This window comes from Caulobacter sp. CCG-8 (genome assembly GCF_037402475.1).
Taxonomy (GTDB): Bacteria; Pseudomonadota; Alphaproteobacteria; order Caulobacterales; family Caulobacteraceae; genus Caulobacter.
This window is the reverse complement of sequence record NZ_JBBEUD010000028.1, coordinates 1-55,777: the sequence shown is the minus strand read 5'-3', so window position 1 is coordinate 55,777 and position 55,777 is coordinate 1. Positions and strand designations below refer to the sequence as shown.

Here is a 55,777-nt window from a genome sequence, read left to right as displayed (position 1 = left end):
CCGCGCCGCCGGTGCGCGCCGAGGCTCCGCGCCCGGCGCCCGCTCCGGGCCAGACCCGCACCTACGAGCCCAGCCGCGACCGTCGCGACGACCGGGCCTCGACCACCACCTACCGCCCGGGTCCGGGCGCCCAGGGCGATCGCCCGCAGGGCGACCGTCCCCAAGGCGACCGTCCCAGCTTCGCGGACCGGCCGTTCAACCAGCGCGCCCCGCGCCAGGACGGCCCGTACAACCAGCGCACGCCGCGTCCCGACGCCGGCGCGCCGCGTGGTCCGCGTCCCGAGGGCGGCTTCCGCAACGACCGTCCGCAAGGCGACCGGCCCCAGGGCGATCGTCCGCAGGGCGACCGTCCGGCCCAGACCGTGCGCTATTCGGCCCTGGCTCCGCGACCGGCGCCCGGCGCCCGCCCGGGTCCCGGCGGTCCGCGCGGCGCCCGTCCGGGCGTCCCGGCCTCGGCTCCGGCCACGCCCGAAATCCAGCGCGCCACGCGCTCGGCCCCCCGCCCCGGCGGCGACGTCAGCCGTCGCCCGGACGAGGAGGACGATCGTCGCAAGGCCGCGGCCCCCGGCAAGGCGGTCAGCCGCGCCAAGGGCGCCCCGCAGCGCCGCGAAGGCCGCCTGACCATCCAGACCGTGGCCGGCGACGGGGACTCCGCCGACCGCATGCGCTCGCTGGCCTCGGTTCGCCGGGCCCGTGAACGCGAAAAGGAAAAGCGCCGCGGCGGCGTGGCCGAACAGGCCCGCGTCTCGCGCGAAGTGGTCATCCCCGACGTCATCACCGTGCAGGAACTGTCCAACCGGATGGCCGTGCGCGGCGTCGACATCATCAAGTTCCTGATGCGTCAGGGCGTGATGCTGAAGATCAACGACGTCATCGACAACGACACCGCCGAGCTGGTGGCCACCGAGTTCGGCCACACCGTCAAGCGCGTGTCGGAAGCCGACGTCGAAGAAGGCTTCATCGGCGCCGAGGACATCGACGATCACCTGGAGCCCCGGCCCCCGGTCGTCACCGTCATGGGTCACGTCGACCACGGCAAGACCAGCCTGCTGGACGCGCTGCGCAAGGCCGACGTGGCCGGCGGCGAGCACGGCGGCATCACCCAGCACATCGGCGCCTACCAGGTGCGTCTGGAAAACGGCCAGAAGGTCACCTTCCTCGACACCCCGGGCCACGCGGCGTTCTCGCAGATGCGGGCGCGCGGCGCGAACATCACCGACATCGTCATCCTGGTGGTGGCCGGTGACGACGGCGTCATGCCCCAGACGATCGAGGCGATCAAACACGCTCGGGCCGCCGAGGTCCCGATCATCGTGGCCGTCAACAAGATGGACAAGCCGGGCTCGGATTCGACCCGGGTGACCAACGAGCTGCTGCAACACGAGATCGTCGTGGAAAGCCTGGGCGGCGACACCCAGATCGTCGAGGTCTCGGCCAAGACCGGCCAGGGCCTGGACGAGCTGATCGAGCGCATCCTGCTGCAGGCCGAAGTGCTGGACCTGAAGGCCAACCCCGACCGCACCGCCGACGGCGTGGTGATCGAGGCCAAGCTGGACAAGGGTCGCGGCGCGGTTTCGACCGTCCTCGTCAATCGCGGCACGCTGAAGCGCGGCGACATCGTCGTGGCCGGCAGCCAGTTCGGCCGGGTCCGCGCCCTGCTGAACGAGCGCAACGAGCAACTGACCGAAGCCGGTCCCGCCACCCCGGTCGAGATCCTCGGCCTGGACGGCGTGCCGTCGCCGGGCGACAGCTTCGCGGTCGTGGAAAACGAAGCCCGCGCCCGCGAGCTGACCGAGTACCGCATCCGCCTGAAGCGCGAGAAGTCGATGCATCCGGTCGGCGCGGGCGCCACCAGCATGGCCGACATGATGGCCAAGCTGCAGGACAAGAAGCTGCGCGAGCTGCCGCTGGTCATCAAGGCCGACGTGCAGGGCTCGGCCGAGGCGATCATCGGCTCGCTGGAGCAGATGGCCACCGACGAGGTCCGCGCGCGGATCATCCTGTCGGGCGCCGGCGCCATCAGCGAGAGCGACGTGATGCTGGCCAAGGGCGCCGGCGCGCCGCTGATCGGCTTCAACGTCCGGGCCTCGGCCCAGGCGCGTGCGCTGGCTGAACGCGAAGGCGTCGAGATCCGCTACTACGCGATCATCTACGACCTGCTGGACGACATCAAAGGCGTGCTCTCGGGCATGCTGGCGCCGATCCAGCGCGAAACCTTCCTCGGCAACGCCGAAGTCCTGCAGGCCTTCGACATCTCCAAGGTGGGCAAGGTCGCCGGCTGCCGCGTCACCGAAGGCGTGGTCCGCAAGGGCGCCAAGGTCCGGATCATCCGTCAGGACATCGTGGTGCTGGAACTGGGCACGCTGCAGACGCTCAAGCGCTTCAAGGACGAGGTCAACGAGGTCCCGTCCGGCCAGGAGTGCGGCATGATGTTCGCGGGCTTCCAGGACATCAAGGTCGGCGACACCATCGAGTGCTTCACCGTCGAAGAGATCAAGCGCCAGCTGGACTAAGGTCCGCCGGAGCTTTGACGAGACAGGGGCGCGGACCGCGAGGTCCGCGCCCTTTTTCCTTCTCCCGCTTGGGAGAGGGCCCGCGTGACGCCGGACTGGAAATCGCCCGATTTCAGGCCTAACCCTAGCGCCATGCGCATTCGAGCCCTCTTCGCCGTCGCCCTCGCCGCCGTCTCGCTGTCGGCCTGCGCCACGGCCACCCGCTACGACGCGGCCGGCGACGTGCACGCCCTGCTGGTGGCGATCCGCAACAACGACCACGCCGCCTTCGACGCCCGCGTCGACCGACCGGCCCTCAAGGCCGAGATCGAGAGCGAGTTGGTGCGCAAGGCGCGCGCTTCGAACCTGGGCGGTTGGCAGGCGGCGGCCATCGCCCTGGCCGGCCCCGCGGCCAGCCTCGCCGGCGACGCCCTGGTGCAGCCCGAGACCTTCCGCTACGCGGCCGACTATTACGGCTACACCCCCGACCGGCCGATCCCCGACCGCATCAGCATCGCCGCCGGCCTGCGCTATGTCGGCTCCGACCAGGTGTGCGCCGCCAAGGACAAGAACGGCCCGTGCCTGCTGACCTTCACCCTCGAGAACGGAACCTGGCGGCTGTCGGGCTTCGATCCCGAGATCGCCAAGCGTCACCTGAAGCTGTGAGGCGAGGGGTGTCGGGGGCGGCCCGCGGGACGGGCCTGAAGGTCGCTCTGGGCCTGGTCGTCGCCTGCCTCGCGGCGGGGACGGCCCATGCCGAGCGCAAGATGTACTCCTATGATCCGGTCTCGGCCGACGCCAAGCGGCTGACCGGGGCGGGCCTGACCGTGCTGTTCGACAAGAAGCTGACCAGCACGCGGGTCCAGAAGGTGATCGCCACGGGCGTGAAGGTGCAGGGCCGGGTGACCGACGGCCGCGAGAAGGACCTGGGCCCGGGCGGGCTGAAGACGGTCCAGGGCGCCGATCCCGACCTGTCGCTGTACGAGATCGATCCCAAGTACGAGCAGGGTCGGATCTTCATCCGCGCCTTCTGCCCGGGTTCCACGCGGCTGTGGCTGAGCTTCAGCCGGCTGGCCGTCTATCGCGACCTGCGCGTCCAGGCGTTCGGTGACGACCCCAAGGGCGGCCCCGCCCGGCTGTGCGGCACGCTGGACTTCTCGTACCGGGGCGAATGGAAGCTGCCGGGCGGCAATCTGCCCGACCCGATGGAGGACTGGACCGGCGGCAACGGGCCGGGCTGAGCCCGTACGGTTTTCTTTGAGAACGGCGTTCGCCCTGTGTCATGCTCGCCAAGAGAGCAGGGGGGCGGGCATGGCGAAGATCCACGACGACGCACTGGCGGGGTTCACGAAGTTCGACTTCCACGACGGGCGCTGGACGCGGCCGGTCTACCGCATCGGGTCCGGCCCGGCGGTGATCGTCATCCACGAGATCCCCGGCCTGAACCCCCAGGTGCTGCAGTTCGCCCGCGACGTGGCGGCCGAGGGGATGACGGTGTTCTGCCCCAGCCTGTTCGGCAAGCCGGGCAAGCCCGCCTCGAACGGCTACGTCACCGCCACCATGCTGAAGCTGGCCTGCGTGGGCCGGGAGTTCGCGATCTGGGCGGGCGGCCGCTCCAGTCCCATCGTCGACTGGCTGCGGGCTCTGGCGCGAAAGACCCACGCCGAATGCGGCGGCAAGGGCGTCGGCGCGGTGGGCATGTGCTTCACCGGCGGCTTCGCCCTGGCGATGATGACCGAGCCGTCGGTCGTGGCCCCGGTCCTGGCCGAGCCCTCCCTGCCGGCGGGCCGCAAGAAGGGCGGCGAACTGGACGTCTCGCCCAAGGAACTGGCCGTCGCCAAGGCGCGGATGGAGGCCGAGGACCTGTCGCTGATCGCCCTGCGGTTCGAGGGCGACGTGCTGGTCCCCTGCGCCCGCTTCCAGACCCTGGAGCGCGAGCTGGGCGCCCGTGTCGAGGCCATCACCCTGCCGGACGCCGTGGCCAAGCAAGGCACGGGCCGCGATCCCCACTCGGTTCTGACCATCCACCTGGACCGCGACGACCCGGCCGGCGAGACGATGAAGGTCCACCGCAAGGTTCTGGACTTCTTCAAGGCGCGGACGGGGGCCTGACGTGCCGAGGCCTATTCAGGCTTGGGCTGCCACAGTTCGATCTTGGTGCCGTCGGGATCGAGGATCCACGCGAACTTGCCGCTGGGATCGGAATCGTCGCGCTTGAGGACCGTCACGCCCTTGGCTTCCAGGCGGGCGAGAAAGGCGTCCAGGTCGTCGACGGCGAAATCGATCATGAACTCCCGTGTCGACGGACTGGTGTAGCTTGAAGCGCTGGGAAGGGCGTTCCAGGCGACGGCGGGCGGATGTCCCGGTGCGTCGTATCGCAACGCCGCCCCGCCCCAGGGCTCGACCGCGATGCCGAGCACGTCGCGATACCAGCGGGCCAGGGCCTTGGGGTCCTTGCTCTTGACGAAGACGCCGCCGACGCCGGTGATGCGTCCGGCGGGCTCGGCGTGAACCGCCGACGACGAGGCAAGCGTGAAGAGTAGGGCTGACAAAATCAGGCCCGCGCGCCGCAACACCATCCTTCGTCCCTCCGACGCAGCTCCCGACCCAGCCTAGCGCTCGGCGTCCGACGCGTCCAACGGCTGAGAGGCCGCCCGCGGCCAAGACCTTTCCCGCACTGGACTTTTCCGTCCCGCGCGCCTAGACACCCCGCCTTCCATTTCTCCCCGCGCTACCGGCGTTCGATCCGCCGGCCGGGCATCGAGGCGACCGCGCCATGAAGCGCCACACCGAAAACAAGAAGGGCGGACCCGTCGGTCCGTCGCAGCGCCAGCTCCGCGCCGGCGAGCTGATCCGCCACGCCCTGGTCGACATCCTGCGCGAGGAGGAGCTGGCCGATCCCGCCCTGGCCGGCGTGTCGGTGACGGTGTCGGAGGTGCGCATGAGCCCCGACCTCAAGCACGCCATCTGTTTCGTCGAACCCCTGGGGGCCGGCGTCACGGGCGAGACCGAGCAGCACATCGACGCGATCATCAAGGCGCTCAACCATGCGGCCAAGTTCCTGCGCGGGCGCCTGGGCAAGTCGATCGACATGAAGTTCACGCCCGACCTGAAGTTCATCCACGACGAGAGCTTCAATTCGGCCGCCTACATGGACCGCCTGTTCGAGGATCCGCGCGTGCAGGCCGACGTGCGCCGCCTGTCCGACGTCATGGATGACGAGGACTAGGCCATGGCCCGCCGCAAGAAGGGCGACGCCGTCTCGGGCTGGGTCTGCCTGGACAAGCCCTACGACCTGACCTCGACCAGCGCCGTCAGCCGCGTGCGCCGGGCGTTCAACGCCCAGAAGGCGGGGCACGCCGGCACTCTTGATCCTCTGGCGACGGGCATCCTGCCCTTGGCCCTGGGCGAGGCGACCAAGACCGTCCCGTTCCTGATGGACGCCGACAAGGCCTATCGCTTCATGATCCAGTGGGGCCGCTCGACCACCACCCTGGACCGCGAGGGCGAGACCACCGACAGCAGCGAGGTGCGCCCCACCCGCGAACAGGTCGAGGCCGCGCTGCCGGCCTTCGTCGGCGAGATCGACCAGGTGCCGCCCAACTATTCGGCCATCAAGGTCGACGGCGAGCGCGCCTACGACCTGGCCCGCGAGGGCGTCGAGTTCGAACTGAAGACCCGCAAGGTCACCGTCCACGCCCTGCGCGTCACCGCCGCGCCGGACGCCGACCACATCGAGCTGGAGATGGAATGCGGCAAGGGCACCTATGTCCGCGCCGTGGTCCGCGACCTGGCCGCCGCGCTCGGCGCCTGCGGCCACGTCGACCAGCTTCGCCGGACGCGAGTCGGCCGGTTCAGCGAGGATTCGGCGATAGGCCTGGAAACCCTCGAGAATTTAAGCTATGAGGCCCGGCTGTCGGAGGCATTGCTTCCGGTCGAGACCGCGCTGGACGACATCCCGGCGGTGGCCGTGACCGATGAAGACGCCTTCCGGCTTGCGCAAGGACGCGCCATCGTTCTGCTCCCAAGGCAGGTGGAACAGCTGAAAGCCGAGCTCACGCCCGGCGATCGCACCGTTTCCGCCATGTCCGGAGAGAGGTTGGTGGCCTTGTGCGAGATGCGCGCCGGAAAGCTCAATCCGGTGCGGGTCTTCCAACTCACCTGAGCGGAGACAAACCGATGTCGATCACTGCCGAGCGCAAGAGCGCTCTTATCGTCGAGCACGCCCGCACCGCGGGCGACACCGGCAGCGCCGAAGTCCAGGTCGCGATCCTCTCCGAGCGCATCGCCAACCTGACCGAGCACTTCAAGACCCACAAGAAGGACAACCACAGCCGTCGTGGCCTGCTGAAGCTGGTTTCCCAGCGTCGCTCGCTCCTCGACCACCTGAAGAAGTCCGACGAAGGCCGTTACGCGGCCCTCATCGAGAAGCTGGGTCTGCGCCGCTAAGACGCAATTCCGCCGTCCTACTCGCGTAGGGCGGCGGAACGCTTTTCAGGCTTTTGGTTTCGAGACAGGCCGAGACCAACAGTCGATCCGGGTCGCTTCCATTCAGGATAAGCATCCGACGTACGTCCGAGGGTTTTCCATCCTCAAACCCGCCTGTCGAACTGGATGAGGATCATCGGGCCGCTCCAATTGCTTTTGTAAGCACGGCCGTCCGCCCCTGTCCGCCCCCGATGGGAATCCGCCCACGGGAACCGAAAGAAGAAAAATGTTCGACATCAAACGCAAGACGATCGAGTGGGGCGGCAAGACGCTGGTCCTCGAAACCGGTCGCATCGCCCGTCAAGCCGACGGCGCCGTTCTGGCCACCATGGGCGAAACTGTCGTCCTGGCCACCGCCGTGTTCGCCAAGAGCCAGAAGCCGGGTCAAGACTTCTTCCCGCTGACGGTCAACTATCAGGAAAAGACCTTCGCGGCCGGCAAGATCCCCGGCGGCTTCTTCAAGCGCGAAGGCCGTCCGTCGGAGAAGGAGACCCTGGTCTCCCGCCTGATCGACCGTCCGATCCGCCCGCTGTTCGTCAAGGGCTTCAAGAACGAAGTCCAGGTGGTCTGCACCGTGCTGCAGCACGACCTCGAGAACGATCCCGACATCCTGTCGATGGTGGCCGCCTCGGCCGCCCTGGTCCTGTCGGGCGCCCCGTTCATGGGCCCGATCGGCGCCGCGCGCGTCGGTTACGTTGACGGCGCCTACGTGCTGAACCCGACGCTCGACGAGCAGAAGGACAGCAAGATGGACCTGGTCGTGGCCGGCACCGCCGACGCCGTGATGATGGTCGAGTCGGAAATCCAAGAGCTCTCGGAAGAGATCGTGCTGGGCGGCGTCAACTTCGCCCACAAGGAAATGCAGACGGTGATCGACGCGATCATCGAGCTGGCCGAGCATGCCGCCAAGGAACCCTTCGAGTTCGAACCGGAAGACACCGACGCGGTGAAGGCCGAGATGAAGGGCATCGTGGGCGCCGACATCGCGGCCGCCTACAAGATCCAGAAGAAGCAGGACCGCTACGAAGCGGTCGGCGCCGCCAAGAAGAAGGCCGTCGCGGCCCTCGGCCTGTCGGACACCAACCCGGCCGGCTACGACCCGCTGAAGCTGGGCGCCATCTTCAAGGAACTGGAAGCCGACGTCGTGCGTCGCGGCATCCTGGACACCGGCCTGCGCATCGACGGCCGCACCGTCGACAAGGTCCGTCCGATCCTGGGCGAAGTCGGCATCCTGCCGCGCACCCACGGCTCGGCCCTGTTCACCCGCGGCGAGACCCAGGCGATCGTGGTCGCCACCCTGGGCACCGGCGACGACGAGCAGTTCATCGACGCCCTGGAAGGCACCTACAAGGAATCCTTCCTGCTGCACTACAACTTCCCGCCCTACTCGGTCGGTGAAACGGGCCGCATGGGCAGCCCGGGCCGCCGCGAGATCGGCCACGGCAAGCTGGCCTGGCGCGCCCTGCGCCCGATGCTGCCGGCCAAGGAAGACTTCCCCTACACCATCCGCCTGGTCTCCGAGATCACCGAGTCGAACGGCTCGTCCTCGATGGCCACGGTCTGCGGTTCGTCGCTGGCCATGATGGACGCCGGCGTGCCGCTGGTCCGTCCGGTCTCGGGCATCGCCATGGGCCTGATCCTGGAAAAGGACGGCTTCGCCGTCCTGTCCGACATCCTGGGCGACGAAGACCACCTGGGCGACATGGACTTCAAGGTGGCCGGCACCAGCGAGGGTCTGACCTCGCTGCAGATGGACATCAAGATCGCCGGCATCACGCCGGAAATCATGAAGCAGGCCCTGGCCCAGGCCAAGGACGGTCGCGCCCACATCCTGGGCGAGATGAACAAGGCCATGGACGCCCCGCGTGAAGAGGTCGGCGACTTCGCTCCGAAGATCGAGACCATCACCATCCCGACCGATAAGATCCGCGAAGTGATCGGCACCGGCGGCAAGGTGATCCGCGAGATCGTCGCCACCACCGGCGCCAAGGTCGACATCAACGACGAAGGCATCGTGAAGGTCTCGGCCTCGGACGGCGCCAAGATCAAGGCCGCCGTGGACTGGATCAAGTCGATCACCCAGGAAGCGGAAGTCGGCGCGATCTACGACGGCAAGGTCGTCAAGGTCGTCGACTTCGGCGCCTTCGTGAACTTCTTCGGCGCCAAGGACGGCCTGGTCCACGTCAGCCAGATCAGCAACGAGCGGGTGGCCAAGCCCTCGGACGTGCTGAAGGAAGGCCAGATCGTGAAGGTCAAGCTCCTGGGCTTCGACGATCGCGGCAAGACCAAGCTGTCGATGAAGGTCGTCGACCAGGAAACCGGCGAAGACCTGTCCAAGAAGACCGAAGTGACCCCGGAGGAAGCCGTCAACACCTGAGGGTGATGGCGTCTCCATCGTGAGGCTTCAGCAGCGGGCGGCTCCGAAAGGGGCCGCCCGTTTTGCGTTTGGAGGTGTGCTTGCCCCATCTCAACCTCCGTCATCCCGGGCCTTGTGCCCGGGACCCCTGGTTCAGCTTGCACGTGAAACGCCATGGCGCGCGGGCGCGCCACCCTTCCGCACTTGCAGCGGACAGAGGGGTTTCGGGCGCAAGGCCCGGAATGACGGCGAGTAGGAGGGAGCGAAGAAGAAGGGCCCCTAACCCTTCTTCTTCGGCTTCGTGGCGATCGCCGGCGCCATCGGCGTCACGGTCACCACCGCATCGTCCGCCGCGCCGTTGCCGCCCCGGCAGGCGGCCAGCTTGAAGTCCAGGTCCATGCAGACCCAGACCTCGGTCAGGCGGCCTTCCTTGACGCGCACGTTCAGGCCCTCGGCGGTCATGCCGCGATTGCCCTTCAGGAACGCCCTGCGGATCTCGCCCGCGGTCATCGTGCCTTCGGGGCCCGGCTTGAGGTCCGGGACCTTCAGGCCCTGGCGCACTTCGCGGGCCTTCTTGAAATAGGCCTCGGGCGTGTCCCACTGGCAGGCGCCGTGGGCCTGCCACTCGTGCTGCAGCAGCCAGGGCGAGGGGGTCATGCAGAGATTGGCCAGCACGGTCGCCGCGCTCATCGGCGGGCTGGGCTTGCAGTAGCGCGGGTGGACCTTGTCCGGCCCGTTCGGCCACAGGCCGTGCACGGTGAAGCCGAAGCTGTTGGTCTGGCACTGGATGATCTTGTTCGACTCCGGAATGCCCGCGCGGCAGGCCTCGGGCGACCAGAACAGGGCCAGCAGATAGGCGGCGGTGGGGACGTCGGTGTGGATTTCGCCGGCGGGCGGCTTCTCGGCGGGCGCCGGGATCACGCTGGGCGGGACCGTGCAGGCCTTCAGGCTCGAGGCGTGGGCGGCGCCGGCCAGGGCCAGCGAGGCAAGGGCAGTGGCGATGACCTGGAAGGCCTTGGACGACAGCATGGCAGAACTCCAGCGCTAGCTGACGCTTCTCTAGCACGGCTTGGCCAACCTAAAACTCCGCTCATCCCGGCGAATGCCGGGACCCAGATCCCTTAGTGGCGAGGGATGATTGGAGGGTCTTGGCGCTCGTGGCGTCAGCCTCAAAGCCATTCCATCTGGGTCCCGGCATTCGCCGGGATGAGCGGATAAAGAGAGATCAGCGCCGCGCCTCGGTGGCCATGCGCACGGCCAGGCCGCCCAGGACCGTGGCCATCAGCCAGCGCTGGATCAGGGCGAAGCTGGGGCGCGTGGCCAGGAAGGTCGCGATGGTCCCCGCCGCCAGGCAGATGCAGCCGTTGACCGTCAGGCTGATGACGATCTGGCTGCCGCCCAGGGCCAGGGACTGGCCGAAGATCGCGCCCCGGTGCGGGTCGATGAACTGCGGCAGCAGCGACAGATAGAGCATCGCGGCCTTGGGGTTCAGCAGGTTGGTCAGGAAGCCCATGCTGATCAGCTTGGCGGGGCTGTCCTTGGGCAGATCGCGCACCTGGAACGGCGAGGCCCCGCCCGGCTTGATGGCCTGCCAGGCCAGCCACAGCAGGTAGAGCGCGCCGCCGAACCGCAGGATGTCGTAGGCGATGGGCGCGGCCATCAGCAGGGCGGTGATGCCCAGGGCCGCGCAGACCAGATAGACCACGAAGCCGGCGGCGGTGCCGACCAGCGACACGATCCCGGCCCAGCGTCCCTGGCAGATCGAGCGGCTGACCAGATAGATCATGTTCGGCCCGGGGGTCAGGGCCATGCCCAGGCACACGAGACAGAAGGCGATCCAGGTCTTGGCTTCGGGCATGGGCGGACTCCGCGTCAGAGGTGGGCGCCCAGGCGAACGGCTCGTGACGTCCGCGCTCCCTCAGGGTGCTCCCTGTGATCGCCAGTCACGCGGACGCCGGTTGTGTACACCGGTTCGCGGTGAAGGTTGAGACCAGCTTTGCTGAAGGCGGCCGGCACGCGCCCTGACAGGGCCGGGGACATGCCCTTGGGCGTGTCCCCTGATCTCGCGGCGCCGGCATTGGGGACACGCGCGAGCGCATGTCCCCTCTCCGCGTATTTCTGCGAATGATTATCATTGCACACCGGCAACGCTCCAGATAAGAACGCGTCGCAATTACGACAAAGGGCCGCGCTCCTCCGACGGCCTTGCTGGGGTTATTCGATGAACAAGAATTCCAAGCCCGCCGTCGCCGGCGTCCGCAGCCAGACCCGCGCCGCGCTGGGCGTCGCCGCCGTCGCCGGTCTGGCCGGCCTGTCCCTGGCCCCCGCCGCGTTCGCCGCCGCGCCCGAGGCCGACGCCGCCGCCGACGCGGCGATCGCCACCGCCGGTCCCGCCGACAGCGCCACCGAGGTCTCGGGCGTCAAGGTCGACGGCAAGCGCAACACCGAGGTCCAGTCGCCCAAGCTGACCGCGCCGCTGGTCGACACGCCCAAGGCCATCACGGTCATCCCGCGCAAGATCATCGAGCAGACCGCCGCCACCTCGCTGCAGGACATCCTGCGCACCTCGCCCGGCATCACCTTCGGGGCGGGCGAGGGCGGCCAGCCCCTGGCCGACCGTCCGTTCATCCGCGGCCAGTCCAGCGCCAACGACGTCTTCGTCGATGGCCTGCGCGACAGCGGCGGCCAGACCCGCGAAGTGTTCAACCTCGAGCAGGTCGAGGTCGTGAAGGGCCCCGACAGCGCCTACAGCGGCCGCGGCTCGGGCGGCGGCAGCATCAACCTGACGTCCAAGAGCCCCAAGGCCGACGATTTCGTCCGCGCCTCGATCGCCGGCGGCACCGACAGCTACGTCCGCGCCACCGCCGACCTGAACCACCAGATCAACGACAGCGTCGCCGTCCGCCTGAACCTGCTGGGCACCCAGGGCGACACGCCCGGCCGCGACGCCGTGGACTTCGACCGCTGGGGCGCGGCCGCGTCGATCGCCGCGGGCCTGGATGGTCCGACCCAGATGACGCTGAGCTACTACCACCTCGACAGCAACGCGATGCCCGACTACGGCATCCCGCTGTTCACCAAGGTCCCCGGCGTGCCCCGCACGGACTCGGGCATCCTGGACGTCGACTACAGCAGCTTCTACGGCCTCAAGGCCCGCGACTATCAGAAGACCAAGGCCGACATCGCCACCTTCGCGGTCGATCACGCGATCAACTCGAATCTCGGCGTGCGCCAGGTGGTCCGCTGGTCCAAGACGCTCAACGACTACATCGTCACTAATCCCGGCGACGGCGGCGCGGCCCAGCTGATCGGCGGCCAATGGTGGATGAAGCGCGGCACCAAGACCCGCTGGAACCCGGTCGAGACCATGGCGGCCAACACCGACTTCCACGGCAAGTTCGACACCGGCGCCTTCAGCCACAGCTTCGACCTCGGGATCGAGCTGAGCCGCGAGGAAAACCTCAACGCCACCTATTCGACCTACACCACGTCGGGCTCGGCCTGTCCGGCGGGCTTCAACATGGGCACCAACGCCACCAATCTGGGCCAGGGCGACTGCACCCTGGTCTACGCCCCCAATCCGAACGATCCCTGGACCGGCATCATCAATCGCAGCCCGGCCAACCGCAATGTCTCCAAGACCGCCGCGATCTATGGCTTCGACACCATCAAGTTCGGCGACAGGTGGCTGCTGAACCTGGGCCTGCGCCACGACCACTATGAGAGCGCCGGCTACGACTACGCCAGCTTCACCCAGAACCAGGGCGCGTTCTCGGGCGGCACGATCACCTACCGCCAGGGCGAATGGGACTTCACCAGCTACCAGGCCGGCCTGGTCTTCAAGCCGACCGAGGACTCCAGCCTCTACATCTCATACGGCACGGCCTCGACCCCGCCGGGCGTCCAGGGCGGCGACCAGAACAGCAACGGCATCACCGGCACGGTCGGCACGACGCCCAACCAACTGCTGGAGCCGGAAGACACCGAAAGCTTCGAGGCCGGCGGCAAGTGGACGCTGTTCAACGACACGCTGGCCCTGTCGGGCGCGGTCTTCAAGACCACCCGCAAGAACGCCCTGATCCAGATCAACAACGGCGTGTTCGCCCAGGTGGGCGAGACGCAGGTCAAGGGCGTGGAGCTGGGCATCTCGGGCAACATCACGCCCAAGTGGCAGGCTTTCGGCGGCTACACCTACATGGACAGCGAGCTGGTTCATGGCGCGGTGACGATCCAGTCGGGCACCGGGGCGATCATCCCCAACATCAACGAGGGCGACCCGCTGGCCAACACGCCCAAGAACAGCTTCAGCCTGTTCACGACCTATCGGGTGACGCGCAAGCTCTCGGCCGGCGGCGGGGCCTACTACGTCTCCAAGATGTTCGGCGGCAACCAGGGCGGCGCGGGCGGCGGGACCAACGCGGTCTACGCGCCCGACTACTGGCGCTTCGACGCCTTCGCCAGCTACGTCGTCAACGACAAGGTCGACCTGCAGCTGAACGTCCAGAACGTCGGCGACGAGCGCTACATCATGCGCACCAACGGCGTCCACCACGCCGACCCGGCCCCCGGCCGGCAGGCGATCCTGACCTTGAACGTCAAGTACTGAGCCTTCTCCTCCCCGGAGTGCTCGTCCTGACGTTCAAAGCCTCGCCCGGGAGCGGCCCCTCCCGGGCGAGGCCATATCTCTGCCCACCATTTATCCTTCGGATAAATGGCGGATTTTCAACGGTTTAGAGCGCGACGGGCGCCAAAACCGGCTTCCACTTTTGGCTGTCGCGCTCTAGGAGTCGGGTCATGATGATCCAGATCCCCGACGTCCTGACGCCCGACCAGGTCGCCCACTGCCGCGCGGTGCTGGACGCCGCCGACTGGATCGACGGCAACGCCACCTCGGGCTTCCAGGCGGCGATGGCCAAGAACAACCAGCAGCTGCCGCAGGACGGGGCCGCCGCCCGCGAGGTCGGGGCGATCATCGTCCAGGCCCTGCAGGCCAATCGCCTGTTCGTCGCGGCCGCCCTGCCGCGCACCATCCTGACGCCGCTGTTCAACCGCTACGGCGCGGGCATGGGCTTCGGCGACCACATCGACAATTCGATCCGCCGCGACCCGGTCACCGGCCAGACCCTGCGCACGGACCTGTCGATCACCGTCTTCCTCAGCGACCCCGAGGCCTATGACGGCGGCGAGCTGGTGGTCGAGGACGCCTATGGCAGCCACGTGGTCAAGCTGACGGCGGGGGCGGCGATCCTCTATCCGGCCTCCAGCCTGCACCACGTCACCGAGGTGACGCGCGGCGTGCGCACCGCCAGCTTCTTCTGGATCCAGAGCCTGGTGCGCGACGACGCCAAGCGCGCCCTGCTGCTGGACATGGACGTGTCGATCCAGCGCCTGTCGATGGCGGTGGGGACCGACGACCCGTCGGTGCTGTCCCTGACCGGGAGCTACCACAACCTCCTGCGGATGTGGGCCGAGGTCTGACGCACGGTCGGCGAACAATGATCGCCGACGCCAACCATAAGTTTACCCTTGAGCTTCACCATCCGCGCTCCGTCCCTTGGAGCCGCGATGACCTCGCCCCCCAAATCCCCACGGTTGAGCGATGCGGAAAGCGCGCAATGGTTCTTCGACCATTCGCACGACCTGTTCGCCGTGGTGTCGAGGGGGCGGTTCGCCACGGTCAATCCGGCCTGGACCCGGGTGACCGGCTGGACCCGCCAGGAGCTGATCGGCCGGCCGGCCTCCAGCTTCGTCCATCCGGACTCGCGCCAGGACTTCATCGAGACCGCCGGCCTGATCCGCGCCTCGGGCGAGGCCGTCAACCGCCTCAAGGTGACCTGCAAGAACGGCGGCTGGGTGTGGCTGGAGGGGCGCTCGCGCCTGGGGCCCAACGGCGAGATGATCGGCGCCCTGCGCGACGTCACCGCCGACATGGCCCGCCGGGCCGAGATCGCCGCCGCCCGCCAGACCCGCGAACTCCTGGCCTCGTCGGCCGGCATCGGGGTCTGGAGCTACGAACCGCACGGCCAGCACATCGAGTGGTCGCGCGACATCTTCAACGCCACGGGCCTGGAGCCCGAGGACGTGGCCCAGCCCGACCAGTTCTTCGACCGCCTGGACCCCGCCGAGCAGGAGAACCTGCGCGCGGCCTTCGACCAGGCGGTGCGCACCGGCGAAGGCGGCACCATCGAGCACCGGCTGCGCGGCGCCGGGGACCAGTGGTTCACCTACCGCGCCACCTTCCGCACCGAACCGCGGGCCGACGGCCTGTTCGCCCTGAAGGGCATCTCGCAGAACGTCACCGACGTGGCCCGCACCCGCGACGCGGCCGTCTGGGGCGAGCGCCAGGCCCGGCGACTGGTCGAGGAAGCCCCGTTCGCCGTGGCGCTCTACGACCGCGACCTGCGCCTGCAGGTGGTCAGCCCGCGCTTCCTGGAAATCTTCCAGGCCACCGAGGCCCAGATCATCGGCCGCAGCCTGCACGAGCTGACCTCCGGCAGCCGCCGGCGCTTCGTCCGGGCCGTCGAGCGCGCCCTGACCGGCGAGACGATCGTGCGCCGCGAGGACCAGCTGCACGACGGCCTGGGCCGCAGCCACACCCTGCGCTGGGAGGCCCGCCCCTGGTGCGACGCCCAGGGCCGGATCGTCGGCGTGATCACCTATATGGACGATGTCACGGCCCTGTCGGAGGCCCGCCGCGAGGCGCGCGCCAACGCCCGGCGGCTGCGCGTGGCCCTGGGCGCGGCCCATGCCGGGGTCTACGAGATCGACCACGCGGGCAAGACCTTCTGGGGCTCGCCGGAGTTCCATCGCATCCTGGGCCGCCGGGTCACCTATGACGACGTACGCAGCGCCGTCTGGCCGATGATCCATCCCGACGACGTCACGGCGGTCTACGACGCCGCCGACAGCTGGCGGGGGAACGAAGGCCATCTGGACTCCCGGGGCCGCTCGTTCGACGTGCGGGTGATGACGCCCGACGGCGACGGCAAGTGGATCCGCATCTTCCACGAGGTGCGCAGCGACGCGAGCGGCCGCATCCGCAAGGCCTTCGGCCTGATCCTGGACATCGACGAGAAGAAGCGGGCCGAGCTGGCCCTGGTCGAGGCCGAGCGCGCCGCCCAGGCCGCCAACGAGGCCAAGGCCCAGTTCCTGGCCAATATGAGCCACGAGATCCGCACCCCGATGAACGGGGTGCTGGGGGTGATGCATCTGCTCAAGCGCGAGAAGCTGCCGGGCGAGGCCGACAACCTGCTGGGCGAGGCCCTGGCCTGCGGTCGGATGCTGTCGACCCTGCTGGACGACGTGATCGACTTCTCGCGGATCGAGGCCGGGCGGCTGGACGTCACCCAGGAGCCGGTCGATCCCAGCGAGCTGGCCGCCAGCGTGGCGCGCCTGCTGCGCGGCCAGGCCGAGCACAAGGGGCTGGAGCTGCGGGTCGACGCCCCGGACCTGGGCCTCATCCTCACCGACCCCAGCCGGCTGCGCCAGGCCCTGTTCAACCTGGTCGGCAACGCCGTGAAGTTCACCCTGTCGGGCTCGGTGACCCTGCGGGTCCGCCGGCAGGAGGGACCCGAACCCCGCGTCGCCTTCGAGGTGATCGACACCGGGGTCGGTATCGCCGCCGAGGCCCAGGCGCGGCTGTTCGAACGCTTCCAGCAGGCCGACGCCAGCACCACCCGCCGGTTCGGCGGCTCGGGCCTGGGCCTGGCCATCACCCGGCGCCTGGCCCAGATGATGGGCGGCGAGGTGGTCTTCACCTCGCGCGAGGGCGTCGGCTCGACCTTCCTGCTGACCATCGCCGCCCCGCCGGCCCAGGCCCGCGCGGCCGAGGCCGAGATGGCCGACGGCCTGCTGCAGGGGCTGAAGATCCTGGTCGTCGAGGACAACGCCACCAACCGCCTGGTCGCCCGCCGCATCCTCGAGCAGCTGGGCGCCAAGGTCGAGACGGCCGAGGACGGGCTGGACGGCGTGACCACGGCGGCGCGGGGCTTCGACCTGATCCTGATGGACGTGCAGATGCCCGGCATCGACGGGCTGGAGGCCGCCCGCCGCATCCGCAACCTGCCGGGCCCGGCCGCCAAGACGCCGATCATCGCCCTGACCGCCAACGTCCTGTCGCACCAGCGCGCCGCCTACCTGGCCGCCGGCATGGACGGCGTCGCCGCCAAGCCGATCTCGCCCGCCGCCCTGATCACCGAGATCGTCCGCCTGGCCGGCGGCGAAGCGGCGGACGCGGCGGCTGTGGCCTAGGCTATCCTCCCCCTTTGGGGGAGGCGGCCCAGAGGGCCGGAGGGGGTTTGCCCGGCCGATTGAGCAAGACCCCCTCCGTCGCTTCGCGACGCCTCCCCCGGAGGGGAGGATCTGCCTTCCCTCGCCGTCGAAAACCGCTAATGCTCCTCCCCAACAATTGGGGGAAACCAACGGATGACGGCCCAGGATCAGGCTGAGGATCGCGCGTCCATGCGCACGGTGGTGGCGGCGTCGTCCGCGGGCACCGCCTTCGAATGGTACGACTTCTTCATCTTCGGCAGCCTGGCCCAGGTGATCTCCAAGACCTTCTTCACGGGCCTGTCGGAGACGGCCGGCTACGTGGCCGCCCTGGCCCTGTTCGGGGTGGGCTTCGCGTTCCGGCCGCTAGGCGCGCTGGTGTTCGGCAAGATCGGCGACCAGGCCGGCCGCAAGGGCGCGTTCCTGGCCACCGTGCTGCTGATGGGCGGGGCCACCTTCGCCATCGCCCTGCTGCCCACCTACCAGCAGGCGGGGATCATCTCGCCGATCCTGCTGATCGTCCTGCGCTGCGTGCAGGGCTTCGCCCTGGGCGGCGAGTACGGCGGGGCGGCGATCTACGTCGCCGAGCATTCGCCGCCGCACCAGCGCGGCCGCTCGACCGCCTGGGTGCAGAGTTCGGCGTCCCTGGGCCTGTTCGCGGCGTTGCTGGTCATCCTGGCGACCCGCTGGTTGCTGGGCGGCGTCGCCGGGCCGGCCGCCTTCGACGCCTGGGGCTGGCGCATCCCGTTCGCCGTCTCGATCGGCCTGCTGGCGGTGTCGGTCTGGATGCGCCTGAAGCTCAGCGAAAGCCCGACCTTCGCGCGGATGAAGGAGGAGGGCGCGGCGTCCAAGGCGCCCTATGCCGAGGCCTTCGGTCAGTGGAAGAACCTGAAACTGGTCCTGCTGGCCTTCTTCGCGGTCATGTCGGCCCAGGGCGCGGTCTGGTACACGACCTTCTTCTACATCCAGACCTTCATGGAGAAGTTCCTCAAGATCGCGCCGGGCACGATCAACGGGCTGATGATGGCCGCCGCCGCGGTCAGCGCGGTGCTCTACGTGGTGTTCGGCGCCCTGTCGGACAGGATCGGGCGCAAGCCGGTGATGCTGGGCGGCATGGTCCTGGCGCTGGCGTTCTACTTCCCCGGCTTCCATCTGCTGGAGCGCGCCGCCAACCCGGCCCTGGCCGAGGCCTCGGCCCGCGCGCCTGTCAGCGTCACCGCCGACCCCAAGGACTGCGCCCTGCAGTTCGACCCGATCGGCAAGGCCGCCTTCGTCTCGTCCTGCGACATCGCCAAGAGCGCCTTGGCCAACGCCGGGGTGTCCTACGCCAACCACGCTGGGCCCGCCGGCTCGGCGGCGGTGGTCCAGGTCGGCGAGACCCGGATCGTGTCGAAAAGCGCCAAGGGCCTGCCCGCCAAGGAGGCCAAGGCGGTGAAGACCGCCGGCGAGGCCGCCATCAAGGCCGCCCTGGCCCAGGCCGGCTATCCGGCCAAGGCCGACCCGGCCCGACTGAACTGGTGGGGCGTGTTCGGCGTGCTGATGGTCTTCGTCGTCGGCGCCACCGCCCTCTACGGGCCGCTGGCCGCGGCTCTGGTCGAGCTCTTCCCGACCCGGGTGCGCTACACCGCCCTGTCGCTGCCCTACCACATCGGCACGGGCTGGATCGGCGGCTTCGTGCCGTTCAGCGCCTTCGCCATCGTGGCGGCGGTGGGCAATATCTACGCCGGGCTCTGGTACCCGGTATTCTTCACCCTGATCAGCGTGCTGACGACGCTGTTCCTGCTGCCCGAGACCAAGGACCGGGCTCTGGACTAGTCTCGCATGTTGTCATCCCGGAGAGCCTCTACGAGGCTTCCGGGATGACAACGGTTGGGTCTCTTTAGATCACTTCAACGCTGACCGACGCCGCCCCCAGGGCCTGGACCAGGGCCGGATCGACGGGGGCCACGATCAGCCGGACGATCTGCTTGCCCTCCTGGGCCAGGGTCACCAGCGTCTCCGCGCCGGCCTGGGCCGGATCCAGCCGGTGGACGTCGCGGCGGGCCATGTTGACGATGTCGGGATCGGCGGCCTCGTCGGCGATCAGCACGTCGGCGGCGCCCAGGGCCCGCAAGGCGCGCAGGGTCAAGAGGTCCGAGGGGCCCTTGCCGGCGATGAACCGCACCTTGCCCTCGCGGCCGACGCCCTTGGCCAGGGCCTGGCGGAACAGCTGGCCGGCCTTCTCCATGTCGCCGGCCATGGCCGCCTGGGCGGCCTCGCCGGCCACGGCGTCGCGGAGGAAGGCGCGGCGCTCGTGCATGGCGGGCAGGGCGCCGCGCACCTCGTCCTGGAACTTGCGCAGCAGGGCGGCCACCCGGCCCGAGCCCTCCGGCACCTGGGCCTCGATGTCGTTGCGCAGCTTGGTGGCCAGGGTCGGCGAGGCGCCGCCCGTGCCGACGGCGGCCACCACCTCGCCGCGGTCGATCACCGCCGGGGTGTTGAAATCGCTCATCGTCGGCCTGTCGACCACGTTGACCAGCACCCGGGCCGCGCGGGCCGCGCTGGCCGCGCTCTGCAGGAAGACCTCGTCGTCGCCCGCCACGAAGGCCAGCACCGCCCCGGCGTAGGTCCCCGGCAGGAAGGCCGCGTGGCCGTCGACCCGCACCAGCGTGGCCGGCGAGCCGTCGAACAGCCGCGCCTTGTTGTCGGCGGCCTCGCCGCTACCGGCGATCACGACCTTGCGGCCGGCCAGGGGGAAGTAGGCGGGGAAGGAATCCAAGGGGCGGGTCCTGACGGGAAACAAGCGAACGGCGGTCAGGCTAGCCTGCCTGAACCAAGATTTCACTGGCGGGTTTGGGTCTTAGCAGTGTTAGATTCCGCCGAGCCGGGCCGTCGGACCCCGTTTTTCGCTTGGGAGGCGAAAGCATGACCTCGACGTTGGATATCAACGGCAAGTCGGTCGCCGTGAAGGCCGCCCCCGAGACGCCCCTGCTGTGGGTGCTGCGCGACGAGCTGGGCCTGACGGGCACCAAGTTCGGCTGCGGCATGGCCCAGTGCGGGGCCTGCACGGTCCACGTCAACGGCGACCCGGTGCGGTCGTGCGTGACGCCGATCGCGGCCCTGGCGGGCGCCAAGATCGCCACCATCGAGAGCCTGGGCGGGACCCACCCGGTGCAGCAGGCCTGGGTCAAGCACGACGTGCCCCAGTGCGGCTACTGCCAGTCGGGCCAGATCATGTCGGCCGCCGCCCTGCTGGCCAGCACCAAGTCGCCCAGCGACGCGGACATCGACAACGCCATGAGCGGCAACATCTGCCGCTGCGGCACCTACCAGCGCATCCGCGCCGCCATCAAGGACGCCGCCGGCCTGGCCGCCGCGCCCGTGGTCGCCGCGCCGGCCGCCGCCAAGCCGACAGCCTCCAACGACGTCGACGACGAGATCGCCGCCGCCTCGGGCTCGACCGGCCGCGGAGTGGGCCAATGAACGGGCCGTTCCGGAAACTCGACCGCCAGGACGGCGTCAGCCGCCGCGACCTGGTGGTCGGCGCCACCCTGGCCGGCGGGGCCCTGCTGGTCGGCTGCTCGCCCGCCGACCTGATGAGCGCGGGCTCGAAGGTGGATGTGGGGGCCTTCGGGCCGTTCATCCGGTTCGATCCGGACGGCGCGGTGACCGTGCTCTCCAAGCACATCGAGTTCGGTCAGGGCAATCACGCGGGCCTGGGGGCCATCGTCGCCGAGGAGCTGGACGCCGACTGGAGCCGGGTGAAGGTGCTGCACGCGCCCGCGAACGCCAAGCTCTACGCCAACGGCGGCATGGGCATCCAGCTGACCGGCGGCTCGTCGGCGATCTCCAACTCCTGGGAGCAGCTGCGCAAGGCCGGGGCCGGCGCGCGGGCGATGTTCGTGCAGGCGGCGGCGACGCGCTGGAACGTTCCGGCCGATCAGATCACCGTCAAGGACGGCGTCGTCAGCGGCGGCGGCAAGAGCGCGGGCTTCGGCGAACTGATCGCCGACGCCGCCAAGGTGGCGCCGCCCGAGAACCCGACCCTGAAGGACCCCAAGACCTTCACCCTGATCGGCACCGACCGTGTGCGGCGCAAGGACAGCCTGATCAAGAGCAACGGCTCGGCCCGCTACACCCAGGACGTCCAGCTGCCGGACATGCTGGTGGCCATGGTCGCCCACGCGCCCCGCTTCGGCGGTACGGTGAAGAGTTTCGACGCCGACGAGGCCAAGAAGGTGGCCGGGGTGGTCGATGTCTACGAGATCCCGACCGGGGTGGCGGTGGTCGCCAACAACACCTACGCCGCCCGCATGGGCCGCGAGGCGCTGAAGGTCGAGTGGGACGAGGGCAAGGTCGAGACCCGCGGCTCGGCGACGATCGCCCAGCAGTGGCGCGACATCGCCGCCGGCAAGGGCCCGGCCGACCTGAAATGGGAAGCGTTCGACTCCAAGGGCGATGCGTCCGTCGCCTCGGGCGGCAAGGGGAGCGAGGTCTTCGAGACCACCTACGACTTCCCCTACCTGGCCCACGCGACCATGGAGCCGATGAACTGCGTGGCGATCGTCGACGGCAACAAGGTCAAGCTGATCCATGGCTCCCAGGCCCAGACCCTGGACCAGATGAACGCGGCCAAGATCGTCAAGACCCTGCCGGGCTCGGTCGAGATCGAGACCCTGTACGCCGGCGGCTCGTTCGGCCGGCGCGCCAACTTCCCGTCCGACTACGTGGCCGAATGCGTGACCATCGCCCAGAAGGTCGGCAAGGGCCGCCCGGTGAAGCTGGTCTGGACGCGCGAGGACGACATGCGGGCCGGCTTCTTCCGGCCGCTGGTCCACCACGCCGTGCGGGTCAGGGTGGACAAGGACGGCTATCCGGCCAGCTGGCGCCACCGGATCGTCACCCAGTCGATTATGAAGGACTCGCCGATGAAGGCGAAGGGGCCGGACCAGACGGCGATCGAGGGGACGGCGGGCTCGCCCTATCTGAAGGCCACGCCGATCGTCGACGCCCAGCTGGCCACGCCGGAGGGCGGGGTGCCGGTCCTGTGGTGGCGGTCGGTGGGGGCCACCCACACCGCCTTCGTCATGGAGCACACGATCGACCAGCTGGCGCTGAAGGCCGGCAAGGACCCCGTCGAGTACCGGCGCGTCCTCTACGCCAAGGCCGGCGAGCATGGCGCGCGGCACCTGGCGGCGCTGAACCTGGCGGTCGAGAAGGCCGGGCCGACGCCGACCCCCGGCTTCACGCGCGGCGTGGCGGTGCACGAGAGCTTCGGCTCGGTGGTCGCCCAGGTGGCCGAGGTCAAGCTGGTGGACGGCGAACCGCGCGTCGGCCGCGTGGTCACCGCCATCGACTGCGGCCTGGCGGTCGCGCCCGACCAGGTGGCGGCCCAGGTGGAAGGCGGCACCTGCTACGGCCTGTCGGCGGCGCTCTACGGCGAGGTCACCCTGACGGACGGCCGTGTCGACCAGAGCAATTTCGACACCTATCGGGTGCTGCGGATGAACGAGGCGCCGGTGGTCGAGACCCACGTCGTGCCGTCGGGCAATCCGCCCAGCGGGGTGGGCGAGCCGGGCACGCCGGTCATCGCCCCCGCGGTGGCCAACGCCCTGCTGGCGCTGTCCAAGACCCCGACCGGCCGCCTGCCCTTCGTCCGCGCCCAGGCCTGAGCGTCGCGCGACCGGCGGTGGAGGCCGCTCGGCTTAGCGAAATTCGATGCGGTTTTGATGGGACGCGCCCCGTTGAAGCGCGTTCAGTCAAGTCTTGCTGGACGTAAGGCGAGCCGCGAACCATTTTAGCGGCATGGTGGACTCCGGCGACAACCTGGGCTTCGAGCGTCTGACTCCTCGCGAGCGGGAGATCCTGCGGCTTATCGCCCAGCATCGACAGTCCAAGGAAATCGCCCGCCTGCTGCGGCTCTCGCCCAAGACCGTCGAGATGCACGTGCTCAGCGCACGGCGCCGGCTGGCCGGACTGAACCGCCGCGACGCCGCCCTGGCCTTCGTGGCCTGGGAAACCGACCCCGGTAATGACTACCGTAAGCAATCGGCCGAGCTAGCCACGGCCCAGTCAGAGGTCTTTTCTCGCTTCAACAGCGAGAGCAGCCATGACGAAATCTTCGACCAACACTCCCAACCCGGCCTCGGCCTTCTTCATCGCGAGCTGGCAGTCCCTGGAGGAAGGCCTGACCCTGATGGCGGGTACGCCGGAACGCGGCCGGCTGGTGGCGGAAACGGTTTCGGCGCTGCGCAAGGCGCAGGCGGCGGGCGATCCCCCGGGCAAGCTGCTCCTGAGGGTCCTGGCCGCGACGGCCTTCCTGGCGGACGACACGCCGCTCCGTATGGAAGGAGCTGGCGCGATGACCTGACCCCCTTGCAGTGGCTGGGTCTGATCCTCGCGGTCGCCACCCTGGGCGGTATCCTGCTCGGGACGGTCACGATGGGGGCCCACGAATTCCTCTACGCCCTTCAGCGGTTCCGCGAGGGCTGGAGCCCGCCTCCGGCGCACTGACGCCGACCTTTCCAACAACATTTCATCGACTTGAACGTGCGGGGGGGACCCGTGCGACCGGGAGAGTCATGCCATGAAACGAACCGAAGCCGCCCGTGCCGGCGCTGAAAAGCTGATGCGCGCCGAGGCCGCGATCGACGCCGCCCTGCGCGAAACCGCCGAGCTGATGGGCCTGCTGCCCATGCTGCGGCTCGAGACCAAGCTGTCGGCCGTTCTGGGTCAGGAAGCCGTCGCCAACCTGGGCGAAACCCTGGCGCACATCGTTTCCGCCCGCCGGACGATCATCGAGACCCACAGCGCCCTGGCCACCGTGCGCAGCCAGATCGGTTGCGGCGCCATGGCCGGCGGCGACCTGCCCAAGGGTCCGGAAGAACCGCGCACGAGCGGCCTGCACGCCGTTCCCGGCGGTCTGGCCGCCTGATCCGATTTCACCTCGTCCGTGCACGGCGCGAGCCGCGCCCGACCCATGAAAGATGACGTGCAATGAGCACCGCCCAGACCGTTCAGCAGCCGCAGGACTCGACGGCCGACGAGCTGAAGGAATTCCGCCAGCACCTGCGCACCCTCGGGCCCGTCCAGCGCCGGATCCTGTCCGTGCTGATGCCCCAACTGGTCGCCCTCGACGAAGCCGGCGACACCGACGGCGCGCTGAGCATCATCGAGGAGGTCAAGACCATCCTGTGGGAAGGCCGTCGTACGCGGCACTGACCATAGGTTGCTGTTCTCCGAACCACGCTTGCGGCATGGTGGCGCTCGAACTTGGTTTCGAGCGCCACGGCCGTGCAGATCCACGCTGTCATTTCCCTGATCCTGGCCATCCTGGTCTGCGGACTGGCGATGTGGCGCGGCGATCGTAGCGCCCGTTGGATCGGCGCGGCTTTCCTCGCCGACTGGCTGGGCTCCCTGCTGGTCTATCGCCCCCACGTCCAGAGCGCCGACTACGGCGTGCTGATGATCGACATCGTGACGCTGGCGGCGTTCGTCTGGATCTCGATGCGGACCCGGCGCCTCTGGACGATCGTCGCCTCGGCCTTCATGGCGATCATCGTGGCCTCGCACGTGGCGGTGATGATCGACCTGCGGGTGACCATCAACACGCTGAAGGCCAGCATGGCGATCTGGAGCTACGGGGTCCTGGCGTGCATCGCGTTCGGGACCTGGGCCGGCTGGCGCCGGCAAGGCCACGCCCCCTCCTGAGCGGTCACCGGTCGCGGGCCAGGTCCTCGGGACGGTCGACATCGAACAGCACGCCGTCGTCCGGGCCGTCGACCAGCGCCAGGCGCCCGCCCAGCGCGGCCAGCACCTCTCGCGCGCCGACATCGCCCTCCAGGCGCCGCAGGGCGGGATAGCAGGCCCTTCCGAACAGCACGGGATGTCCGCGCCGCCCCGCGAAGCAGGGCGCCACGGCGTCGACGCCCGGGCGCAGCGCCCGCGCCAGGTCACGCGCCAGGCCGGGCGGAACACGCGGCATGTCGCCCAGGAACACGAAGACGCCGTCCGAGTCCGGGGGCAGGGCGGCGACGGCCGTTCGCAACGAGACGCCCATGCCTTCGGCGGCGTCGACCGCCACGACGATGTCGAGATCGTCCGGCCGGCCCAGCCGTGCGGCATGGCCGGCCGCCGCCTCGGCCAGGTCCGCGTCGCCGTCGGTGACCAGCAGCACCCGCCGGGCGGGGGCCGCGAAGGCCGCGTCCAGAGCGCCGGCGATCAGCGGCCGGCCCTCGAACGGGGCCAGCAGCTTGCGCCCTCCCGAAGACCCGGCGCCCTGCCTGGCGAAGCGGCGCCCGGCCCCCGCCGCCAGGACCACGGCGTCGCATCGCGCGCTTTTCCTTTCCGCCATCACGTCCCACGCCTATCTTACGGACCGACATGACGCCCTACGACGCCAGCCCCGCGCAAGCGGTCATCCGCTCGCCGCGCCTTATCGACGGTTTCGGCCGCGCGGTGACCTATCTGCGCGTCTCGGTCACCGACCGCTGCGACCTGCGCTGCACCTATTGCATGGCCGAGCACATGACCTTCCTGCCGAAGGCGGAGGTCCTGTCGCTGGAGGAGCTGGACCGCCTGGCCTCGGCCTTCGTGGGCCTGGGCGTGCGCAAGCTGCGGCTGACCGGCGGCGAGCCGCTGGTGCGCAAGGGGATCATGACCCTGGTCGAGCGGCTGTCGCGGCATCTGCGCTCGGGCGACCTGGACGAGCTGACCCTGACCACCAACGGCACCCAGCTGGCGGCCCACGCCGCCGACCTGGCCCGTCTGGGCGTGCGACGGATCAACGTCTCGCTCGACACCCTCGAGCCCGACCTCTTCCGCAAGCTCACGCGGGGCGGCGACCTGGCCAAGGTGCTGGCCGGGATCGACGCGGCCCTGGCCGCCGGCCTGCGGGTCAAGATCAACGCCGTGGCCCTGCGGCACGACAACGCCCAGGAGCTGCCGGCCCTGATCCAATGGGCCCACGGCCTGGGCGCCGACATGACCCTGATCGAGACCATGCCGCTGGGCGAGGTCGAGGTGGACCGCACCGACCAGTACCTGTCGCTGAGGGACGTGCGCCGCGACCTGGCCTCGTTCTGGACCCTGACGGACCTGGCCTACGCCACCGGCGGGCCGGCCCGCTACGTCCGGGTCGAGGAGACCGGCGGGCGCCTGGGCTTCATCACCCCGCTCAGCCACAATTTCTGCGAGGCCTGCAACCGGGTCCGCCTGACCTGCACCGGCACCCTGCACACGTGCCTGGGCCGCGACGACGCCAGCGACCTGCGGGCGGTGCTGCGCGGCGGGGCCGACGAGGCCGGCCTGGAGCGGGCGATCTTCGCGGCGATCGGGGCCAAGCCCCAGGGCCACGACTTCCACATTGACGCCGCGCGCCCGGCCGTGGCGCGCCACATGTCGACGACGGGGGGCTGACCGTGGCCCGGGTGCTGCTGTTCGGACGCCTGGCCGACCAGGCCGGCTGGCGCGAGCGCTCCGTCGAGGCTGGGTCGCTGGCGTCGCTGCGCCAGGCCCTGGCCGCCGCCGACCCGGACCTGGCCGAGGCCCTCGGCGGTCCCGGCGTGCAGGTGGCGATCGACAAGACCATCGTCCGGGGCGAGGCGACCCTGGCCGCCGCGACCGAGGTGGCCTTCCTGCCGCCGATGAGCGGCGGATGACCGCCTTCCCCTCCATCAGCCTGACCGCCCATTCGTTCGAGCCTGGGGTCTTGTTGACGAGCTTCTGCGCCGGCCGCGCCGAGACCGGGGCGGTGGCCAGCTTCGTCGGCCTGGCGCGGGCCGAGCACGGACGGGCGACGGTCCTGGAGCTGGAGGCCTATCCCGGCTTCACCGACGCGGCGATCGCCCGGTTCGCCGAGGAGGCCAAGGCCCGGTTCGGCCTGCACGACTACCGCATCGTCCACCGCATCGGCCGCATCGCGCCGGGCGAGGCCATCGTCTTCGTGGCCACGGCGGCGGGTCATCGCCGCGCGGCCTTCGAAGCCTGCGACTTTCTGATGGACTGGCTCAAGAGCCGCGCGCCGTTCTGGAAGAAGGAGCACGGCCCGGACGGCGACCGCTGGATCGAGCCGACGGCTCAGGATAGGACCGACGCCGAGCGTTGGGACTAGCAAGCGTTTTCGAGCGAAGTGGACGCCGGTTCGCGTGAAGAAAACGCGCAAGACCAAAGCGGGATTTGGGAGAACGGAATGTCGGCAGGTCTCACCCCGGGCGGCGGTATCAAGCCGGAGCTTCCGTTCAAGCCGGTGCGGGTGGCGATCCTGACCGTGTCGGACACCCGCGACGAGTCCAACGACACCTCCGGCCAGCTGCTGATCGATCGGGTGAAGGACGCGGGCCATGACTTCGCCGGGCGGGCGGTGGTCCGCGACGACATCGACAAGATCCGCCGGACGGTGCGCGACTGGATCGCCAGCGGCCAGGTCGATGCGATCGTCACCACCGGCGGCACCGGCCTGACCGGCCGCGACGTCACGGTCGAGGCCCTGGAGCCGCTGTTCGACAAGAAGATCGACGGCTTCTCGGTGGTGTTCCACCTGGTCAGCTACGCCTCGGTGGGCCTGTCCACCCTGCAGAGCCGCGCCACGGCCGGCCTGATCGACGGCGTGTTCGTCTTCTGCCTGCCGGGCAGCAACGGGGCGGTGAAGGACGGCTGGGACAAGGTCATCTCGGCCCAGCTCGACAGCCGCCACAAGCCCTGCAACATGGTCGAACTGATGCCCCGACTCCTGGAACAATAGAGCTGCTGGAACAGTGACCCGCCTGACCCACATCGACGACCAGGGCCGCGCCCGCATGGTCGACGTCTCGGACAAGGCCGAGACCGTCCGCGAGGCGATCGCCGTCGGCTTCGTGCGGATGCGCCCCTCGACCCTGGAGCTGGCCATTTCCGGAACCGGCCAGAAGGGCGACGTGCGCGCCGTGGCCGAGATCGCCGGGGTGATGGCGGCCAAGCAAACATCAAACCTCATCCCGCTTTGCCATCCCCTGGCCCTCAGCAAGGTCGAGGTCTCGGTCGAGCCGGCCGAGGGCGGGCTGGCGGTGATGGCTAGGGTCAAGCTGAAGGGCCAGACCGGCGTGGAGATGGAGGCCCTGACAGCCGTCTCGGTGGCCTGCCTGACGATCTACGACATGCTCAAAGCGGCCGAGAAAGGCATGGTCATCGAAGCCGTGCGCCTGGTCGAGAAGACCGGCGGCAAGTCGGGCGACTGGCGGGCCGACTAGGGTTCGAGACAGGCCCGCGCCATCGCCACCAGCCGGTCGGCGCCGTCCGCGCCCGTGACGTCGATGCGCTCGAAATCCTCGCCTTCGAGACGGACGTCGGCGAACAACCCCTTGGGGTCCTCGTGGAAATGCAGGAAGGCCCGGGACTTGCGGTAGAAGGTCCCGCGCTGCTTCTCGACCAGGCCGGGCAGGGCGCGGATCCGGGCAATCAGCGGCTCCAGCCGATCCAGCGCCTGGGGACCCGCGTGCTTCATCAGGACCGCCGCGCCAGGGCCGGTTGCCCATGCCGCGTGGCCATGATCTCGCCGATCACCGCCACGGCCACCTCGAACGGGGCCTTGCCGCCCAGGTCCAGGCCGATCGGGGCGCGCAGCTTGGCCAGGTCGCGCTCGGCCACGCCCGCCGCGCGCAGGCGATCCAGCCGCTCGCCCAGCCGCCGCCGCGCGCCCAGCAGGCCGACATAGGGCGCGGCCGAGGGCAGGGCGGCCAGCAGGGCCTGGTGGTCCACCACCTCGTCGTGGCCGCAGATCGCCACGGCCGTCCAGGCGTCCAGGCCGACGGCCGCCACGGCGCTGGCGACGTCGTCCCGCCGATAGGCCACGCCCGGCAGGGGCGGCGGCGCGAGCGGACCCTTGGGCCGCACCAGGGTGGTCTGGAAGCCCGACTGCGCGCCCAGGCCCGCGACGGCCAGGGCGGTGGGGTCGCCGCCGAACACCACCAGCCGGGGCGGCGGATCGAACCGGCGGGAGAAGGCCTCGGGCCAGACCGCGACCTCGTCGGCCGCGGGCGCGCAAACCCGCCGCTCGCCGTCGGTGATCCAGACGGCCGGAAGCCGGGCCTGCGCCAGGACCAGCAGGTCGCGGGCCGCCGGGTCGTCCGGGGTGATTCGCTCGACCAGGATCTCGATCCGCGCCCCGCACAGCAGGCGGATGTCGGGCCAGGGGCTGCCCTCGCCATAGACCAGGCGCCGAGGACGGCCGTCGGCGATGCAGGCCCGGGCGTGCGCCTCGACGTCGGCCTCGATGCAGCCGCCCGACAGGAAGCCGGCTCGGCTGTCGACGCCGAACACCATCTGCGTGCCGACCGGCCGCGGCCCGCCGTCGCCGAGATCGATGATGGTCGCCAGGGCCGCCGGACCCCGCGCCAGGGCGTCCGCCAGGGCCGGCCGCATGTCGTCCGCCAGGCCGTGCAGCGGCCAGTCAGACGGCGCGGCGGAGGGCGCGGAAGACACGTCGGCGGCGGCGTGATCGGGCAGGTCCATTGCCAAGCATGTTAACGCCTCGGCAAGTTTCCAGAAACGCCTTCTTCAAACCTTGGGGCGTACGCTGACCGACATTGGTGTTCAGTCCGCACGGATTTCCATGTCGCTTTCCGTTTCCAAGCTCGGTCTCGCCGCCGCCCAGTTCGGACTGGACGGCATGAGCGCGTCGCCGCGCGCCCGATCGCCGGAAACCGAAGCTCGCGACATCCTCAGCATCGCCGCCCGCGCCCGCCTGTCGGTGCTGGACGTGTCGGGCAACTACGGCCGCGCCGAGCAGGTGCTGGGCGACCTGATCCCGCGTCCCGTGCCGTTCCGCGTCACCCTGTCGGCCGCCCGCGCCGATCGCGGTCCCGATTTCGTCGAGGCCGAGGTCCGCGCCTCGCTGCGCCGTCTGGCCCTCGAGCGCGCCGACGCCGTCATCGTCTCCTCGCCGTCGGAACTGTTCGGCCCGCACGGCGCGGCCGTCTGGGACCGCTTGGCCCGCCTGCGCGACCAGGGCCTGTTCGCCAAGATCGGCGTCGCCGCCCACGCCAGCGACGATCCGGTGGGCGTCGCCCGCCGCTTCAAGCCCGACATCCTGCAGGCGCCCGCCTCGCTGCTGGACCAGCGCCTGCTGGCCGACGGCTCGCTGCAGCGCATCGCCGGCATGGGCGTCGAGGTGCAGCTGCGCTCGATCTTCCTGAACGGCCTGCTGTTCCTGCCGCCCGACCGCGTCCCCGCCCAGCTGAAGGGGGCCTCGGGCCGCCTGTCGAAGGTGCGCCGGATGATCGCCGAGGGCCGTTCCGATCCGCTGCAGGCGGCGCTGGGCTTCGCCCTGTCGCGCGTCGAAGCCAGCGCCGTCCTCGTGGGCGTCACCTCGGCCGCCGAACTGTCGGCCGTGGTCGCCGCCGCCTCCAGCCCGCCGCCCGACCTCGACTGGGACGACATGGCCATCGACGATCCGGTGGCCCTGGACCCGCGACGTTGGGTCGCCTGACGACCGGGCGAATCGAAGCTCAGCCTCAAGGAATGAGCTGAGACATAAAGAGGGAGCCGAACGCCATGATCCTCGCCGTCGTCCAGGCCCGCATGGGCTCCAAGCGCCTGCCCGGCAAGGCCGTCGCCACCCTCCAGGGTCAACCGATGATCCTGCGCCAGCTCGAGCGGCTTCGCGCCGCCCGCCGCCTGAACAAGATCATCGTCGCCACCAGCAGCGACGCCGCCGACGACGGCCTGGCCGGCCTGGTGGTGTCGCGCGGCTACGCCGTGCATCGCGGCTCGGGCAGCGACATCCTGGACCGCATCGCCCGCTGCGCCGAGGCCGCCGGCCCGGTCAGCCACATCGTCCGCATCAAGGGCGACGCGCCGTTCGTCGATCCGGCGGTGGTGGACGAGGCCGTCCGCCTGGCCCAGGTCAGCGGCGCGGCCTACACGTCCAACCGCGTGGAGCGCACCTATCCGGCCGGCCTCGAGGTCGAGGTTGTCACCGTCGAGGCCCTGCGGATCGCCGCCGCCGAGGCCCGCGATCCCCTGGCCATGATCTCGCCGACCGCCGCCATCCGCGAACGGCCGGACCGCTTCCGCCAGGCGCACCTGAAGACCCACCGCGACTGGTCGCACTATGACTGGCGGGTGAAGACCCCGGCCGACCTGGCCTTCGCGCGCTCGATCTACGACGCGCTCTATGCGGCCGACCCGGGCTTCTCGATGCACGACGTGCTGGACCTGGTGGAGAGCCACCAGGACCTGGGCCGGTTCGCGGCCTAAAGAAAAACCCTCTCCCAGGGGGAGAGGGTTTTTGCCTACTTCCAAGCCCCGTACGGATCGACCGACGTCTTGCCCAGCGCCTCGGCCACGGCCGGGTGGGTCAGCTGGCCGTTCAGCACGTTCAGCCCCCGGGCCAGGTGGACGTTGGTCTTCAGCGCGTCCAGGCCGTGGTCGGCCAGGGCCAGGCCGAAGGGCAGGGTAGCGTTGCCCAGGGCTTCCGACGAGGTGCGCGGGGCGGCGCCGGGCATGTTGGCCACGCAGTAGTGGACGACGCCGTCGACCGTGTAGGTCGGCTCGGCGTGGGTGGTCGGATGGCTGGTCTCGAAGCAGCCGCCCTGGTCGATCGACACGTCGACCAGCACCGAACCCGGCTTCATCTTGGCCAGGTGCTCGCGCTTGACCAGCTTGGGCGCGGCGGCCCCGGCGGTCAGCACCGCGCCGATGATCACGTCGGCCTTGAGGATCTCCTCCTCCACGGCGGCGATGGTCGAATAGCGGGTCAGGATGCGGCCCTGGTAGAGGTCGTCCAGTTCGCGCATGCGCGGGATCGAGCGCTCCAGCACCACCACCTCGGCGCCCAGGCCGGCGGCCATGCGCGCGGCGTTGGAGCCGACCACGCCGCCGCCCAGCACCGCCACGCGGGCCGGGGGCACGCCGGGGACGCCGCAGAGCAGCAGGCCCATGCCGCCGTTGTGCTTGAGCAGGGTCTCGGCCGCCGAGAACACGGCGATGCGGCCGGCGACTTCCGACATCGGGGCCAGCAGCGGCAGGCCGCCCTTGGCGTCGGTCACGGTCTCGTAGGCGACGGCCGCGCAGCCCGAGGCCAGCAGGCCCTCGGTCTGGGCTGGATCGGGCGCCAGGTGGAGGTAGGTGAAGAGGATATGGCGGGGCGTCAGGCGCTCCCACTCGACCTTCTGGGGTTCCTTGACCTTGATGATCAGTTCGGCGCCCGCGAACACCGCGTCGGCGTTGGGCGCGATGGTCGCGCCGGCCTTGACGTAGAGGTCGTCGCCGTAGCCGGCCCCGAGGCCCGCGCCGGTCTGGACCAGCACCGAGTGGCCGTGACCCACATACTCGCGCACGGCGGTGGGGGTGAGGCCGACCCGGTGTTCGCCCGGTTTGATCTCGGAAGGCACTCCAACGCGCATGTTTGTCTCCTCCAAAAGACGTTTGTCGCTGGTTTACGCCTGAGCCAACGCAGGTTCCGGGGGGATTTCATGCGACGAGAACCGTGATATGCAGGAATCCATCGCCAAGGAGCCTTTGCGTTGAAGAAACCTGCGGCAAACCTCGACGCCTTCGATCGCAAGCTGCTGAACCTGCTCCAGCGGAAGGGCCGGGCCAGCTATGTGGAAATGGCCGAGGCGGTGAATCTTTCCGAGTCCGCCTGCCTGCGCCGGGTGAAGGCGCTGGAGGAGGCGGGCGTGATCGGCCGCTACGCCGCGGTGATCGACGAGCGGGCCGTGGGCCTGCCGCTCAGCGTCTTCGTCACGGTCACCCTGTCGTCCCAGGCCGAGGCGACGCTCAGCGCCTTCGAGAAGGCGATCTCGCACGTGCGCGAGGTGGCCGAGTGCTACCTGATGACCGGCGGTTCGGACTATCTGCTGCGGCTGGTGGTGTCCGACGTCGACGACCTGGAGCGGGTGCACGCCCGGGAGCTGACGCGCATCCCCGGCGTCGTGCGGGTCAGCTCGTCGATCGCCATGCGCACCGTGGTCAAACGTGTCGAATTGCCGCTCTGAGGCCGACCCAGCGTTGCGTCGTGGTTAACCCTTTCCTGCCAGGAATGGGATCGACCTAACCGCTTTGCTCGTCGGGGGATGAGATGGTTTCGAGACGTCTGCTGTTGGGCGCCCTGGGCGTCGGCCTGGCCGCGCCCGCCCTGGCCTGGGCCGAGGGCGACAATCCCGTGGCCACGCCCTCGGTGCTGAGCCGCAAGGGCCGCCGCACGCGCCGCGCCCTGAAGACCCAAGCCACGGACAAGGCCGAGCTCGACAAGGCCCTGGCCCAGGTCAAGCCGCTGGAGGACCCCAACGCCGTCGAACCGGCCGAGGTCCATCCGCCCGCCGTCAGCCCCGACGAGGCCCTGGGCCGTCTCAAGCAGGGCAACGCCATCTTCTCGCGCGGCGGCGCCAGCATCGCCCTGCCGACCACCGCCCGGATCGCCGAGCTGGCCCAGGGCCAGCGGCCGTTCGCGGTGATCGTCGGCTGCAGCGACAGCCGCACCGGCCCCGAGCTGATCTTCGACTGCAATCTGGGCGAACTGTTCGTGGTCCGCGTGGCCGGCTCGACGGTCAGCCAGGAAGGCCTGGGCTCGATCGTCTACGCCGTCGAGCACCTGGGCGCGCCGCTGGTGGTGGTGCTGGGCCACACCAAGTGCGGCGCCGTGGGCGCGGCGGTGGACGTGGTGACCAAGCATGCCGATCTGCACGGCGCCCTGCTGAACATGGTGCTGCCGATCCTGCCCGCGGTGACCGAGGCCCAGGACAAGCATCCGGCCGACCTGCAGGACGCCGCCATCCGCCAGAACGTCCGCGACGTCGCCGCCCGCCTGAAGGTGGCCGACGGGACCCTGGCCGAGAAGCTGTCCGAGGGCCGCCTGAAGATCGTCTCGGCCACCTACGACCTGGCCACCGGCGTGGTGGCGTTCGACGCATAACTTGTTCGGCCGATCCCGTTGACCCCTTGCCCGGCTTAGGTTCAAGTCTCCCGACACGCTAAAGTTGGGGAGATCTGGGATGTCGACGGACGAGACTCCGCCCGAAGGCGGTCGCGGCGCCCCCTCTTCCTGGTCCGATCGTTGGGAAGCCCTCAAGAACAGGATCCCGCCCCAGCTGAAATCCCCGCTGGTCGCCGTGGGCGCGGCGGCCCTGGTCGTCGGTTTCGGCGGCGGCTTCGCCGTGGGCAAGGTCGCTGACCTCGGCTGGTTCGGCCACAAGTCGGCGGTCACCGCCGAGGCGCCCAAGGGCCAGGCTTGGTCGCTGTTTGGCAAGCCGCGCGACAGGAACGCCCCGCGTCGCGGGATCCCCAAGCCCGAGGGCTTCGCCGTCTGGCAGAGCCGCATCGACAGCTCCGGCGCCGAGCCCATGGCCTGCGTGCGGATGAGCAAGCCGTTGGACCCGTCCAAGGCCTATGCCGACTTCGTGCTGATCTCGCCCGACCTGAGCCGCCAGCCGGCCGTGCGGGTCAAGGACGACGAGCTGTGCATCGGCGGTGTCGGCTTCACCGACCATCGCGTCACCCTGCTCAAGGGCCTGCCCGGCAAGGGCGGCGAGACCCTGGCCGCCAACGCCGACGTAGATTTCACGTTTGGTGAAAAGCCTCCGTATGTCGGCTTCGCGGGCGACGGCGTGATCCTGCCGCGCGAGGAATCCGACGGCGTGGCCCTGGAGACGATGAACGTCTCCAAGCTGGCCATCGAGGTCTGGCGCGTGTCGGACCGCAACCTGGTGCGCAAGTCGATCAGCGCCCCCGACCCGACCGGCGAGGGCGACTGGAACAGCGACTACGGCGACGACAGCCCCAACGACGAGGGCCGCCAGGTCTGGAAGGGCGTGATCAATGTGGACGGCGCGGCCGGCCAGAAGGCCACGACCGTCTTCCCGCTGGGCGCGGTACTCAAGGAGATGAAGCCCGGCGGCTATGTGATCAAGGCGCGCGACGCCTCGGGCGGCCGCGATCCGGACGGCGAGGGCGACCCGTCGCCGGCCCAGGCCCGCCGCTGGATCATGTTCACCGACATGGCCCTGATCGGCTACGACGGCGCCGAATCCCTGGACGTGGTGGTCCGCTCGCTGAAGACCGCCAAGACGGTGTCGGGCGTGCGCGTGGCGCTGGTGGCCAAGGACGGCGAGGACCTGGCCGTGGCCAAGACCGACGCCGACGGCCGCGCCCGCTTCGCCCACGCCCTGCTCGAAGGCGATGGCGCGGCGCGGGCCAAGATGGTCATGGCCTATGGCGACCAGGGCGACCTGGCGGTGCTGGACCTGGACCGCTCGCCGGTCGACCTGTCCAAGCAGGGCGTCGGCGGCCGCACCGAGTCCGACGGCGGCCGGGCGCTCTCCACCGACATCGACGGCTATCTCTACGCCGACCGCGGCATCTATCGCCCGGGCGAGACCGTGCACCTGACGGCCATGGTCCGCGATCGCCTCGCCAAGGCGGTCAACGACCGCAAAGGCTATATTCTCGTGAAGCGCCCTTCGGGCGTGGAGTTCAAGCGCTATCCGTTCAGCCGCGCCGACGCCGGCGCGGTGCTGGCCGACATCGCCCTGCCGAGAAGCGCGCCGCGCGGCCGGTGGTCGGCGGTGCTGAAGATGGAGGGCAGCGACGCCGAGGCCGGTTCGCTGAGCTTCAGCGTCGAGGACTTCGCGCCGCAGCGCCTGGCGGTCACCGCCACGGGCCAGGACTCCGTGCCGGTCGCGGCCGGCCAGGAGCGCAAGATCGACGTCTCGGCCCGCTTCCTCTACGGCGCGCCGGGCGCGGGCCTGCAGACGCAAGGCGAGGCGCGGCTGCGGCTCGATAGCGACCCCTTCCCGCAATACAAGGACTTCGAGTGGGGCGACGACCTGACGCCCTTCGACGAGAAGTTCATCGAGCTGGGCACCACCGTCACCGACGGCGACGGCCACGCGATCCTCAACCTCGGCACCACCGAAGCCGGCGACACCGCCCAGCCGCTGGTGGCGGCGGTGACCGCCTCCGTGTTCGAGCCCGGCGGCCGTCCGGTCCGCGAAGGGCTGGAGCTGAAGGTGCGCGGCAAGCCCGTCTACTACGGCGTCAAGGTCGAGCAGGGCGACGCCGGGCGCGGCGATCCGCCGGTCAGCCTGGAGATGATCGCGGTCAACGCCGCCGGAGCCCGCATCGCCTCGACGGCGACCTACACCCTGATCAGCGAGAACTGGAACTACGACTGGTTCCAGCAGGACGGCCGCTGGCAGTGGCGGCGCACCAGCCGCGACGCGGTGGTGGCCAAGGCCACGGTCAATATCGGGGCCGGGGCGCCCGCGCGCTTCAACCGCCGCCTGGGCTGGGGCGATTACCGCCTGGTGGTCGAGGGGCCGGACGGCGCCAAGACGGTGACCAAGTTCTCGTCGGGCTGGGGTTCGCCGGCCAAGGAGGGCGAGGCGCCCGACTTCGTCCGCGTCAGCGCCGGGACCAAGGCCTACGCCCAGGGCGACACGGTGGAGATCACCCTGAAGTCGCCCTACGCCGGCCAGGCCCAGGTCGCCGTCGCTACGGATCGCCTGATCGATTTCAAGACCCTCAGCGTCGGCGAGAACGGCACGACCGTGCGGCTGAAGACCTCGGCCGCCTGGGGCGGCGGGGCCTATGTGATGGTCACGGTGATCCAGCCGCGCGACCCGGTCAGCTCGCCCAAGCCCAAGCGGGCCCTGGGCCTGATCTATGTCCCGCTGGACCCCAAGGGCCGCAAGCTGACGGTCGACATCGGCACGCCGGTGAAGCTGGACTCCAAGGCCCCGGTCGACGTGCCGATCAAGGTCAACGGCCTGGGCTTCGGCCAGAAGGCCAAGGTGACGATCGCGGCGGTGGACGAGGGCATCCTGCGCCTGACCCGCCAGGACAGCCCCGACCCGGCCAAGTGGTACTTCGGCAAGCGGGCCCTGACCCTGAACTATCGCGACGACTACGGCCGCCTGCTGGACCCGAACATGGGCGCCCCGGCCAACGTCAATTTCGGCGCCGACGAGCTGGGCGGCGAGGGGCTGACGGTGACGCCGATCAAGACCGTGGCCCTGTGGTCGGGCGTGGTCGAGACCGGCCTGGACGGCAAGGCGGTGGTCAAGCTGCCGGCGGCCGACTTCAACGGCGAGCTGCGGATCATGGCCGTGGCCTGGACCGACAGCGCCGTCGGCTCGGGCTCGAAAGCCATGACCGTGCGCCAGCCGGTGGTGGCCGACCTGAACCTGCCGCGCTTCCTGGCCCCCGGCGACAAGCCGATGGCGACGCTGGAGCTGCATAACGTGGAGGGCAAGGCCGGGGCCTATACGGTCGAGGCCAACGCCACCAACGGCATCGCCGTGGCCTTCCGGAAGGTGATCACCCTGGTCCTGGGCCAGCGGATCGCCGAGAAGATCCCGTTCCTGGCGCCCAACGTCACCGGCATCGGCAAGGTCGGTTTCAAGGTGGCCGGACCCGGCTTCCAGACGGCCAAGGACTATCCGATCCAGACCCGCCTGGGCTGGGGCGACGTGGTGCGCACCACCACCGAGCTGCAGCAGCCGGGCATGAGCTACACGCCCGACGCCCAGCTGCTGTCGGGCCTGGCGGCCGGCGACATCACCCTGCAGGTCAGCTACTCGCCGTTCCGGGGCTTCGACCCGTCGGCGATCGCGGTGGCCCTGCAGCGCTACCCGTACGGCTGCACCGAGCAGATGGTCTCGACCGCCTATCCGCTGCTGTACGCCCAGAGCCTGTCCAGCGACCCCAAGCTCAAGCGGAACCCGGCGATCCTGTCGGCGGCGGTGGGCAAGCTGCTGGACCGCCAGACCCTGGACGGGGCCTTCGGCCTGTGGCGGGTGGGCGACGGCGAGGCCGACGCCTGGCTGGGCGCCTACGCCACCGACTTCCTGGTCGAGGCCAAGGCCCAGGGGATCGCCGTGCCGGACGAGGCGATGGACAAGGCGCTGAACGCCATGCGCCAGATCAGCCGTCCCGACGGCTGGAGCTCGGTCTCCTACCGGCTGGAATATCCCGAATGGTGGGGCCGCACGCCCGACGACTCCAAGAAGGCCACCGAGCGCATGCGCCGGCGCGCCTCGGCCTACGCCCTCTATGTGATGGCCAAGGCCGGCCGCGGCGACCTGGCGCGGCTGCGCTGGTGGCACGACGTGCAGATGAAGGACGAGGACCAGCCCCTAGCCAAGGCCCAGGTGGCGGCCGGCCTGGCCCTGATGGGCGACCAGGCCCGGGCCCGCTCGGCCATGCGCCAGGCGGTCAAGTCGCTGGGCTGGCGCGACGACAGCGACTGGTACCAGAGCCCCCTGCGCGACGTGGCCGCGGTGACCGCCCTGGCGGTCCAGGCCGGCCAGGGCGACATCGCCCGCCAGCTGCAGGGCCGCCTGGAGAACGTGGTCCGGGACCCCGACGCCCTGAACACCCAGGAGCAGGCGGCGGTGCTGTCGGCGGCCTACCAGCTGCTGAAGGCGGCCGGTCCGATCGCCATCGACGCCCAAGGCGCCACCGCGCTGCCTCCGGCCGGCGGCGCGCCGCGCTGGGCGGTGGGCAAGCTGTCCGACGCGCACTTCACCAACAAGGGCAAGGGCGCGCTGTGGCGGACGGTCAGCGTGCGCGGCACGCCGGTCGCCGCCCCCGGTGCGGCGGCCAACGGCCTGTCGGTGTCCAAGCGGCTGTTCTCGATGAGCGGCGGCGCGATCGATCCCAGCCAGATCCACCAGGGCGACCGGGTGATCGTGCTGGTCACCGGCCGGTCGATGCAGGCCCGCTCGACCGCCCTGGTGGTCGACGACGCCCTGCCGGCCGGCTTCGAGATCGAGACCACCCTGGGCGCCGACGACGCCCAGAACGGGCCGTTCAAGTTCCTGGGCGAACTGACCAACCCCGACGTCCAGGAAAGCCGCGACGACCGCTACATCGCCGCGCTGGATCTGGGCGGCGAGAAGCCGTTCGCCATGGCCTATGTGGCGCGGGCCGTGACGCCGGGCGAGTTCTTCCTGCCCGGGGCCGTGGCCAAGGACATGTACCGGCCCAGCCTGAACGCGCGGTCGGAGGCCGGGCGGATCATCGTGGCGCCGGGAGGATAAGGGATTGATACTTGCCCCCACCTGACGGCTTCGCCGTCTGTCCGCCCCCGTAGGGGGCGGAGGCCGAAAGCATCGCGCGCTTCTCCCCCCTATGGGGGAAGACGACCGCGAAGCGGTCCGTAGGGGGCAAGTGTTCGCCGCGATGTATTTCCGATGATCACCATCCCCCGCCTCACCCGCGTCCTGGTCGCCTTCATGGCGCTCCAGGTCGTGCTGTTCGCCCTGGGCGCGGCCTTCCCGCCGGACATGGCCCGCGCCCGGCGCTCGTCGCCCGTGGTGCTGGACCATCGCGGCGCCTGGCTGCGGGCCCTGCCGGTCGAGGACGGGCGCTGGCGGGTGCGGGCGGATCTCCAGCGCACCGACCCGACCTTTCAAAAGCGCCTGATCGCCGTCGAGGACGCCCGGTTCCGCCGGCACCTGGGCGTCGATCCCCTGGCCCTGGTCCGGGCGATCGGCTCGGCGGTGGTCCACGGCCACGCCACCTCGGGGGCCTCGACCCTGACCATGCAGACCGCGCGTCTGCTCGAGCCCCGGCCGCGCAACCTCCCCTCCAAGCTGATCGAGATGGTCCGCGCCGCCCAGCTGGAGGCCCGGCTGACCAAGGACGAGACCCTGGCCCTCTACCTGACCCTGGCGCCCTACGGCGGGAATCTGGAGGGGGTGCGGGCGGCCAGCCTGGCCTATTTCGGCCATGAGCCGACCAGCCTGACCGACGGCGAGCAGGCCCTGCTGATCGCCCTGCCGCAGTCGCCCGAGGCGCGCCGCCCCGACCGTCATCCCGAGGCCGCTCGGGCGGCTCGCCGCGCGGTGCTGGACAAGATGGTTCGCGCCCACGTCCTGACCGAAGCCGCCGCCGCCGAGGCCGACGCCGAGCCCCTGCCCAGGCGCGCGCCGTTCCCGGCCCTGGCCTGGCACGCGGCGGGCGAGCTGGCCCTGGCGGCGCCCCCCGGCCAGCCCAGCGTGGTCTCGACGATCGACGCCGATCTGCAGACCCGGCTGGAGCCGATGGCCGCCGCCGTGGCCGCCGCCCAGGGTCCTGACGTCACCGCCGCCATCCTGGTGGTCCAGATCAAGGGCCGCGCCGTGCGGGCCCTGGTCGGCTCGGCGGGGCGCGACCGGCCCGGCGGCTGGATCGACCTGACCCGCGCCGTGCGCTCGCCGGGTTCGGCCCTGAAGCCCTTCATCTACGCCTTCGCCTTCGACGACGGGGCCCTGGCGCCGGACACCCAGATCGACGACGCCGCCACCCGCTTCGCCGACTACCAGCCCGAGAACTTCGACCACGTCTTCCACGACAAGGTCACCGCCCGCGAGGCCCTGGCCTATTCGCTGAACGTGCCGGCCGTGGCCACCCTGGAGAAGATCGGCCCCGACGCCTTCGCCGCCCGGCTGGAGAGCGGGGGCGTGAAGCTGGTGCGGCCCAAGACGGCGATCAAGGCCTCGGGCCTGGCCCTGGCCCTGGGCGGGGCGGGGATCACGCCGCGCGACATGGCCGTGCTCTACGCCGCCCTCGGCGACGGCGGAGCGGCCAAGCCCCTGGCCTTCACCGAGGCCGAGGCCAAGGCGCACGAGCGCATGGGCGGGACCCGCATCGTCCGGCCCGAGGCCGCCGCCCAGGTGCTGGACATCCTGCGCGAGGCCCCGGCCCCGCGCGGCCGGGCGCCCTCGGCCCTGACCCGGGGCGGACCGGCGATGGCCTTCAAGACCGGCACCTCGTATGGCTTCCGCGACGCCGTGGCGGCGGGGGTGGTCGGCGGCTACGCCATCATCGTCTGGACGGGTCGGGCCGACGGCGGGGCGCGCGGCGGCCTGACCGGCCGCGACGCGGCCCTGCCCCTGCTGTTCGACGTCGCCGACGTCATCGACGCCCCGACGATCGCGCCCCGGCCCATCGCCCCCAAGGCCGCGCCGGGCGCCCTGCAGCGCCTGCGGCAGGCGTCCGAAGGCCCCCGCCTGATCTTCCCGCCCGACGGGGCGACCGTGCAGGTCGACAGCGTTGGCGCCGGCTCGCGCGGCCTGGTCATGGCGGCGGGCGGCGAGGACCTGACCTGGTACGTGGCCGGCGCGCCCCTGTCGGCCGACCCGGTCAGCGGCAAGGTGATCTGGCGACCGGCCGCGCCGGGCTTCTACCGGCTGAAGGTGGTGGACGGGCAGGGCCGCGCGGCCTCGGCGCGGGTGCGGATCAAGGCGCCGACCGGCTGAAAGTTGCCATTTGGCAGCCTATTTGCTATATTCTGCCAAAGAGGTAATCCCCATGTCCCTCGTCACCCTGGTCGACACCGAACCGAAGGCCTTCGCGCCCGAGCCGATCTCGGACGCCGAGGGCGCCGCCATGTTCCGCGCCGCGGTCAACCTGCTGAAGCTGTGGGGCGTGACCGACGACGAGGCCGCCGTGCTGCTGGACCAGCCGGTGCGCACCTATCGCCGCTGGAAGGCCGGCGAGATCGGGCGGATCAACCGCGACGGCAAGGCCCGGCTTTCGAACCTGATGGGCGTCCACAAGGCCTTGCGGCTGATCTTCCAGGAGCCCCAGCGCGGCTACGCCTGGATCAAGGCCCCCAACGCCGCGTTCGGCGGTCGCTCGGCCCTGCAGGTGATGCTGGGCGGCGAGCTGACCGACCTGATGCGGGTGCGCCGCTATCTGGACGCCGAGCGCGGGGCCTGGTGATCGATCCGCAGGCCATCCCGCGCGCGCCGGTGTCCTGGCGCGGGGCGGTCCGCATCATCCGCAGCGCCTGGCCGCCGATCGACCTGTTCGAGGACATCGCCGATCCCGCCGACTGGCCGCTGCTGATCGCCGCCGAGCAGAAGACCAATCCGCGCCTGATGGAGACGATCGGCAATCTCGACCTCGTGCCCCAGGACCGCTGGGTGGCGGGCGCGGGGGCCAGCTACCTGATGGCGCCGTTCACCCATGTCAGCCCCGACCGGCCCAGCCGGTTCAGCGCCGGGGCGTACGGGGTGCTGTACGTCGCCGACCGCTTCGAGATCGCCCTGTCGGAGACGATCCACCACCACGGCGTGTTCATGGCCGCCACCGCCCAGGCGCCGGGCTGGACCTCGCAGTTCCGCGAGATCGTGCTGGACGTGCGCGGCGCGCTGCATGACCTGCGTGGCGGGGATTTGGCCTTCGCCCCGGCGCTCGATCCCGACAACTACGCCGCCGGTCAGGCCCTCGGTGCGGGCTTGCGCGCGGCCGGTTCGGAGGGGGTGGTCTATCCCAGCCAGCGCCATCCGGGCGGCCAGTGCGTGGGCCTGTTCTATCCGGACCTGGCCGCGAACCCCGTGCAAGGCCGCCACCTGGACTACCACTGGGATGGCGTCCGCGTGGACCTGATCCGCGAGCCGGCGACGGGGAAGGTGTTCCGGGTGGAGACGGCGAGCGGCCACTGACGAACACAACCCTTGCGGTTTCGGCCCGGGCGCGTAGTGTAATTTACATGCGTAATCAAATCTACCGCTCCATCGTCGCCGCCACGCTGGGTCTCGGCGTCTTCCTGGCCGGCGCCGCCCGGGCGGGCACGGTCGAGACACGCACCCCCTTCGGCAGGATCGAGATGGTCGAGGAGGTGCGCAGGCGCGATCCGGGCGAGCCGCCGATCATGCATGTGGCGACAGAATGGACGAGGCTGCACCTGCGCTGGCGCTCGCTGGACGGCGTGGTCGCCCTCGACGTTGTGGACGACGGGTGGAGGATCAAGGCCAATATCGAGGTGAGGATCGGACAGGCGTCCTGTCTGTCGAGCGCCGACTACCTGCAATACAGCGGGGTGGCGGGCGAATACGACATCGCAGGCGAGGTCCGCGCCCTGATCGCGAGGCTTCCCACGAGCGGATGCGCCTTCTTCTCCCGCGAGGCCTCGGCGGGTTACGTCCGGACGCTGGCGGACGGCGTCCATGACTTCGCCGTCGCCGAGGACGGTCTCCGGGCGCGGGCGGGCGACCTCTTCAAACGGCCCCCGACCCGCTGCCTGGCGCCGCTACCGTCGCCGCGTCCGAAGAAGGGCCAGCCGGAGATCTTCATGGCCCTCGACCCCTTCGAACTCCCGCCTTGCCGGAAGGTGGGCTGACCGCCTCAGCAGGGCCCGCCGACCGCCTTCTGGTAGTCCTCGAGGCTGGAGATCCCGACCTCCAGGTCGGTCACCAGGCCGTTGGACAGCGAATAGACCCAGCCGTGCACCGACAGGGTCTGGCCGCGCGCCCAGGCGTCCTGGACGAAGACGTCGGCGGCGACGTTGCGCACCTGGCGGGCGACGTTCAGCTCGCACAGGCGGTTGAGCATCGACTTCTCGTCGCCGATGGCGTCGAGCTCGTGCTTGTGCTCGGCATGGACCTCGCGGATCGGGTGCAGCCAGTGGTCGACCAGGCCCCGGCGCTTGCCGTCGATGGCCGCCGCCACGCCGCCGCAGCCGTAGTGGCCCACGACCATGATGTGCTTGACCTTCAGCACGTCGACCGCGAACTGCAGCACCGACAGGTAGTTGGCGTCCTGCGGCGGGGCCAGGTTGGCGACGTTGCGGTGCACGAACAGCTCGCCCGGGTCCAGGCCGACGATCTCGTTGGCCGGCACGCGGCTGTCGCTGCAGCCGATCCACAGGTATTCGGGGCTCTGCTGGCCTTCCAGGCGCTTGAAGAACTGGGGGTCGGCCTCGGTCTTGCGCAGCGACCAGGCCAGGTTGTTGCTCTTCAGGTCTTCAAGCATGGATGGCGTCCGGCTGTTGGTTGGGGTGGGCGGCGACGAAGGCCGGGTGTTCGAGGGCGCGGGCGGCGACCGCGCGCAGGGCGGGGAAGGGCGTCAGGTCGGTCTTGAACCGCTCGGCGTTGTAGACCTGGGGGACCAGGCAGCAATCGACCAGGCCGGGCGTGTCGCCGAAGGCGTACTGGCCGCCGTGTTCGATGATCATCGCCTCCAGGGCCTGGAAGCCGTCGATGATCCAGCGCTGGATCCAGGCCTCGCGGCCGGGCTCGTCGACGCCCAGGCCGGTCAGGGCCCGCAGGATGCGCAGGTTGTTCACCGGGTGGATGTCGCAGGCGACGACCTGGGCCATGGCCCGGGCGTGGGCGCGGGCCAGCGGGTCGGCCGGCAGCAGGGCCGGTTCGGGCCGGACCTCGTCCAGCCACTCCAGGATGGCCAGGCTCTGGGTCAGGACCTGGCCGTCGACCACCAGGGTCGGCACCAGCTTCTGCGGATTGAGCGTCGCGAAGGCCGGGCTCTGGTGCTGGTTCTCGACCAGGCTCACGGGCGCGGTCGCGTAGGCCAGGCCCTTGAGGTTCAGGCCGATCCGCACCCGGTAGGCGGCGCTGGATCGCCAGGCGCCGTGCAGGACGAGCTTCATCGCCGCGCTCCTAGACGAGGGTGAAGGTCAGCCGACCGACGCCCTCGACGGCGCCCTCGACCCGGTCGCCCCGGCCGATGGCGGCCACGCCCTCGGGGGTGCCGGTGAAGATCAGGTCGCCGGCGGCCAGGGTCCACAGCTTGGAGGCCTCGGCGATGATCTCGGGGAGGGTCCAGATCATGTCGGCGATCTGGCCGGCCTGGCGCGGCTGGCCGTTGACGGTCAGGGTGATCGCGCCGTCGGGCTTGGCCTGGGCGGCCGGGACGATGGCGCTGATCGGCGCGCTGGCGTCGAAACCCTTGGCGGCGTCCCAGGGATGGCTCTTGGCCTTGGCGGCGGCCTGCAGGTCTCGGCGGGTCAGGTCGACCCCGACCGCGTAGCCGAACACGTGGGACAGGGCCTCCTCGACCGCGATGTTCGCGCCGCCCGACTTCAGCGCGACCACCAGCTCGATCTCGTGGTGCAGGTCGTGGGTGGCGACCGGGTAGGGGACCTTGTCGCCCGTCACCACCGCGTCGGCGGGCTTGGCGAAGAAGAACGGCGGGTCGCGCGTGTCGGCCCCCATCTCGCGGGCGTGGGCCGCGTAGTTGCGGCCGACGCAGAGGATCCGGCGGACGGGGAAGACGGAGTCGCTCCCTTCGACCGGAACCGTGGATTGGGCGGGCGGGGGGAAGGCGAAGTGCGTCATGGCGCCTGATTAGACCCAAACCCGCTTCGCCAAAAGTCACCTTCGCGAGGACATGATCCTGCAACACGCCGGCCATGGGATGTGTCTAAACGTTCTTTCACTTGCCCCGACCTGCGACGACAAGGCATGACGGGTAGGCAATTGTGGCGAAAACCCGCCATGTCGACGTCGAAGGGGCCCGGGACCGACGATGCTGATCATCGAGAACCTGACTCACGTCTACGCCAACGGCGTGAAGGCCCTCGACGAGGTCAACCTGACGATACCTGGCGGCATGTATGGCCTGCTGGGTCCGAACGGCGCCGGCAAGTCGACCCTGATGCGCACGGTCGCCACCCTGCAGGCCCCCACCTCGGGCCATATCCGCTTCGGCGACATCGATGTGCTGAAGTCGCCCGACCAGCTGCGCCGCACCCTGGGCTACCTGCCGCAGGACTTCGGCGTCTATCCGCGCGTCAGCGCCTACGACATGCTCGACCACATGGCCGTGCTGAAGGGGATCGCCGACGGCAAGGACCGCAAGGCGGTGGTCGAGAGCCTGCTCAACCAGGTCAATCTGTGGGACGTGCGCAAGAAGGCCATCGCCGGCTTCTCGGGCGGCATGCGCCAGCGGTTCGGCATCGCCCAGGCCCTGATCGGCGACCCGCGGCTGATCATCGTCGACGAGCCCACCGCCGGCCTCGACCCGGAAGAGCGCAACCGCTTCCTGAACCTGTTGGCCGAGATCGGCGAGAACGTGGTGGTGATCCTGTCCACCCACATCGTCGAGGACGTTTCAGACCTGTGCCAGGCTATGGCGATCATCTGCAACGGCCGGATCGTCAAGGAGGGCGCGCCCGCCGACCTGGTGCGCCAGCTGGACGGCCGCATCTGGAAGAAGGTCATCGACAAGACCGAGCTCGAGGCCGCCAAGGACCGCTATCAGGTGATCTCCACCCGCCTGCTGGGCGGCCGCACGGTGATCCACGTCCTGGCCGACCAGGATCCGGGGGCCGGCTTCACCTCGGTCGAGGGCGGGTTGGAGGACGTCTACTTCTCCACCCTGTCCAACACCCGTCGCGCGGCCTGAGGGCGTCTCGATGTTTGGCAAGATCGCGGGCTTCGAACTCCGCTACCAGCTGAAGTCGCCGGTCTTCTGGGTGGTGGCGGTCATCTTCTTCCTGCTGGCCTTCGCCATCACCACGGTCAGCAACTTCTCGATCGGCCTTGGGCCCAGCGACCACCGCAACGGCCCCTACGCCCTGGCCCAGGCCTGCATCGTCTTCTCGCTGTTCTACATGTTCGTGACCACGGCCTTCGTGTCGAACGTGGTGGTGCGCGACGACGAGACGGGCTTCGGGCCCATCCTGCGGGCCACGCGCCTGACCAAGTTCGATTATCTGTACGGCCGCTTCACGGGGGCGCTGCTGGCCGCGGCGATCTCGTTCCTGGTGGTGCCGGCGGCCATCTGGCTGGGCTCGCACATGCCGTGGGTCGACAGCGAGCTGCTGGGCCCCAACCGCTGGGACGCGTACCTCTTCGCCTACGGCGTGGTGGCGCTGCCGACCCTGCTGCTGACCTCGACCATGTTCTTCGCCCTGGCCACGGTGACCCGGTCGATGATGTGGACCTATGTCGGGGTGATCGCCTTCCTGGTGGTCTGGGTGGTGGCCAACATCGCCCTGAACAAGCCGGAGTTCGAGCACGCCGTGGCCCTGTGGGAGCCGCTGGGCGGCTCCGCCTACGGCCTGATCAGCAAGTACTGGACGGTCAGCGAGCGCAACACGGTGGTCCCGCCCCTGGACGGGGTGCTGCTGTTCAACCGCGTCTTCGTCCTGGCGCTGTCGGCCGTCTTCCTGGTGGCGGCGCATTTCGGCTTCCGCCTGCAGTCGCCCGAGCTGTCGGGCAAGGCGCGCAAGGCCCGTCGCCGCCAGAAGCGGGCCGAGGCCGCGGCCGAGACGGCTCCGGCGACCCTGGCCGGCCCGGTCCTGCCCCGCTTCGACGGCCGCTGGGCCTGGGCCCAGCTGGTGGCCCGCACCCGGCTGGACATGGGCCAGGTGTTCAAGAGCCCGGCCTATTTCGTCCTGCTGGCCCTGGGCCTGTTCAACGCCGCCGGTTCGCTGTGGTTCGCCACCGACGACACCGGCTACGGCGGGTCGATCTATCCGCTGACCCGGATGCTGCTGAACCCGCTGATCGGCTCGTTCACCCTGATCCCGGTGATCATCTCGATCTACTACGCCGGCGAGCTGGTCTGGCGCGAGCGCGACCGCAAGACCCACGAGATCATCGACTCCACGCCCGTCGCCGACTGGGCCTTCGTCGCGCCCAAGGTGGCGGCGATCTCACTGGTGCTGATCTCGACCCTGCTGGTCAGCGTGCTGGCTGCGGTGATCAGCCAGGCGGCCCACGGCTATTTCGGCTTCGAGTTCGACAAGTACCTGCTGTGGTACGTCGCGCCGATGTCGGTGAGCCTGGTGCTGACGGCCGTGCTGGCGGTGTTCCTGCAGGTGCTGAGCCCCCACAAGTTCGTCGGCTGGGGCCTGATGGTGCTCTACATCGTGGCCGGCATGACCTTCTCGAACCTCGGCTGGGAGCACCGCCTCTACAACTACGGCGGCGGCGGTCTGGTGGGGCCGATGGTCCCGACCTCCGACATCAACCGCCTGGGCAAGTTCTGGATCGGCGCCTGGTGGGTGCGGGTCTACTGGAGCGCCTTCGCCGCCGGACTGGTGGTGCTGGCCTACGCCCTCTGGCGACGCGGGACCGAGACCCGCCTGTGGCCGCGCCTGCGCCGCCTGCCCCAGCGCCTGACCGGCAAGGCCGGCCTGACCTTCTCGGCCGCCATCGTGGTGTTCGTGGCCTGCGGCGCGTTCATCTACGTCAACACCAACGTCTGGAACCCCTACCGCACCCGCATCGACAACGAGAAGTGGCAGGCCGACTACGAGAAGACCCTGCTGCGGTTCGAGAACACGCCGCAGCCGAAGATCGTGGCGATGAAGCTGGACGTCGACCTCTATCCGCACGATCCGCGCATCGACACCAAGGGCGTCTACACCCTGGAGAACCGCAGCGGCCAGACGCTGAAGGAGATCCACGTCCGCTTCGACCGCGACCTGAAGGTCAAGGGGCTGTCGATCGAAGGGGCCCGCTCCAAGCAGACCTTCGACCGCTTCAACTACCGGATCTTCGCGTTCGACACGCCGATGAAGCCCGGCGAGCGACGGATGATGAGCTTCATCACCGAGCGCGCCCAGAAGGGCTTCCGCAACCGGGGCGACGACACCCGCGTGGTCGACAACGGGACCTTCATCGACAACACCGAGATCGCGCCGATGCTGGGCATGAGCCGCGACGGCCTGCTGCAGGACCGCGCCAAGCGCCGCAAGTACGGCCTGCCGCCCGAGCGCCGCATGCCCAAGCTGGGCGACATCGCCAGCCGCCAGTTCAACGGCCTGCGCCACGACGCCGACTTCGTGTCGTCCGACATCACCGTCACCACCGACGCCGACCAGACCCCGATCGCGCCGGGCTACGAGGTGTCCAACCAGGTCCAGGGCGACCGGCGCACCGCGCGGTTCGTGACCGAGGCCCCGATCCTGCCCTATCTGTCGATCCAGTCGGCCCGCTACGCCGTGGCCCGCGACCGCTACAAGGGCGTGGACCTGGCGATCTATTACGACCCGCACCATCCGTGGAACATCGAGCGGATGAAGACCGGGATGAAGGCCTCGCTCGACTACTACCAGGCCAATTTCAGCCCCTACCAGTTCCGCCAGCTGCGGTTCCAGGAGTTCCCGGGCTACGCCGATTTCGCCCAGTCGTTCGCCAACACCATCCCGTGGTCGGAGAATCTGTTCTTCATCGCCAAGTACGACGATCCCGAGAAGATCGACATGGTCACCTATGTCGGCGCCCACGAGATCGGCCACCAGTGGTGGGCCCACCAGGTGATCGGCGCCGACCAGCAGGGCGTCACCATGCTGAGCGAGACCTTCTCGCAGTACTCGGCGCTGATGGTCATGAAGCGGATGTACGGCGAGGCCCAGATCCGCAAGTTCCTGAAGTTCGAGCTGAACAGTTACCTGCGCGCCCGCGGCGGCGACCCGCTGGAGGAACAGCCCCTGGCCCGGGTCGAGAACCAGCCGTACATCCACTACCGCAAGGGCTCGCTGGTCATGTACCGGCTGCAGCACGAGGTGGGCGAGGACACGGTCAACCGGGCCCTGCGCAAGCTGATCGCCGACCACGCCTTCAAGGGCGCGCCCTATCCGACCACCCTGGACTTCCTGGCCGCCCTGCGCGCCGAGGTCCCCGCCGACAAGCAGGGCCTGATCACCGACCTGTTCGAGAAGATCACCCTCTACGACCTGAAGACCAAGACGGCGACCACCCGCAAGCTGGCCGACGGCCGCTTCGAGACCACCCTGACGATCGAGGCCAAGAAGCTGTACGCCCAGGGCCGCGGCCAGGAGAGCGCCGCGCCGCTGGATGAGGTGATGGATGTCGGCCTGTTCTCGATGGAGCCGGGCAAGAAGGGCTTCGCCCCCGACAAGGTGCTGGCCTTCGAGCGGCGGCGGATCAAGTCGGGGACCCAGACCCTGACCTTCGTCACCAAGGCCGCGCCCCGCAACGCGGGGGTCGACCCCTACAACTTCGTCATCGACCGCAACGGCGACGACAACGTCGCCAAGGTCCAGATGCGATGAGCGGCGACGGGCCGAGCGCGGAGGCCCTGAGGCTGGACGCGGCGGCACTGAACGCCTTCCTGGCCAAGGCCTTCCCGGAGGCCGGGCCTTATCTTCCGGTGGTGCTGGAGGCCGAGCCGGGGCGGGTGCTGATGCGCCAGGCCTTCGCCAGCCGGGCCCTGCGGCCGGGCGGGCTGATCTCGGGGCCGACCCAGATGGGCATGGCCGACTCGGCGGCCTATGCGGTGATCCTGGCCCATATCGGCGAGGTGGCCATGGCCGTGACCTCGTCCCTGACCATCCACTTTCTGCGCGGGGCCAAGCCGGGCGACCTCTACGCCGAGGGGACCCTGCTCAAGCTGGGCCGGCGCATCGCCACGGTCGATGTGCTGATCTGGTCGGAATCGCGCGAGCGAGCCGCCGCCAGGGCGACGGTCACCTACGCGATTCCGTAGAGGGACGGAGCGCGCTTTCGCGCGCTCCGAGACAGGCTTTCGTTAGTTCACGAAGCCCTTCTTCAGGCCTTCGGCCATGTTCAGGTGCTCCTGCACGGCCGGGGCCGTGGCGGCGGCGAACGCCTTGATGGCGGCGGTGTCGCCGTCCTGGGCGTAGCGCTGCAGCAGGTTCAGGGCCGCCTGGTGGGCGTCGACCTGGCTGTCGGCGTACTTCTTGTCGAAGTCCTTGTCGTCGGCCTTGGTCAGGTCGTCGAGCTTGCCCTGCAGGTCTTCGGGCAGGGCGGTCGGCGGCGTGATGGCGGCGCCCGAGGCGGCGATGGCGGCCTTCAGGTCCTCGGTGGTCTTGGTGTGGGCCTTTTCCATCTTGGCGGCGAAGGCCTTGACCTCGGCGTTGGTCGAGCGCTTGGCGGCCAGCTTGGCGGCTTCGATCTCGAACATGTCGCTGGCGGCGGCCTTGGCGACGAACACGTCGGCCTTGGTCTCGTCCGACGGGGTCGGGACGGTGGCCGACGGGTTGGCGTCCGGGGTCGCGGCCTGTTCGGCCGGGGTGGCGGCGCCCTTGGTCTCGTCGGGTTTCTGGTTGCAGGCCGCGACGCTGAGGGCCGCGATGGCGGCGCCGACGATGAGAAGCTTACGGGTCATGGCTTTCTTTCCCTGCGCGTTTTTCTAGAACGTTGAGTGTCCGGAGGCGCCGCGCTTGCGCCGAGGCATAGAAAACTTCACGTCGCCGTGATGGTTCCGTGAGCGCCCGCGGGGCGGAAAAGGGGAGTGTGAGCATGGCCGAAGCGCCGCTGAACGGCTTGCGGGTCGTCGAGATGGGATCGCTGATCGCGGGGCCCTTCTGCGGCCAGGTGCTGGGCGATTTCGGCGCCGAGGTGATCAAGCTGGAGGACCCCAAGGCCGGCGACCCGATGCGCCAGTGGGGCCGCACCAAGCCCAAGGGCCATTCGCCCTGGTGGCCCGTGATCGGCCGCAACAAGACCTCGGTCACCCTGGACCTGCGCGCCCCGGAAGGCCGCGAGGTGGCCCGCGCCCTGATCGACACGGCCGACGTGGTGGTCGAGAACTTCCGCCCCGGCACGCTGGAGAAGTGGGGCATGGGCTACGCGGACCTGGCCAAGACCAATCCCGGCCTGGTGATGGCCCGGGTCTCGGGCTTCGGCCAGACCGGGCCCTATTCGCACCGCGCCGGCTACGCCCTGATCGGCGAGGCCATGGGCGGGCTGCGGCACATCACCGGCGAGGCCGACCGCCCGCCGGCCCGGGCGGGCATCTCGATCGGCGACAGCCTGGCGGGGCTGAACGCCGCCCTCGGTGTGATGATGGCCCTGCACGCCCGCCGGCGCACCGGCCGGGGCCAGGTGGTCGACGCGGCGATCTACGAGAGCGTGCTGACGGTGATGGAGAACCTGATCACCGAATACGACCTGTCGGGCTATGTCCGCGAGCGGTCCGGCGCGATCCTGCCCGGCATCGCCCCGTCCAACGTCTATCCCACCCGCAGCGGCGAGCTGATCCTGATCGGCGCCAACCAGGACACCCTGTTCAAGCGCCTGTGCGACGCCATGGGCCGGCCCGAGCTGGCGACCGACGAGCGCTATCGCGACCATGCCGCCCGGGGCGTGAACCAGACCCAGCTGGACGCCACGATCGGCGGCTGGACCGTCGAGCACGACATCGAGCACCTGCTGCCCCTGCTGGAAGACGCCGGCCTGGCCGTCGGCCGGGTCTATCGCGCGCCCGACATGCTGAAGGACCCGCAGTTCGCCGCCCGCGAATCGATCGTCGAGGTCGCCCACCCGGTGTTCGGGACGGTGAAGATGCAGAACGCCTTCCCCAGGCTGTCGGAGACCCCCGGCGGCGTCCGCTGGCCGGGGCCGGCCCTGGGCCAGCACACCGACGCGGTGCTGCGCGACGTGGCCAAGCTGTCGGACGAGACCATAGCCGGCCTGCGGGCCAAGGGAGTGATCTAGGATGGACGCGCCGCTGCATGCCGGAGGCTGCCTGTGCGGGGCCCTGCGCTACGAGGCGCGGGGTGCGCCGCTGTACATGGGTCATTGCTACTGCGGCGACTGCCGCAAGGCCTCGGGCTCGGGCTTCATCCCGTTCATGGCCTTCGCGGCCGCCGACCTGACCTTCAGCGGCCCGACGCGGATCTTCACCAGCGAGTCGGCGCGGGGAACTCCCGCCGTGCGCAACACCTGTCCGGTGTGCGCCAGCCTGGTGTTCGGCGGTCCGGTCGGCGAGACGGACTCCCACACGATCTACGCCGGCTCGCTGGACGACCCGACCGCGTTCCGCCCGACGGTGGCGATCTTCGTCAAGGGACGGCCGGACTGGGCGGTGGTCCCGGAAGGGCTGGAGATGTTCGAGGGGTTGCCGGGGTGACGGGCCGGGGACATGCCCTTGGGCGTGTCCCCAGACAATCGGGTGCGAAACTTGGGGACACGCGCGAGCGCATGTCCCCGGTCGTGCTTCTACCGCCCCGTCACCGAGGCCAGCGCCCGGGCGATCTGGTGGACGTTGTAGGGCTTCCTCACGATCGGGGCATCGAAGCCCATCGGGGCGGCCTTGTCGGCGTAGCCGGTGGCGAACACGAACGGCCGGCCCTCGCGGCGCAGGACCTCGGCGACCGGGGCCACGGACTGGCCGTTGAGGTCGGCGTCCAGCACGGCGGCGTCGAACGACAGCTCCAGCATCTGCAGCGCCTCGGGCAGTTCGGCGGCGCAGCCCACCACCTCGACGCCGGAGTCCTCCAGCCCCGCCTCCAGCTCCATGGCCAGCAGCAGCGAGTCCTCGACGATCAGCACCCGCAGCCCCGCGATGTCGCCGGCCTTGAAGCTGTCGTCGCCGCCGCCCACGGTCTCGACGATGCGTTCGTCGGGCGCGGGGTCGAGGGGGTTCGGCGCGTCGGGCTCGGGTTCATCGACCAGGGCGTCGGCGGCGGCATGGATGCGGGCGGTGACGCCGCTGCGCTTGTACTCGACGGTCGCCTGGCCGCCGAGCTCGCGCCCGACCACGTCCTCGATCAGCGTCATGCCGAAGCCGCGGACCTCGGGCGGCGTGGTCATCGGCCCGCCGGTCTCAAGCCATTCCAGATTGAAGCCGCCCCCCGGGGCCGCGCGCCAGACCACCTCGACCCGGCCGCTCTCGACCGACAGCGAGCCGTACTTCACGGCGTTCACCGCCAGCTCGTGCAGGGTCAGCGACAGGGCCGCCGCCGCGCGGGGCGTCAGGAACAGTTCCGGCCCGTCCCAGCGGGTCTGGTTGGGGGCCAGGCCCCCCAGTTCGGCCGCGGCGATCCGGGCCAGGGTGGCGCCGCGCCAGCGAGCGGCGCTGAGCAGGTCGTGGGCCGAGCTCATCGCCTTGAGCCGGCCGTTGAAGGCCTTGAGGAAGCCGTCCAGCGACGAGGCCTTGCGGGCCGACTGGCCGGCCACCGACTGCACGGCGGCCAGGATGTTCTTGATGCGGTGGTCCAGCTCGGTGAGCAGGTTCTCGCGCTGCTCGTCGGCGTCGCGGCGGGCCGTGACGTCCTGGACCACCCCGATCAGCCGCAGCGGCTTGCCGGCCGCGTCCTTGACCAGCAGGCCGGCCACCCGATTCCAGATCACCCGGTTCGGGTCGGATGACACGCGCCGGAACTCGACCTCGTAACGCCCCTGGGTCCGCAGCTGGGACTCGACCTCCTCGCGGATCTCGTCGCGCTCGTCGGGGTGCACGAATCCGTACAGGGCGTCGCCGCCCTCGGCGGGGGTCACGCCCTCGGGGAGCTCGGTGATGCCGGCCATGCGCGCGCTGACCCGGACGGTGTCGGCCACGATGTCCCACACGAACTCGCCCAGGTTGGCGGCGTGCAGGGCCAGGGCGATGCGTTCGCTGTCGAGCGCGCGTTCGGCGACGTTGCGCGCCGTCTCGGCGTCGTGCAACAGCTCTTCCATCGCCAGGGCGGCCAGGTCGGCCAGGGCGTCGGCGAGGCCGGGGTCGACGGCGTCGCGCGGGGCCGGGTCCTCGACGGTGAGCAGGCCGACGATCTCGCCCGACGCCGTCTTCAGCGGCGCGCAGGCGAAGAAGCGGCTGTCGGCGCACCAGGGGCGCAGGGGCTGGTCCGGGTCGTCGGCGAGGTCGTGGCTGGAGACCACGCCGCTCTCGCGCAGCCGATCGGACAGGCCGGCCGGGCGCGGCTCCTCGACATGGTCGAAGCCGACCTTGGCCTTCAGGAAGACCCGGTCCTTGCCGATCAGGCGGATGGCGGCGCGGGGGGCGGCGAACAGGCGCGAGGCCAGGCGGACGATCCGATCGAAGCGGGGGTCGGCCGGGTCGCCGTCGAAGGCGCGAAGGGCGTCGAGGGCGCGCAGCCGCCGCGCCTCCTGATCATCTGCCAGCGTTCCGCCCGCATCGTCCATGATTCGAACATAGACCGGGTTCGCGCAGGGCGCGAGATCGATAAAGGCCAAGCTCCCCGATCGCGTCGAACATCGCCTGTGGTGAAGCTCCAACCTTGGCGCTACAATGGAACTTGTCGCCTCGGCTTTGCGTTGTGCGGGCGCAGCTTCGCGCTGCCCGCCCCCCACAAGCCCGAGCCGCGAACCGGAGATCCTCATGCCCGACAACAGCCTGAACCCCGCCCTGAATGAAGCAAGCAAGGCCTCGTCGAACGCCGGCGCGGCCTTCGATCACGCCGAGCGCAGCTTCGGCGAAGCCGCCAGCGCCGCCCGCGCCAATCTCAGCGAGGCCGCCGCCTCGGCCAAGGCCAACCTGTCCGACGCCGCCAAGCGAATCGAAGCGTCGCTGACCCAGGGCCTCGAGACCCTGCGCGCCCAGACCCGCACCTACACCGACACCGCCGGCCAGTCGGTCGACGAAGCCAGTCGCTATGTCAGCGAGCGCGTTCGCGAGCGCCCGATCACCGCCACCCTGGCCGGCCTGGGCGTCGGCGTTCTGCTGGGCCTGCTGCTGGCCGGAAACCGTAGCGGCCGCGACAAGTGATCTTCGGGAAGACTCTGACGACCCTGGCAGCGGGCGCGGGCCG

At 70.1% G+C, this 55,777-nt stretch carries 52 protein-coding genes and 1 riboswitch; of the genes, 39 read left to right on the top strand and 13 right to left on the bottom strand.

The window, feature by feature from the left end; translation table 11 throughout:
* The 4 genes from infB to WAE60_RS21780 form a co-directional block, all read left to right on the top strand.
* Positions 1-2,513, top strand: a 2,513-nt coding sequence (gene infB, locus WAE60_RS21795; protein WP_337688731.1) for a translation initiation factor IF-2, incomplete at its 5' end; no start/stop codon positions are given.
* A gap of 132 nt (positions 2,514-2,645) precedes the next feature.
* Positions 2,646-3,158, top strand: a complete 513-nt coding sequence (locus WAE60_RS21790; RefSeq protein ID WP_029910301.1) for a DUF2939 domain-containing protein — start codon at positions 2,646-2,648, stop codon at positions 3,156-3,158.
* A gap of 101 nt (positions 3,159-3,259) precedes the next feature.
* On the top strand, positions 3,260-3,733 hold the full coding sequence (locus WAE60_RS21785) for a hypothetical protein (protein WP_231499451.1): 474 nt from the start codon (positions 3,260-3,262) through the stop codon (positions 3,731-3,733).
* 70 nt (positions 3,734-3,803) lie between these two features.
* On the top strand, positions 3,804-4,604 hold the full coding sequence (locus tag WAE60_RS21780; protein WP_337688729.1) for a dienelactone hydrolase family protein: 801 nt from the start codon (positions 3,804-3,806) through the stop codon (positions 4,602-4,604).
* Positions 4,605-4,615: 11 nt separating this feature from the next.
* On the opposite strand, the gene WAE60_RS21775 is transcribed toward WAE60_RS21780, so the two are convergent.
* Positions 4,616-5,071 carry a VOC family protein gene (locus tag WAE60_RS21775; protein WP_337688727.1) on the bottom strand — a complete coding sequence of 152 codons (456 nt, stop codon included), beginning with the start codon at positions 5,069-5,071 and terminating at the stop codon, positions 4,616-4,618.
* A gap of 197 nt (positions 5,072-5,268) precedes the next feature.
* Here WAE60_RS21775 and rbfA point away from each other — a divergent pair, with 197 nt between their 5' ends.
* The 4 genes from rbfA (at position 5,269) to pnp (ending at position 9,357) form a co-directional block, all read left to right on the top strand.
* Positions 5,269-5,721, top strand: a complete 453-nt coding sequence (rbfA, locus tag WAE60_RS21770) for a 30S ribosome-binding factor RbfA (RefSeq protein ID WP_029910310.1) — start codon at positions 5,269-5,271, stop codon at positions 5,719-5,721.
* Between the two features lie 3 nt (positions 5,722-5,724).
* Positions 5,725-6,657, top strand: a complete 933-nt coding sequence (truB, locus tag WAE60_RS21765) for a tRNA pseudouridine(55) synthase TruB (protein WP_337688725.1) — start codon at positions 5,725-5,727, stop codon at positions 6,655-6,657.
* A 14-nt stretch (positions 6,658-6,671) separates the two neighbouring features.
* Positions 6,672-6,941, top strand: a complete 270-nt coding sequence (gene rpsO / locus WAE60_RS21760) for a 30S ribosomal protein S15 (RefSeq protein WP_029910315.1) — start codon at positions 6,672-6,674, stop codon at positions 6,939-6,941.
* A 265-nt stretch (positions 6,942-7,206) separates the two neighbouring features.
* On the top strand, positions 7,207-9,357 hold the full coding sequence (gene pnp, locus WAE60_RS21755) for a polyribonucleotide nucleotidyltransferase (protein WP_029910318.1): 2,151 nt from the start codon (positions 7,207-7,209) through the stop codon (positions 9,355-9,357).
* 258 nt (positions 9,358-9,615) lie between these two features.
* On the opposite strand, the gene WAE60_RS21750 is transcribed toward pnp, so the two are convergent.
* Both WAE60_RS21750 and WAE60_RS21745 read right to left on the bottom strand, forming a co-directional pair.
* Positions 9,616-10,365 carry a ribonuclease T gene (locus WAE60_RS21750; protein WP_337688721.1) on the bottom strand — a complete coding sequence of 250 codons (750 nt, stop codon included), beginning with the start codon at positions 10,363-10,365 and terminating at the stop codon, positions 9,616-9,618.
* A 196-nt stretch (positions 10,366-10,561) separates the two neighbouring features.
* The gene (locus tag WAE60_RS21745) at positions 10,562-11,194 is read right to left on the bottom strand and encodes a LysE family translocator (protein WP_029910323.1); all 633 of its coding nucleotides are present in this window, start codon (positions 11,192-11,194) and stop codon (positions 10,562-10,564) included.
* A gap of 19 nt (positions 11,195-11,213) precedes the next feature.
* A riboswitch (ZMP/ZTP riboswitch) is annotated at positions 11,214-11,293 on the bottom strand.
* A gap of 264 nt (positions 11,294-11,557) precedes the next feature.
* Between WAE60_RS21745 and WAE60_RS21740 the strand changes: the two genes are divergently transcribed.
* The 4 genes from WAE60_RS21740 to WAE60_RS21725 all read left to right on the top strand — a co-directional run bounded on the left by WAE60_RS21740 (position 11,558) and on the right by WAE60_RS21725 (position 19,419).
* Complete coding sequence (locus tag WAE60_RS21740) at positions 11,558-13,942, top strand: TonB-dependent siderophore receptor (protein ID WP_337688719.1); 2,385 nt, start codon at positions 11,558-11,560, stop codon at positions 13,940-13,942.
* Positions 13,943-14,130: 188 nt separating this feature from the next.
* Entirely contained in the window at positions 14,131-14,814 is a 684-nt protein-coding gene (locus tag WAE60_RS21735; RefSeq protein WP_337688717.1) for a Fe2+-dependent dioxygenase, read from the top strand.
* An 87-nt stretch (positions 14,815-14,901) separates the two neighbouring features.
* Positions 14,902-17,586: a PAS domain S-box protein gene (locus WAE60_RS21730; protein WP_337688715.1), complete on the top strand. Its 2,685-nt coding sequence runs from the start codon at positions 14,902-14,904 to the stop codon at positions 17,584-17,586.
* Between the two features lie 174 nt (positions 17,587-17,760).
* On the top strand, positions 17,761-19,419 hold the full coding sequence (locus WAE60_RS21725) for an MFS transporter (protein WP_337688713.1): 1,659 nt from the start codon (positions 17,761-17,763) through the stop codon (positions 19,417-19,419).
* Between the two features lie 64 nt (positions 19,420-19,483).
* Here the strand turns inward: WAE60_RS21725 and WAE60_RS21720 are convergent, their stop codons facing one another.
* Entirely contained in the window at positions 19,484-20,362 is an 879-nt protein-coding gene (locus WAE60_RS21720; RefSeq protein ID WP_337688711.1) for an NAD(P)-dependent oxidoreductase, read from the bottom strand.
* A 146-nt stretch (positions 20,363-20,508) separates the two neighbouring features.
* Between WAE60_RS21720 and WAE60_RS21715 the strand changes: the two genes are divergently transcribed.
* The 7 genes from WAE60_RS21715 (at position 20,509) to WAE60_RS21685 (ending at position 25,293) form a co-directional block, all read left to right on the top strand.
* Entirely contained in the window at positions 20,509-21,066 is a 558-nt protein-coding gene (locus WAE60_RS21715; protein ID WP_337688709.1) for a (2Fe-2S)-binding protein, read from the top strand.
* A complete protein-coding gene (locus WAE60_RS21710; protein ID WP_337688707.1) occupies positions 21,063-23,255 on the top strand; it encodes a xanthine dehydrogenase family protein molybdopterin-binding subunit in 2,193 nt (730 codons plus the stop codon). Before WAE60_RS21715 ends, WAE60_RS21710 begins: the two co-directional genes overlap by 4 nt.
* 437 nt (positions 23,256-23,692) lie before the next feature.
* Complete coding sequence (locus WAE60_RS21705) at positions 23,693-23,953, top strand: hypothetical protein (protein WP_029910343.1); 261 nt, start codon at positions 23,693-23,695, stop codon at positions 23,951-23,953.
* Between the two features lie 5 nt (positions 23,954-23,958).
* On the top strand, positions 23,959-24,096 hold the full coding sequence (locus tag WAE60_RS21700) for a hypothetical protein (protein WP_197026697.1): 138 nt from the start codon (positions 23,959-23,961) through the stop codon (positions 24,094-24,096).
* 73 nt (positions 24,097-24,169) lie between these two features.
* Positions 24,170-24,517: a hypothetical protein gene (locus tag WAE60_RS21695; RefSeq protein ID WP_029910346.1), complete on the top strand. Its 348-nt coding sequence runs from the start codon at positions 24,170-24,172 to the stop codon at positions 24,515-24,517.
* Positions 24,518-24,579: 62 nt separating this feature from the next.
* Positions 24,580-24,804 carry a hypothetical protein gene (locus WAE60_RS21690; protein WP_029910348.1) on the top strand — a complete coding sequence of 75 codons (225 nt, stop codon included), beginning with the start codon at positions 24,580-24,582 and terminating at the stop codon, positions 24,802-24,804.
* Between the two features lie 72 nt (positions 24,805-24,876).
* Positions 24,877-25,293, top strand: a complete 417-nt coding sequence (locus tag WAE60_RS21685) for a hypothetical protein (RefSeq protein ID WP_337688703.1) — start codon at positions 24,877-24,879, stop codon at positions 25,291-25,293.
* A gap of 4 nt (positions 25,294-25,297) precedes the next feature.
* Here WAE60_RS21685 and WAE60_RS21680 read toward each other — a convergent pair whose 3' ends face one another.
* Positions 25,298-25,936 carry a nucleotidyltransferase family protein gene (locus tag WAE60_RS21680; RefSeq protein WP_337688700.1) on the bottom strand — a complete coding sequence of 213 codons (639 nt, stop codon included), beginning with the start codon at positions 25,934-25,936 and terminating at the stop codon, positions 25,298-25,300.
* 29 nt (positions 25,937-25,965) lie between these two features.
* Here WAE60_RS21680 and moaA point away from each other — a divergent pair, with 29 nt between their 5' ends.
* The 5 genes from moaA (at position 25,966) to moaC (ending at position 28,808) form a co-directional block, all read left to right on the top strand.
* Positions 25,966-27,000, top strand: a complete 1,035-nt coding sequence (gene moaA / locus WAE60_RS21675) for a GTP 3',8-cyclase MoaA (protein ID WP_337688698.1) — start codon at positions 25,966-25,968, stop codon at positions 26,998-27,000.
* Between the two features lie 2 nt (positions 27,001-27,002).
* Positions 27,003-27,242: a MoaD/ThiS family protein gene (locus tag WAE60_RS21670; RefSeq protein ID WP_337688696.1), complete on the top strand. Its 240-nt coding sequence runs from the start codon at positions 27,003-27,005 to the stop codon at positions 27,240-27,242.
* Positions 27,239-27,694 (top strand): molybdenum cofactor biosynthesis protein MoaE, encoded by a 456-nt coding sequence (locus tag WAE60_RS21665; protein ID WP_337688693.1) that lies wholly within the window; start codon positions 27,239-27,241, stop codon positions 27,692-27,694. The genes WAE60_RS21670 and WAE60_RS21665 overlap by 4 nt, the downstream gene beginning before the upstream one ends.
* A 78-nt stretch (positions 27,695-27,772) precedes the next feature.
* Entirely contained in the window at positions 27,773-28,324 is a 552-nt protein-coding gene (gene moaB / locus WAE60_RS21660) for a molybdenum cofactor biosynthesis protein B (RefSeq protein ID WP_337688691.1), read from the top strand.
* Between the two features lie 13 nt (positions 28,325-28,337).
* Entirely contained in the window at positions 28,338-28,808 is a 471-nt protein-coding gene (gene moaC / locus WAE60_RS21655; protein WP_029910370.1) for a cyclic pyranopterin monophosphate synthase MoaC, read from the top strand.
* Here the strand turns inward: moaC and WAE60_RS21650 are convergent.
* Together WAE60_RS21650 and WAE60_RS21645 are read right to left on the bottom strand one after the other, a co-directional pair.
* The gene (locus WAE60_RS21650; RefSeq protein ID WP_337688687.1) at positions 28,805-29,062 is read right to left on the bottom strand and encodes a hypothetical protein; all 258 of its coding nucleotides are present in this window, start codon (positions 29,060-29,062) and stop codon (positions 28,805-28,807) included. The genes moaC and WAE60_RS21650 overlap by 4 nt on opposite strands.
* Complete coding sequence (locus WAE60_RS21645; protein WP_337688686.1) at positions 29,062-30,069, bottom strand: XdhC family protein; 1,008 nt, start codon at positions 30,067-30,069, stop codon at positions 29,062-29,064. Before WAE60_RS21645 ends, WAE60_RS21650 begins: the two co-directional genes overlap by 1 nt.
* Positions 30,070-30,169: 100 nt before the next feature.
* Between WAE60_RS21645 and WAE60_RS21640 the strand changes: the two genes are divergently transcribed.
* Positions 30,170-31,045, top strand: coding sequence for a bifunctional regulator KidO (locus WAE60_RS21640; protein ID WP_029910379.1), 876 nt, complete (start codon positions 30,170-30,172; stop codon positions 31,043-31,045).
* Positions 31,046-31,110: 65 nt separating this feature from the next.
* Complete coding sequence (locus WAE60_RS21635; RefSeq protein ID WP_029910383.1) at positions 31,111-31,815, top strand: glycosyltransferase family protein; 705 nt, start codon at positions 31,111-31,113, stop codon at positions 31,813-31,815.
* 35 nt (positions 31,816-31,850) lie between these two features.
* Here WAE60_RS21635 and ald read toward each other — a convergent pair whose 3' ends face one another.
* The gene (ald, locus tag WAE60_RS21630; protein WP_337688682.1) at positions 31,851-32,963 is read right to left on the bottom strand and encodes an alanine dehydrogenase; all 1,113 of its coding nucleotides are present in this window, start codon (positions 32,961-32,963) and stop codon (positions 31,851-31,853) included.
* 120 nt (positions 32,964-33,083) lie between these two features.
* On the opposite strand from ald, the gene WAE60_RS21625 reads away from it, so the two are divergent.
* The 7 genes from WAE60_RS21625 (at position 33,084) to WAE60_RS21595 (ending at position 43,669) form a co-directional block, all read left to right on the top strand.
* Complete coding sequence (locus WAE60_RS21625; protein ID WP_029910389.1) at positions 33,084-33,557, top strand: Lrp/AsnC family transcriptional regulator; 474 nt, start codon at positions 33,084-33,086, stop codon at positions 33,555-33,557.
* An 83-nt stretch (positions 33,558-33,640) separates the two neighbouring features.
* Positions 33,641-34,474 carry a carbonic anhydrase gene (locus WAE60_RS21620; RefSeq protein ID WP_029910392.1) on the top strand — a complete coding sequence of 278 codons (834 nt, stop codon included), beginning with the start codon at positions 33,641-33,643 and terminating at the stop codon, positions 34,472-34,474.
* A gap of 79 nt (positions 34,475-34,553) precedes the next feature.
* Complete coding sequence (locus WAE60_RS21615; RefSeq protein WP_337688679.1) at positions 34,554-39,599, top strand: alpha-2-macroglobulin; 5,046 nt, start codon at positions 34,554-34,556, stop codon at positions 39,597-39,599.
* Between the two features lie 153 nt (positions 39,600-39,752).
* Positions 39,753-41,801, top strand: coding sequence for a penicillin-binding protein 1C (gene pbpC / locus WAE60_RS21610; RefSeq protein WP_337688676.1), 2,049 nt, complete (start codon positions 39,753-39,755; stop codon positions 41,799-41,801).
* 52 nt (positions 41,802-41,853) lie between these two features.
* Entirely contained in the window at positions 41,854-42,267 is a 414-nt protein-coding gene (locus WAE60_RS21605; protein WP_337688674.1) for an MbcA/ParS/Xre antitoxin family protein, read from the top strand.
* Positions 42,264-42,992 carry an RES family NAD+ phosphorylase gene (locus WAE60_RS21600; protein WP_337688671.1) on the top strand — a complete coding sequence of 243 codons (729 nt, stop codon included), beginning with the start codon at positions 42,264-42,266 and terminating at the stop codon, positions 42,990-42,992. The genes WAE60_RS21605 and WAE60_RS21600 overlap by 4 nt, the downstream gene beginning before the upstream one ends.
* A gap of 47 nt (positions 42,993-43,039) precedes the next feature.
* The gene (locus WAE60_RS21595; RefSeq protein WP_029910403.1) at positions 43,040-43,669 is read left to right on the top strand and encodes a hypothetical protein; all 630 of its coding nucleotides are present in this window, start codon (positions 43,040-43,042) and stop codon (positions 43,667-43,669) included.
* Positions 43,670-43,674: 5 nt separating this feature from the next.
* On the opposite strand, the gene WAE60_RS21590 is transcribed toward WAE60_RS21595, so the two are convergent.
* From WAE60_RS21590 to WAE60_RS21580, 3 genes are read right to left on the bottom strand one after another with little or no spacing between them, the layout of a single operon-like run.
* Positions 43,675-44,301 carry a carbonic anhydrase gene (locus WAE60_RS21590; protein ID WP_029910406.1) on the bottom strand — a complete coding sequence of 209 codons (627 nt, stop codon included), beginning with the start codon at positions 44,299-44,301 and terminating at the stop codon, positions 43,675-43,677.
* Entirely contained in the window at positions 44,294-44,935 is a 642-nt protein-coding gene (gene maiA / locus WAE60_RS21585; protein ID WP_337688669.1) for a maleylacetoacetate isomerase, read from the bottom strand. Before maiA ends, WAE60_RS21590 begins: the two co-directional genes overlap by 8 nt.
* 10 nt (positions 44,936-44,945) lie before the next feature.
* Positions 44,946-45,623 (bottom strand): fumarylacetoacetate hydrolase family protein, encoded by a 678-nt coding sequence (locus tag WAE60_RS21580; RefSeq protein WP_029910413.1) that lies wholly within the window; start codon positions 45,621-45,623, stop codon positions 44,946-44,948.
* A gap of 190 nt (positions 45,624-45,813) precedes the next feature.
* Here WAE60_RS21580 and WAE60_RS21575 point away from each other — a divergent pair, with 190 nt between their 5' ends.
* Genes WAE60_RS21575 through WAE60_RS21565 form a run of 3 tightly spaced genes read left to right on the top strand, consistent with a single transcriptional unit; the run spans position 45,814 to position 50,748 of the window.
* A complete protein-coding gene (locus WAE60_RS21575; protein ID WP_337688666.1) occupies positions 45,814-46,692 on the top strand; it encodes an ABC transporter ATP-binding protein in 879 nt (292 codons plus the stop codon).
* A 10-nt stretch (positions 46,693-46,702) separates the two neighbouring features.
* Positions 46,703-50,314 (top strand): M1 family aminopeptidase, encoded by a 3,612-nt coding sequence (locus WAE60_RS21570; RefSeq protein ID WP_337688664.1) that lies wholly within the window; start codon positions 46,703-46,705, stop codon positions 50,312-50,314.
* A complete protein-coding gene (locus WAE60_RS21565; protein WP_337688662.1) occupies positions 50,311-50,748 on the top strand; it encodes a PaaI family thioesterase in 438 nt (145 codons plus the stop codon). Before WAE60_RS21570 ends, WAE60_RS21565 begins: the two co-directional genes overlap by 4 nt.
* Positions 50,749-50,790: 42 nt before the next feature.
* Here the strand turns inward: WAE60_RS21565 and WAE60_RS21560 are convergent, their stop codons facing one another.
* On the bottom strand, positions 50,791-51,390 hold the full coding sequence (locus WAE60_RS21560) for a DUF4142 domain-containing protein (protein WP_029910424.1): 600 nt from the start codon (positions 51,388-51,390) through the stop codon (positions 50,791-50,793).
* A gap of 134 nt (positions 51,391-51,524) precedes the next feature.
* On the opposite strand from WAE60_RS21560, the gene WAE60_RS21555 reads away from it, so the two are divergent.
* Complete coding sequence (locus tag WAE60_RS21555) at positions 51,525-52,721, top strand: CaiB/BaiF CoA-transferase family protein (RefSeq protein WP_337688659.1); 1,197 nt, start codon at positions 51,525-51,527, stop codon at positions 52,719-52,721.
* A gap of 1 nt (position 52,722) precedes the next feature.
* Positions 52,723-53,136: a GFA family protein gene (locus WAE60_RS21550; protein WP_337688656.1), complete on the top strand. Its 414-nt coding sequence runs from the start codon at positions 52,723-52,725 to the stop codon at positions 53,134-53,136.
* Positions 53,137-53,225: 89 nt separating this feature from the next.
* On the opposite strand, the gene WAE60_RS21545 is transcribed toward WAE60_RS21550, so the two are convergent.
* Positions 53,226-55,151, bottom strand: coding sequence for an HWE histidine kinase domain-containing protein (locus tag WAE60_RS21545; RefSeq protein ID WP_029910433.1), 1,926 nt, complete (start codon positions 55,149-55,151; stop codon positions 53,226-53,228).
* A gap of 196 nt (positions 55,152-55,347) precedes the next feature.
* On the opposite strand from WAE60_RS21545, the gene WAE60_RS21540 reads away from it, so the two are divergent.
* On the top strand, positions 55,348-55,734 hold the full coding sequence (locus WAE60_RS21540; RefSeq protein ID WP_029910436.1) for a hypothetical protein: 387 nt from the start codon (positions 55,348-55,350) through the stop codon (positions 55,732-55,734).
* The last annotated feature ends 43 nt before the right edge of the window (positions 55,735-55,777 follow it).

Excerpts from the sequence above, each read along its gene's own strand:
- WAE60_RS21790 (WP_029910301.1), top strand. The coding sequence starts at position 2,646 with ATGCGCATTCGAGCCCTCTTCGCCGTCGCCCTCGCCGCCGTCTCGCTG.
- WAE60_RS21570 (WP_337688664.1), top strand. The coding sequence starts at position 46,703 with ATGTTTGGCAAGATCGCGGGCTTCGAACTCCGCTACCAGCTGAAGTCG.
- moaB (WP_337688691.1), top strand. The coding sequence starts at position 27,773 with ATGTCGGCAGGTCTCACCCCGGGCGGCGGTATCAAGCCGGAGCTTCCG.
- WAE60_RS21555 (WP_337688659.1), top strand. The coding sequence starts at position 51,525 with ATGGCCGAAGCGCCGCTGAACGGCTTGCGGGTCGTCGAGATGGGATCG.
- WAE60_RS21725 (WP_337688713.1), top strand. The coding sequence starts at position 17,761 with ATGACGGCCCAGGATCAGGCTGAGGATCGCGCGTCCATGCGCACGGTG.
- WAE60_RS21590 (WP_029910406.1), bottom strand. The coding sequence starts at position 44,301 with ATGCTTGAAGACCTGAAGAGCAACAACCTGGCCTGGTCGCTGCGCAAG.
- WAE60_RS21560 (WP_029910424.1), bottom strand. The coding sequence starts at position 51,390 with ATGACCCGTAAGCTTCTCATCGTCGGCGCCGCCATCGCGGCCCTCAGC.
- WAE60_RS21650 (WP_337688687.1), bottom strand. The coding sequence starts at position 29,062 with ATGAAGCACGCGGGTCCCCAGGCGCTGGATCGGCTGGAGCCGCTGATT.
- WAE60_RS21730 (WP_337688715.1), top strand. The coding sequence starts at position 14,902 with ATGACCTCGCCCCCCAAATCCCCACGGTTGAGCGATGCGGAAAGCGCG.
- ald (WP_337688682.1), bottom strand. The coding sequence starts at position 32,963 with ATGCGCGTTGGAGTGCCTTCCGAGATCAAACCGGGCGAACACCGGGTC.
- WAE60_RS21715 (WP_337688709.1), top strand. The coding sequence starts at position 20,509 with ATGACCTCGACGTTGGATATCAACGGCAAGTCGGTCGCCGTGAAGGCC.
- WAE60_RS21695 (WP_029910346.1), top strand. The coding sequence starts at position 24,170 with ATGAAACGAACCGAAGCCGCCCGTGCCGGCGCTGAAAAGCTGATGCGC.
- WAE60_RS21735 (WP_337688717.1), top strand. The coding sequence starts at position 14,131 with ATGATGATCCAGATCCCCGACGTCCTGACGCCCGACCAGGTCGCCCAC.
- WAE60_RS21710 (WP_337688707.1), top strand. The coding sequence starts at position 21,063 with ATGAACGGGCCGTTCCGGAAACTCGACCGCCAGGACGGCGTCAGCCGC.
- WAE60_RS21740 (WP_337688719.1), top strand. The coding sequence starts at position 11,558 with ATGAACAAGAATTCCAAGCCCGCCGTCGCCGGCGTCCGCAGCCAGACC.
- WAE60_RS21665 (WP_337688693.1), top strand. The coding sequence starts at position 27,239 with ATGACCGCCTTCCCCTCCATCAGCCTGACCGCCCATTCGTTCGAGCCT.
- WAE60_RS21750 (WP_337688721.1), bottom strand. The coding sequence starts at position 10,365 with ATGCTGTCGTCCAAGGCCTTCCAGGTCATCGCCACTGCCCTTGCCTCG.
- WAE60_RS21705 (WP_029910343.1), top strand. The coding sequence starts at position 23,693 with ATGACGAAATCTTCGACCAACACTCCCAACCCGGCCTCGGCCTTCTTC.
- rbfA (WP_029910310.1), top strand. The coding sequence starts at position 5,269 with ATGAAGCGCCACACCGAAAACAAGAAGGGCGGACCCGTCGGTCCGTCG.
- WAE60_RS21780 (WP_337688729.1), top strand. The coding sequence starts at position 3,804 with ATGGCGAAGATCCACGACGACGCACTGGCGGGGTTCACGAAGTTCGAC.
- maiA (WP_337688669.1), bottom strand. The coding sequence starts at position 44,935 with ATGAAGCTCGTCCTGCACGGCGCCTGGCGATCCAGCGCCGCCTACCGG.
- WAE60_RS21550 (WP_337688656.1), top strand. The coding sequence starts at position 52,723 with ATGGACGCGCCGCTGCATGCCGGAGGCTGCCTGTGCGGGGCCCTGCGC.
- WAE60_RS21615 (WP_337688679.1), top strand. The coding sequence starts at position 34,554 with ATGTCGACGGACGAGACTCCGCCCGAAGGCGGTCGCGGCGCCCCCTCT.
- truB (WP_337688725.1), top strand. The coding sequence starts at position 5,725 with ATGGCCCGCCGCAAGAAGGGCGACGCCGTCTCGGGCTGGGTCTGCCTG.
- WAE60_RS21580 (WP_029910413.1), bottom strand. The coding sequence starts at position 45,623 with ATGACGCACTTCGCCTTCCCCCCGCCCGCCCAATCCACGGTTCCGGTC.
- WAE60_RS21540 (WP_029910436.1), top strand. The coding sequence starts at position 55,348 with ATGCCCGACAACAGCCTGAACCCCGCCCTGAATGAAGCAAGCAAGGCC.
- WAE60_RS21640 (WP_029910379.1), top strand. The coding sequence starts at position 30,170 with ATGTCGCTTTCCGTTTCCAAGCTCGGTCTCGCCGCCGCCCAGTTCGGA.
- rpsO (WP_029910315.1), top strand. The coding sequence starts at position 6,672 with ATGTCGATCACTGCCGAGCGCAAGAGCGCTCTTATCGTCGAGCACGCC.
- WAE60_RS21545 (WP_029910433.1), bottom strand. The coding sequence starts at position 55,151 with ATGGACGATGCGGGCGGAACGCTGGCAGATGATCAGGAGGCGCGGCGG.
- WAE60_RS21605 (WP_337688674.1), top strand. The coding sequence starts at position 41,854 with ATGTCCCTCGTCACCCTGGTCGACACCGAACCGAAGGCCTTCGCGCCC.
- pnp (WP_029910318.1), top strand. The coding sequence starts at position 7,207 with ATGTTCGACATCAAACGCAAGACGATCGAGTGGGGCGGCAAGACGCTG.
- pbpC (WP_337688676.1), top strand. The coding sequence starts at position 39,753 with ATGATCACCATCCCCCGCCTCACCCGCGTCCTGGTCGCCTTCATGGCG.
- WAE60_RS21595 (WP_029910403.1), top strand. The coding sequence starts at position 43,040 with ATGCGTAATCAAATCTACCGCTCCATCGTCGCCGCCACGCTGGGTCTC.
- moaA (WP_337688698.1), top strand. The coding sequence starts at position 25,966 with ATGACGCCCTACGACGCCAGCCCCGCGCAAGCGGTCATCCGCTCGCCG.
- WAE60_RS21775 (WP_337688727.1), bottom strand. The coding sequence starts at position 5,071 with ATGGTGTTGCGGCGCGCGGGCCTGATTTTGTCAGCCCTACTCTTCACG.
- WAE60_RS21785 (WP_231499451.1), top strand. The coding sequence starts at position 3,260 with ATGTACTCCTATGATCCGGTCTCGGCCGACGCCAAGCGGCTGACCGGG.
- WAE60_RS21745 (WP_029910323.1), bottom strand. The coding sequence starts at position 11,194 with ATGCCCGAAGCCAAGACCTGGATCGCCTTCTGTCTCGTGTGCCTGGGC.
- WAE60_RS21645 (WP_337688686.1), bottom strand. The coding sequence starts at position 30,069 with ATGGACCTGCCCGATCACGCCGCCGCCGACGTGTCTTCCGCGCCCTCC.
- WAE60_RS21565 (WP_337688662.1), top strand. The coding sequence starts at position 50,311 with ATGAGCGGCGACGGGCCGAGCGCGGAGGCCCTGAGGCTGGACGCGGCG.
- WAE60_RS21690 (WP_029910348.1), top strand. The coding sequence starts at position 24,580 with ATGAGCACCGCCCAGACCGTTCAGCAGCCGCAGGACTCGACGGCCGAC.
- WAE60_RS21575 (WP_337688666.1), top strand. The coding sequence starts at position 45,814 with ATGCTGATCATCGAGAACCTGACTCACGTCTACGCCAACGGCGTGAAG.
- WAE60_RS21680 (WP_337688700.1), bottom strand. The coding sequence starts at position 25,936 with ATGGCGGAAAGGAAAAGCGCGCGATGCGACGCCGTGGTCCTGGCGGCG.
- WAE60_RS21620 (WP_029910392.1), top strand. The coding sequence starts at position 33,641 with ATGGTTTCGAGACGTCTGCTGTTGGGCGCCCTGGGCGTCGGCCTGGCC.
- WAE60_RS21635 (WP_029910383.1), top strand. The coding sequence starts at position 31,111 with ATGATCCTCGCCGTCGTCCAGGCCCGCATGGGCTCCAAGCGCCTGCCC.